At 41.3% G+C, this 57671-nt stretch carries 47 protein-coding genes and 1 pseudogene (1 of these 48 running past the window's edge); 24 read left to right on the plus strand and 24 right to left on the minus strand.

What is annotated here, in order from left to right:
* The 3 genes and pseudogenes from I8752_RS33940 to pheA form a co-directional block, all read left to right on the plus strand.
* Window positions 1-360 (plus strand): annotated as a pseudogene (locus I8752_RS33940) (IS4 family transposase); the annotation flags it as partial.
* A gap of 435 nt (window positions 361-795) precedes the next feature.
* Window positions 796-2538: a glycosyltransferase family 39 protein gene (locus I8752_RS33945; RefSeq protein ID WP_214436561.1), complete on the plus strand. Its 1743-nt coding sequence runs from the start codon at window positions 796-798 to the stop codon at window positions 2536-2538.
* Between the two features lie 63 nt (window positions 2539-2601).
* Window positions 2602-3480 (plus strand): prephenate dehydratase, encoded by an 879-nt coding sequence (gene pheA, locus I8752_RS33950; protein WP_214436562.1) that lies wholly within the window; start codon window positions 2602-2604, stop codon window positions 3478-3480.
* A gap of 161 nt (window positions 3481-3641) precedes the next feature.
* On the opposite strand, the gene I8752_RS33955 is transcribed toward pheA, so the two are convergent.
* The 9 genes from I8752_RS33955 to I8752_RS33995 all read right to left on the minus strand — a co-directional run bounded on the left by I8752_RS33955 (window position 3642) and on the right by I8752_RS33995 (window position 13400).
* The gene (locus tag I8752_RS33955) at window positions 3642-4292 is read right to left on the minus strand and encodes an LON peptidase substrate-binding domain-containing protein (protein ID WP_214436563.1); all 651 of its coding nucleotides are present in this window, start codon (window positions 4290-4292) and stop codon (window positions 3642-3644) included.
* A 208-nt stretch (window positions 4293-4500) separates the two neighbouring features.
* Window positions 4501-4818, minus strand: coding sequence for a 30S ribosomal protein S10 (rpsJ, locus tag I8752_RS33960; protein WP_010998474.1), 318 nt, complete (start codon window positions 4816-4818; stop codon window positions 4501-4503).
* Between the two features lie 158 nt (window positions 4819-4976).
* Window positions 4977-6206 (minus strand): elongation factor Tu, encoded by a 1230-nt coding sequence (gene tuf, locus I8752_RS33965; RefSeq protein WP_214436564.1) that lies wholly within the window; start codon window positions 6204-6206, stop codon window positions 4977-4979.
* Between the two features lie 22 nt (window positions 6207-6228).
* Window positions 6229-8307: an elongation factor G gene (gene fusA / locus I8752_RS33970; protein ID WP_214436565.1), complete on the minus strand. Its 2079-nt coding sequence runs from the start codon at window positions 8305-8307 to the stop codon at window positions 6229-6231.
* A gap of 140 nt (window positions 8308-8447) precedes the next feature.
* Entirely contained in the window at window positions 8448-8918 is a 471-nt protein-coding gene (rpsG, locus tag I8752_RS33975) for a 30S ribosomal protein S7 (protein WP_214436566.1), read from the minus strand.
* Window positions 8919-9275: 357 nt separating this feature from the next.
* Entirely contained in the window at window positions 9276-9662 is a 387-nt protein-coding gene (rpsL, locus tag I8752_RS33980; RefSeq protein ID WP_214436567.1) for a 30S ribosomal protein S12, read from the minus strand.
* A 132-nt stretch (window positions 9663-9794) separates the two neighbouring features.
* Window positions 9795-10112: a HesB/IscA family protein gene (locus tag I8752_RS33985; RefSeq protein WP_214436568.1), complete on the minus strand. Its 318-nt coding sequence runs from the start codon at window positions 10110-10112 to the stop codon at window positions 9795-9797.
* A 370-nt stretch (window positions 10113-10482) separates the two neighbouring features.
* Entirely contained in the window at window positions 10483-10902 is a 420-nt protein-coding gene (locus I8752_RS33990) for a phosphomannose isomerase type II C-terminal cupin domain (protein ID WP_214436569.1), read from the minus strand.
* A gap of 437 nt (window positions 10903-11339) precedes the next feature.
* Window positions 11340-13400, minus strand: a complete 2061-nt coding sequence (locus I8752_RS33995; RefSeq protein ID WP_214436570.1) for a phosphodiester glycosidase family protein — start codon at window positions 13398-13400, stop codon at window positions 11340-11342.
* A gap of 759 nt (window positions 13401-14159) precedes the next feature.
* On the opposite strand from I8752_RS33995, the gene gltB reads away from it, so the two are divergent.
* Entirely contained in the window at window positions 14160-18875 is a 4716-nt protein-coding gene (gltB, locus tag I8752_RS34000; protein WP_214436571.1) for a glutamate synthase large subunit, read from the plus strand.
* 454 nt (window positions 18876-19329) lie between these two features.
* On the opposite strand, the gene I8752_RS34005 is transcribed toward gltB, so the two are convergent.
* Window positions 19330-20238 (minus strand): polysaccharide deacetylase family protein, encoded by a 909-nt coding sequence (locus I8752_RS34005; RefSeq protein WP_214436572.1) that lies wholly within the window; start codon window positions 20236-20238, stop codon window positions 19330-19332.
* Between the two features lie 993 nt (window positions 20239-21231).
* Between I8752_RS34005 and I8752_RS34010 the strand changes: the two genes are divergently transcribed.
* On the plus strand, window positions 21232-22782 hold the full coding sequence (locus tag I8752_RS34010) for an ArnT family glycosyltransferase (protein ID WP_318780930.1): 1551 nt from the start codon (window positions 21232-21234) through the stop codon (window positions 22780-22782).
* A gap of 21 nt (window positions 22783-22803) precedes the next feature.
* Here I8752_RS34010 and I8752_RS34015 read toward each other — a convergent pair whose 3' ends face one another.
* The gene (locus I8752_RS34015; RefSeq protein ID WP_214436573.1) at window positions 22804-23232 is read right to left on the minus strand and encodes a hypothetical protein; all 429 of its coding nucleotides are present in this window, start codon (window positions 23230-23232) and stop codon (window positions 22804-22806) included.
* A gap of 267 nt (window positions 23233-23499) precedes the next feature.
* Window positions 23500-24462, minus strand: coding sequence for a M48 family metalloprotease (locus I8752_RS34020; protein ID WP_214436574.1), 963 nt, complete (start codon window positions 24460-24462; stop codon window positions 23500-23502).
* Window positions 24463-24604: 142 nt separating this feature from the next.
* Between I8752_RS34020 and I8752_RS34025 the strand changes: the two genes are divergently transcribed.
* From I8752_RS34025 to I8752_RS34040, 4 genes are all read left to right on the plus strand, one after another.
* Window positions 24605-26167, plus strand: coding sequence for a helicase C-terminal domain-containing protein (locus tag I8752_RS34025; protein ID WP_214436575.1), 1563 nt, complete (start codon window positions 24605-24607; stop codon window positions 26165-26167).
* A 230-nt stretch (window positions 26168-26397) separates the two neighbouring features.
* A complete protein-coding gene (locus I8752_RS34030; RefSeq protein ID WP_214436611.1) occupies window positions 26398-26613 on the plus strand; it encodes a DUF2839 domain-containing protein in 216 nt (71 codons plus the stop codon).
* Between the two features lie 1372 nt (window positions 26614-27985).
* Complete coding sequence (locus I8752_RS34035) at window positions 27986-28330, plus strand: DUF1815 family protein (protein ID WP_214436576.1); 345 nt, start codon at window positions 27986-27988, stop codon at window positions 28328-28330.
* A gap of 527 nt (window positions 28331-28857) precedes the next feature.
* On the plus strand, window positions 28858-29358 hold the full coding sequence (locus I8752_RS34040) for an acyl-CoA thioesterase (RefSeq protein ID WP_214436577.1): 501 nt from the start codon (window positions 28858-28860) through the stop codon (window positions 29356-29358).
* Between the two features lie 90 nt (window positions 29359-29448).
* On the opposite strand, the gene I8752_RS34045 is transcribed toward I8752_RS34040, so the two are convergent.
* From I8752_RS34045 to I8752_RS37810, 3 genes are all read right to left on the minus strand, one after another.
* Window positions 29449-29646 carry a hypothetical protein gene (locus tag I8752_RS34045; protein WP_214436578.1) on the minus strand — a complete coding sequence of 66 codons (198 nt, stop codon included), beginning with the start codon at window positions 29644-29646 and terminating at the stop codon, window positions 29449-29451.
* 319 nt (window positions 29647-29965) lie between these two features.
* Window positions 29966-31162 (minus strand): 1-deoxy-D-xylulose-5-phosphate reductoisomerase, encoded by a 1197-nt coding sequence (gene dxr / locus I8752_RS34050; RefSeq protein ID WP_214436579.1) that lies wholly within the window; start codon window positions 31160-31162, stop codon window positions 29966-29968.
* 376 nt (window positions 31163-31538) lie between these two features.
* Window positions 31539-31715 carry a hypothetical protein gene (locus tag I8752_RS37810; protein ID WP_225896075.1) on the minus strand — a complete coding sequence of 59 codons (177 nt, stop codon included), beginning with the start codon at window positions 31713-31715 and terminating at the stop codon, window positions 31539-31541.
* Between I8752_RS37810 and I8752_RS34055 the strand changes: the two genes are divergently transcribed.
* From I8752_RS34055 to I8752_RS34080, 6 genes are all read left to right on the plus strand, one after another.
* Complete coding sequence (locus I8752_RS34055; RefSeq protein WP_225896076.1) at window positions 31714-32919, plus strand: mannosyltransferase family protein; 1206 nt, start codon at window positions 31714-31716, stop codon at window positions 32917-32919. The genes I8752_RS37810 and I8752_RS34055 overlap by 2 nt on opposite strands.
* Window positions 32920-33144: 225 nt before the next feature.
* Entirely contained in the window at window positions 33145-34509 is a 1365-nt protein-coding gene (locus I8752_RS34060; protein WP_214436581.1) for a mannosyltransferase, read from the plus strand.
* A gap of 235 nt (window positions 34510-34744) precedes the next feature.
* Complete coding sequence (gene lysS / locus I8752_RS34065) at window positions 34745-36271, plus strand: lysine--tRNA ligase (RefSeq protein WP_214436582.1); 1527 nt, start codon at window positions 34745-34747, stop codon at window positions 36269-36271.
* 177 nt (window positions 36272-36448) lie between these two features.
* Window positions 36449-36856 (plus strand): type II toxin-antitoxin system RelE/ParE family toxin, encoded by a 408-nt coding sequence (locus I8752_RS34070; RefSeq protein WP_214436583.1) that lies wholly within the window; start codon window positions 36449-36451, stop codon window positions 36854-36856.
* Entirely contained in the window at window positions 36853-37575 is a 723-nt protein-coding gene (locus tag I8752_RS34075; protein ID WP_214436584.1) for a helix-turn-helix domain-containing protein, read from the plus strand. The genes I8752_RS34070 and I8752_RS34075 overlap by 4 nt, the downstream gene beginning before the upstream one ends.
* 17 nt (window positions 37576-37592) lie before the next feature.
* Window positions 37593-40730: a CHAT domain-containing protein gene (locus I8752_RS34080; RefSeq protein WP_214436585.1), complete on the plus strand. Its 3138-nt coding sequence runs from the start codon at window positions 37593-37595 to the stop codon at window positions 40728-40730.
* Window positions 40731-40885: 155 nt separating this feature from the next.
* Here I8752_RS34080 and I8752_RS34085 read toward each other — a convergent pair whose 3' ends face one another.
* On the minus strand, window positions 40886-41482 hold the full coding sequence (locus tag I8752_RS34085; RefSeq protein ID WP_214436586.1) for a glyoxalase-like domain protein: 597 nt from the start codon (window positions 41480-41482) through the stop codon (window positions 40886-40888).
* A 195-nt stretch (window positions 41483-41677) separates the two neighbouring features.
* Here I8752_RS34085 and I8752_RS34090 point away from each other — a divergent pair, with 195 nt between their 5' ends.
* Both I8752_RS34090 and I8752_RS34095 read left to right on the plus strand, forming a co-directional pair.
* Complete coding sequence (locus I8752_RS34090; protein WP_214436587.1) at window positions 41678-42307, plus strand: sigma-70 family RNA polymerase sigma factor; 630 nt, start codon at window positions 41678-41680, stop codon at window positions 42305-42307.
* A 97-nt stretch (window positions 42308-42404) separates the two neighbouring features.
* Complete coding sequence (locus I8752_RS34095) at window positions 42405-43493, plus strand: tetratricopeptide repeat protein (RefSeq protein ID WP_214436588.1); 1089 nt, start codon at window positions 42405-42407, stop codon at window positions 43491-43493.
* A 75-nt stretch (window positions 43494-43568) separates the two neighbouring features.
* On the opposite strand, the gene I8752_RS34100 is transcribed toward I8752_RS34095, so the two are convergent.
* From I8752_RS34100 to mnmA, 3 genes are all read right to left on the minus strand, one after another.
* Window positions 43569-44207 (minus strand): hypothetical protein, encoded by a 639-nt coding sequence (locus tag I8752_RS34100; RefSeq protein WP_214436589.1) that lies wholly within the window; start codon window positions 44205-44207, stop codon window positions 43569-43571.
* 527 nt (window positions 44208-44734) lie between these two features.
* Window positions 44735-46150: a sensor histidine kinase gene (locus I8752_RS34105; RefSeq protein ID WP_214436590.1), complete on the minus strand. Its 1416-nt coding sequence runs from the start codon at window positions 46148-46150 to the stop codon at window positions 44735-44737.
* Window positions 46151-46298: 148 nt separating this feature from the next.
* Entirely contained in the window at window positions 46299-47354 is a 1056-nt protein-coding gene (gene mnmA / locus I8752_RS34110; RefSeq protein ID WP_214436591.1) for a tRNA 2-thiouridine(34) synthase MnmA, read from the minus strand.
* Between the two features lie 376 nt (window positions 47355-47730).
* On the opposite strand from mnmA, the gene I8752_RS34115 reads away from it, so the two are divergent.
* From I8752_RS34115 to rpmA, 4 genes are all read left to right on the plus strand, one after another.
* Window positions 47731-48567 carry a hypothetical protein gene (locus tag I8752_RS34115; protein WP_214436592.1) on the plus strand — a complete coding sequence of 279 codons (837 nt, stop codon included), beginning with the start codon at window positions 47731-47733 and terminating at the stop codon, window positions 48565-48567.
* A 99-nt stretch (window positions 48568-48666) separates the two neighbouring features.
* Window positions 48667-50295: an NAD(P)H-hydrate dehydratase gene (locus I8752_RS34120; RefSeq protein WP_214436593.1), complete on the plus strand. Its 1629-nt coding sequence runs from the start codon at window positions 48667-48669 to the stop codon at window positions 50293-50295.
* Between the two features lie 173 nt (window positions 50296-50468).
* Entirely contained in the window at window positions 50469-50867 is a 399-nt protein-coding gene (gene rplU / locus I8752_RS34125; RefSeq protein ID WP_214436594.1) for a 50S ribosomal protein L21, read from the plus strand.
* Window positions 50868-50899: 32 nt separating this feature from the next.
* Window positions 50900-51181 carry a 50S ribosomal protein L27 gene (gene rpmA, locus I8752_RS34130; RefSeq protein ID WP_214436595.1) on the plus strand — a complete coding sequence of 94 codons (282 nt, stop codon included), beginning with the start codon at window positions 50900-50902 and terminating at the stop codon, window positions 51179-51181.
* Window positions 51182-51278: 97 nt separating this feature from the next.
* Here rpmA and I8752_RS34135 read toward each other — a convergent pair whose 3' ends face one another.
* Window positions 51279-51758, minus strand: coding sequence for a hypothetical protein (locus I8752_RS34135; RefSeq protein WP_318780931.1), 480 nt, complete (start codon window positions 51756-51758; stop codon window positions 51279-51281).
* Window positions 51759-52138: 380 nt separating this feature from the next.
* On the opposite strand from I8752_RS34135, the gene cruF reads away from it, so the two are divergent.
* Entirely contained in the window at window positions 52139-53047 is a 909-nt protein-coding gene (gene cruF / locus I8752_RS34140; protein ID WP_214436596.1) for a gamma-carotene 1'-hydroxylase CruF, read from the plus strand.
* A 131-nt stretch (window positions 53048-53178) separates the two neighbouring features.
* Window positions 53179-54423: a 2'-O-glycosyltransferase CruG gene (gene cruG, locus I8752_RS34145; protein WP_214436613.1), complete on the plus strand. Its 1245-nt coding sequence runs from the start codon at window positions 53179-53181 to the stop codon at window positions 54421-54423.
* A gap of 21 nt (window positions 54424-54444) precedes the next feature.
* Here cruG and rnhA read toward each other — a convergent pair whose 3' ends face one another.
* From rnhA to I8752_RS34160, 3 genes are all read right to left on the minus strand, one after another.
* Window positions 54445-55356, minus strand: coding sequence for a ribonuclease HI (rnhA, locus tag I8752_RS34150; protein WP_214436597.1), 912 nt, complete (start codon window positions 55354-55356; stop codon window positions 54445-54447).
* Between the two features lie 492 nt (window positions 55357-55848).
* Window positions 55849-56031, minus strand: coding sequence for a hypothetical protein (locus I8752_RS34155; protein WP_214436598.1), 183 nt, complete (start codon window positions 56029-56031; stop codon window positions 55849-55851).
* Between the two features lie 67 nt (window positions 56032-56098).
* On the minus strand, window positions 56099-56569 hold the full coding sequence (locus I8752_RS34160; RefSeq protein WP_214436599.1) for a DUF4385 domain-containing protein: 471 nt from the start codon (window positions 56567-56569) through the stop codon (window positions 56099-56101).
* Between the two features lie 76 nt (window positions 56570-56645).
* On the opposite strand from I8752_RS34160, the gene I8752_RS34165 reads away from it, so the two are divergent.
* Window positions 56646-57107: a VOC family protein gene (locus tag I8752_RS34165; protein ID WP_214436600.1), complete on the plus strand. Its 462-nt coding sequence runs from the start codon at window positions 56646-56648 to the stop codon at window positions 57105-57107.
* Between the two features lie 132 nt (window positions 57108-57239).
* Here I8752_RS34165 and asnS read toward each other — a convergent pair whose 3' ends face one another.
* Window positions 57240-57671, minus strand: partial view of an asparagine--tRNA ligase gene (gene asnS, locus I8752_RS34170; protein WP_214436601.1) — the end only. The gene runs 960 nt beyond the window's last position; 432 of the gene's 1392 nt are visible here — the last part of the coding sequence; the start codon falls outside the window, past its right edge; the stop codon is at window positions 57240-57242.

Below are 57671 nucleotides of genomic sequence, written 5' to 3' on the forward strand. Positions count from 1 at the left end.
ATTGAAGCCATGTTCAAAGATTGTAAAACTGGCGGTTACAATTTGGAAAGTTCTCAAGCTAATCCTGATAGACTTGTACGAATAATATTTTTAATTGCTTTAGCTATGACCAGTGCTTGGTTACATGGACAAAGGACTAAATTTCAAAAACTTGATTCCTATATTTGTCGTAGTCAAGAAAAAAATAGAAATGAGAAACGTCATAGTAATTTCTGGATAGGTTTATATGGTCAAAATTGGATAGTCGCTTGGCATGAGTGTCAAGCATGGGTCGAGGAACTGGTCGGTTTCAGTCGCAATAAGCAAGCATATTATCAGCGAGGTTTAAGGGCTATGAAGCTTATACAGCAAGCTCTTTAACTCGCTTGTCGCCCCTTGAACTGATTTATTTTAAAAACTATATTTACTTATAGTTATTCTTTATCGGTGAGATAGTTTTAAGCTAATGCACGTTAAAAAAGCATAACTACTCATGGTGGTCGTTGACTGTCAACAGTCTAATCGAGCAAAGCAAGGAAAGCTCCGCTTCCGGTCAATGTGCAATTTTTATGTGGAACAGCTTACAAATGATTTGGACTATCTCTAGTAAAGATAAATTATGGAGCGATAGAGAGGTAATTTTTTAGTAAATTAAATCCATGTTTTATGTTTTTTGTCAAGTTATTCGCTAAAAGGGCTAACACAAATAAAAACAGTTGACTGTTAATTTTCAGCAACTAACAATTACAATGGGGTATTTTTTTATTTGAAAGTCCCTTACTATTTTTGATTGCAACTCGGTATGGCATCGCGTTAATGAAAAACCGCTATCACCTACTGCTAATACTGCTATGGTTAGCTATTGGCACTGGTCTACGCTTTGTGCGTCTGGAATCTCTACCACCTTGGACTGATGAGTGTGCAACGATAGTTTTTAGTTTGGGCAATAGTTTTCGCTCAGTACCACTGAATCAACTCATTAGTTCAGATGTGCTGCTACAGCCATTGCAAGCTATCTCCACAGTTGGAATTAACGCAGTTATCGAGCATCTGTTAGATGAAAGTACGCATCCTCCAGTTTATTTTGTGCTATCCCATTTCTGGATGAAATTGTTTTCGCCTCCGGGGGAAGTCACCTCCATCTGGGTGGCGCGATCGCTAAGTGCTTTTTTTGGGGTAGTGTCAATTCCTGCGATGTTTGGCTTCGGCTATTTAACCTTTCGCTCCAAATTAGTAGGTCAAATGGCAGCAGCAATGATGGCTGTTTCGCCTTTCGCTGTTTTCCTGGCTAGAGAAGCGCGTCATTACACTCTGGTGATTTTGTTAATAATTGCTTCTCTATGTTGTTTTGTTAAAGCTATTCAGACTATCCATCGTCAGCAATCTCTACCTATCTGGGTGGTATTAGCTTGGGTAACGATTAATAGTTTGGGGATAGCAACTCATTATTTTTTCGCCCTGACTTTGTGTGCACAAGGCTTTGTATTACTGTGGCAAATTTGGGTGCAAGCAAACCAAACTACATTTGTCTATGTGCGAAATAATTGGTGGCGTATCTGGATAGTTGTCGTGGGTACTTTGATTGGATGTCTCGTTTGGATACCTGTCTTAAAAAGTATTCCTGGAAATGAACTCACAACTTGGGTTGCAAGTAGCAATCCTCATATTAGATGGTTAGAACCCATAGGGCGACTATTACTTTGGACTATGAGTATGCTGTTGCTGTTGCCTTCAGCAATTACAAACTTACCTCTAGCCATTGTAATTGTTTCTGGCGTGGTAACTTTGCTATTTCTGCTTTGGAGCCTGCCTCATCTCCTTTTTGGGCTAAAAATCCAGCAGCAACACCCTGATACTAATTTAGCGATTCAAATTTTCAGTGGGTATCTTGTAGGGGCGATCGCATTATGCCTTGGTTTCACCTATGGTCTAAAAATGGATTTAACCTTAGCTGCTCGTTTCCAATTTGTCTGCGTACCGCCAATAATTTTGCTCTTGGGTGCTGCATTAGCAGGTCGTTGGAATCAAGTAAAAAATTTCAACCAACACAAACAAAAATTCTCGCTATTTGTAAATGGGAAAGTTGCGGTGAGTATCATTTTGTTGATGGCGGTGCTTGGCGGAGTGACAGTAGTCTGGAATCTGGGCTATCTGCAAAACCAACGCCCCGATCTTCTCGCTTCTCTCATCCAACGAGTTTCTCCACACAAAGTGCTGATTGCTACTACTCACCTGCACCACGGTCAAACTGGCAGAATGATGGGGTTAGCTTGGGAATTGCAAAATAGACCTGCCCAAGATTTGCAGTTTTTCTTAGCTCGTCAAGACTCAAAGACCAAAGACTATACCCAAGCCATACAAGTGTTTTCACAGCAACTCACTCAAATACCACGACCTCTAGACCTCTGGTTAGTCGAATTTCGTACTCAAATTGATTTGCAATCCCAGCAATGTTTTCCTGATACGCAATACGGTAAATCTGCTGGTGAATATAGTTACAAACTGTATCATTGTGCTGCTCAAAAAAGCGATACATCTCAAAGCAATATTTCAAGTTAACAAAGGCTAGATTTGCCTAAGATATAGTCTAGAAATCTAATTAGATAACTTAGGGCACACTCTATGACTATATCCATTGCTCATTTAGGGCCTCCTGGTACTTATACAGAACAAGCAGCTGTTTTTTATGTTAACTGGCTAGCTAAAAATATGGGAATTGAAGCTATCTTATGCCCATATCCCAGTATTGCCCAGTCACTCCAAGCCGTTGCTGTTGGAGACACTCAGTTGGCCGTTGTGCCTGTAGAAAATTCTCTTGAAGGTAGTGTCACCATGACAATGGATACCCTGTGGCAGTTGGATGAGTTGCAAATCCAGTTTGCTTTGGTCATGCCTATTGTTCATACATTAATTTCCTGTGCAACTAGTTTAGATAGCATTAAAACCGTTTATTCGCATCCGCAAGCTCTGGCTCAATGTCAGGGGTGGTTGCAGCAGTTTTTACCAAATGTGCAGGTGATTCCGAACAATTCTACAACTGAAGCACTACAAAAATTAGAACAAGACTGGACAATCGCTGCGATCGCATCTACTAGAGCAGCCCAACTCTATAACTTACCGATATTAGCTAGTGGCATTAACGACTATCCAGAAAACTGTACTCGCTTTTGGGTGGTAAGTCAGCCAAAAACAAAGGCTGTTGAAGATATATCATCAACAGGCGCTAGCCATACTTCGCTAGCTTTCAGCGTACCTGCCAATGTCCCAGGAGCGCTGCTCAAACCCTTGCAAGTATTTGCTCAATTAGGAATTAATCTTAGCCGGATCGAATCTCGCCCTACAAAGCGATCGCTTGGAGAATACTTGTTTTTCATAGATGTAGAATCAAACGCGACTTCAGCAGAAATGCTATCTGCTTTAGCAGATTTAAAAAAGTATATTGAAGTTTTAAAAATCTTTGGCAGCTACAACATTTTGCCAATTACTGCTCTTGAGTTATGAAGCCATAGTTACTAAATATTAGGACAGTGTTGATTGCTCAAAAGCTTGTAGACGCAAAGCAGATTCTTGCAGGCTAGTAACTAGATTTTTACTCAGCACTTTACCATAAGTCCAAAGTCAATAGTCCACAATCCAAGATTTTTGGACTATTGACTATTTACTCATAACTTTTGATTAAAAGTATCTTTAAGAACAGAACGAGCTGCCAAATGATTGCGAGTAGAAGTCAAAATTTCTGCTTCTCGTTCTAGGCGAGCTACAGTATCTTGCATTTCTAGTAATGACTGCTGCTCTGCGGCTACACCATAAAGGTTGCTTGCCACCCAATAAGATAGTTCTGTGGGCAGATCGGGCAATTCCTCTGGTAGTTCAATGTTTTGTTCGGTTAACTTAGCAGAGAGGCGCACAACATCTCGTAGCAATTGTTCTACTTCGGTTGCTAAAGGGCGCAAATCTTTTGTAGGTGGATGATCTTCCAACCATTCCACCAAGCCAACGCGGTAGGGCTTTTCACGAACATACTCTAAAACACGAAACCTCTGCTGTCCCAAAGTCAACATTTTCATGCGGTCATCTGGCAGCCGTTGATGATGAATGATTTCTGCACAACATCCAACGTTCGCAATTGTACCTTTGACTGGATCGACCATCAACACTCCAAATCGGCGATCGCTTTCCAAAATCGTGTTCATCATGATTCGGTAGCGAAATTCAAAGATGTGTAGGGGTAATGGTCTGGTGGGGAACAGAACTACTTCAGGTAACGGGAACAGAGGTAGTTCGCGGACTGCAATTTTAGAAGAAAATGTCATTGTTACCTTAGTATAAATTTAATCTTTAAAATTTATTCTTCTCTGCTTTTCCCGTACTTTGTTTACATTCTATCATTTTGTTTCCCAGGCAATAAAAAGCCCTGAAAGAAATTTATTCAGGGCAAGGTAAATATCTATACTAAAAATGCCAGTTGTCAGTTGTCAGTTGTTTTTTGCTATTAGCCACTGACTACTGACTACTAACAATTTAAAGTTTGACTTCAATATCCACACCAGATGGTAGATCCAGTTTCATCAGAGCATCAATAGTTTTAGACGAAGGCTGATAAATGTCAATAATCCGGCGATGGGTACGGGTTTCAAAATGTTCTCGTGAATCTTTATCTACGTGAGGCGATCGCAGCACGCAGTAGATTTTACGTTTTGTTGGTAAAGGAATCGGGCCTATGGCTGTAGCGTTAGTCCGGTTAGCTGTGTCTACAATCTTCTCGCAAGATGTATCGAGTAGACGACGGTCAAAAGCTTGTAAACGAATTCTAATCTTCTGCTGCTGTAGAGTTGCCATCTTTAATTTTCCAGGTTCTGAGTTTTGAAGGGAGTGGGAGTTAGAAGGAATAAAATTGCTCTGCTAGTTCCTACTCACTTGAATTTAAGGAAGAGAAAAAAGCAGAGAGGCTTTTTACTTTACCATCTCTGCTCCTTTGTGATTAAGGCAAAAAGGTGCTATTTGAGGATTTTGGAGACGACTCCAGCACCAATGGTGCGACCACCTTCACGAATAGCGAAACGCATTCCTTGCTCAATTGCGATCGGGTTGATCAGTTCTACAGTCATTTTGATGCGATCGCCTGGCATCACCATTTCTGCTTCGCCACCTTCATCAGTGGTGAAAGCTCTGATTGTACCAGTTACATCAGTTGTTCGCACGTAGAACTGGGGACGGTATCCAGCAAAAAATGGAGTTTTCCGACCACCTTCTTTTTCTGTGAGAACGTAAACTTCACCTTCAAATTGAGTGTGAGGCTTAATTGAACCTGGTTTAGCTAGCACCATACCCCGTTCAATATCAGTCTTCTGGATACCCCGAAGTAATACCCCGGCGTTATCCCCAGCCATACCCTCATCAAGACTCTTCTTGAACATCTCGATACCAGTAACAGTCGTGCTGCGATTGTCTCTAATACCAACGAGTTCAACGTTATCGCCGACTTTGACTTTACCGCGCTCAATCCGACCGGTGGCAACTGTACCACGACCTGTGATGGAGAAAACGTCTTCAACAGCCATGAGGAAGGGCTTATCTATATCGCGTTCGGGGTCGGGAATGTAGGAATCCACAGCATCCATGAGTGAGTAGATTTTGTCTACCCATGGATTCTCTCCGCGTTGGGTCTTAGGATTCTTGGTCATTGCTTCGAGAGCTTGCAAGCCCGAACCTCTGACGATGGGAATATCGTCCCCATCAAATTCATATTCAGTTAACAGTTCTCGCAGTTCTAGTTCTACTAGTTCCAGCAGTTCGTCGTCTTCCATCATGTCTTCTTTATTTAAGAAGACTACTAGTTTAGGAACGCCCACCTGTTTTGCTAGCAGAATGTGTTCGCGGGTTTGGGGCATAGGACCATCGGTAGCAGCAACTACGAGGATAGCTCCATCCATTTGGGCAGCACCGGTGATCATGTTCTTCACATAGTCAGCGTGTCCGGGGCAGTCTACGTGAGCATAGTGCCGATTAGCAGTTTCATACTCAACGTGAGCGGTGTTAATGGTAATACCCCGCGCCTTTTCTTCTGGGGCGTTGTCGATTTGATCGTAACCCTTAGCCACAGCTTGACCTAGAGCCGCTAAGGTCATGGTGATAGCTGCTGTTAAAGTTGTTTTACCGTGGTCAACGTGGCCAATCGTACCAATGTTAACGTGGGGTTTAGTTCTTTCAAACTTTGCGCGTGCCATGAATGCTCGTTTCCTTTTTTAATTAAGCGTTCCCTTTGCTTTTTGCAATGATTGCCTCAGCCACGTTGCGAGGCACTTCTTCGTAGTGGCTAAACTCCATTGAGAAGATGCCCCGACCTTGGGTCTTCGACCGGATATCGGTGGCATAGCCAAACATTTCTGCCAGTGGGACTTTAGCTGTCACTTTAGCAATGCTCTGTTCAGATCCCATACCCTCAATTTGTCCGCGACGGGAATTGAGATCGCCCATAACATCCCCTAGGAAGTTTTCGGGAACCTCAACCTCAACTTTCATCATCGGTTCTAAGAGTACGGGCGAGGCTTTCATAACAGCCTCTTTCATCGCCATAGAGCCGGCGATTTTGAAAGCCATTTCCGAAGAGTCTACATCGTGGTAAGAGCCATCGACCAATGTCGCTTTGACATCAATTAGCGGATATCCGGCTAAAACACCAGATTCGCAGCTTTCTTTCATTCCCTGTTCTGCGGGATTTATGTACTCTTTAGGTACAACACCACCAACAATTTTGGAGACGAATTCAAAACCAGTACCAGGTTCTCCTGGTTCCAAATCGATCACAACATGACCGTATTGGCCTTTACCACCACTTTGGCGGATAAACTTACCTTCAATTCTGGTAACGTGTTTGCGAATCGTTTCGCGGTAAGCTACTTGCGGTGCACCGACATTCGCTTCTACTTTAAATTCGCGTAACATCCGGTCTACCAGAATTTCTAGATGTAGCTCTCCCATGCCAGCAATGACTGTTTGGTTAGTTTCGGGATCGACGCTAACGCGGAAGGTTGGGTCTTCTTCTGAGAGGGATTGCAGAGCTTTGGATAGCTTATCCATGTCGTTCTTGGTTTTGGGTTCAACCGCCACCGAGATTACAGGCTCAGGGATGAATAGAGACTCCAGAATCACTGGCGAACCTTCATCACAAAGGGTGTCACCTGTTAAGGTGTCTTTTAATCCTAAAGCGGCTCCCAAATCACCTGCTCGCAGTTCTTCCACATCGAGGCGTTCGTCTGCTTTTAAAACTACCAAACGGGAAATCCGTTCTTTCTTATTCTTAGTAGCGTTGAGAACGTAGCTACCTTTTTTCAGAATGCCAGAATAAACGCGAACGAATGTCAAGCGACCGTAGGGATCGGCCATAATTTTGAATGCCAAAGCTGATAGAGGTTCGGTGTCATCAGCCCGACGCTCAACAGTTTCGCCATTTGGTAGCGCACCTTGAATTGGTGGTACTTCGGTTGGTGCTGGCAGGTAGTCTACAACTGCATCCAGCATCAACTGCACGCCTTTGTTTTTGAATGCTGAACCGCAAAGTACTGGCACAATAGTGCCTGCAATAGTGCCTTTACGTAGGGCAGTAACTATTTCATCTTCTGTAAGTTCTTCGCCCTCGAAGTACTTATTCATTAGATTGTCATCTGTTTCTGCCACAGCTTCTATAAGTTTGCTGCGGTATTCTTCAGCTTGCTCTTGCAATTCTGCTGGAATATCTGTTTCTTGAATATCGGTTCCTTGGTCGTTGGCGTATAGGTATGCACGCTTCCGTACTAAGTCAACGATACCTTTGAAGTCATTTTCACTACCAATTGGCAATTGAATAGCAATGGCGTTGGCACGCAGGCGATCGCGCATTTGCTCGTGAACTCGATAAAAGTTCGCTCCTGTGCGATCCATTTTGTTGATAAAGGCGATCCGCGGCACTTTGTAGCGGTCTGCTTGCCGCCACACAGTTTCTGACTGCGGTTGCACGCCACCCACAGAACAAAATACTGCGATTACACCATCCAACACGCGCATCGAACGTTCGACTTCAATGGTAAAGTCAACGTGACCTGGAGTATCGATAATGTTAATTTGATGATCTTTCCAACTGGTAGTAATAGCAGCAGCAGTAATGGTAATTCCCCGCTCCCGCTCCTGATCCATCCAGTCTGTTACGGCAGTTCCTTCGTGAACCTCACCAATTTTATGAATTATCCCAGAGTAAAATAATATTCTCTCTGTTGTTGTTGTCTTGCCCGCATCTATATGCGCCGCAATACCGATATTGCGTACTTTCTCTAGCGGGATCGTACGTGCCACAATAGCCTCCTATAGTTTTTGCCTCATGATATCTTGTATATTACTCTTTGTTAAGATTCTATACTCTACGGAAAACCGTCTTTAATTTTTGTAATTTCACGATATATCGCTTGGAAAGTTACGATATATCGCTTCTTTACTTAGTAACGATAGTGTGCGAAGGCTTTGTTAGCTTCCGCCATCCGATGTGTTTCTTCTCGCTTGCGAATTGCGTTCCCGGTTTCGTTGGCTGCATCAAGTAACTCGTTAGCTAATTTGCTTGCCATCGTTCTACCGGGTCTAGACCTGGAAAATTGTACCAGCCAACGTAATGCAAGAGTAGTACCCCGTTCCGAACGCACTTCCATCGGTACTTGATAAGTTGCTCCACCAACTCGGCGAGCTTTCACTTCTACTAAAGGCGTTGCATTTCGCACTGCTCTTTCAAAAGTTTCTATAGCAGGATTACCTGTGCGTTCTTCAATGCTTTTCAAGGCATCATAGACAATACGTGCTGACAGGGATTTCTTCCCATGACGCATAATCCGCCTGATGATCATACTCACAAGACGACTGTTATATACTGAGTCAGGCGGGACTGGGCGCCTTTGAATAACACCACGACGAGACATACTTCAACCTTTAATTCGGATTTGGCAACGAAATTATATGCTATCAGACACTGGATTCTAAGCGGCAACAGCCTCCGCTTAGAGTTAACTTAATTTTTTCTACGGTTGCAGCGAGGCTAACCTACTAACTTGCTGCCCACAATTTAGACATACAAGGCAACAACATTAAAAACCTTAATATCTGGATTGAAATGCTGCCGTTACTTCTAGGATGCTACTTGAAATTACCTAGACTTGCTCGCCCTCTCAAGGGTGTAGCTTAATTTCTTGAAAAAGCCAGCACAGCTTGTTTTTCTGTTCTTCGGCACTTCTGGAGGAGACGGTTAATCGCATCAAACACGATTAATCGCCTCTGCTCTATTTTTTAGCCGCTTCTTTCGGGCGCTTAGTTCCATATTTGGAACGACCTTGTTTGCGATCTTTAACTCCCGCTGTATCCAAGGTGCCACGGATAATGTGATATCTTACGCCTGGCAAATCCTTAACCCGACCGCCACGGATCATCACCACAGAATGCTCTTGCAAGTTGTGACCAATTCCTGGGATGTAAGCTGTAACTTCAAATCCAGAAGTAAGTCTTACCCTTGCTACTTTGCGGAGAGCTGAGTTAGGCTTTTTAGGTGTAGTTGTGTATACTCTTGTACAAACACCCCGACGTTGTGGGCATTGCTTCAGAGCTGGGGACTTGGTTTTCTGACGCGCTTTTTCGCGTTCATTACGTATGAGTTGCTGTATTGTTGGCATGAGTCACAGCGCGTGAAGCTGCTTAGAGGTCTAAGTTTTAACAAATCCTGATTATAGCTTTTTTCATGGTTTTATGTCAATTGTCAGTTGTCAGGAGTTTTTTATCAGTGGTAAAAAACTCCTGACTATTGACTAAATAGAGAAGGAATTACCACAACCACAGGTAGCGATCGCCTGGGGGTTATGGAAGCGAAAACCTCCGCCCATCAAATCTTCTGAATAATCTAACGCCAAACCGTGAATGTGATTTAAGCTTTCGGCATCTACGACTACTTGAATGCCGTTCAACTCAAGCAAGCGATCGCCAACCTCTACCGCTTCATCAAAAGACATATCATAAAACCAACCCGAACAACCACCGGGTTTAACTGCTAATCTAAACAAGGCATGTGGCTGCTTTAACTTTAATCGCCCTATTTCAATTGCGGCTGCTGGACTCAAATGAATCATGGAATTCGTTTTGGCAATAGAAAACCCATCTTAAATATTACAGATAGGTTGGCTACTAAAGTTATACCAAATTTGAGATTTTGATGAGGGGAATGAGGGGGATGAGGGGGACAAGCAGACGCAAAGACGCAAAGAAAGAAGGTGTGAGGGAGAATAATTACTGATTCCTGACTTCCACTCTTCCACTTCTGCCTACTGCCTTTTGCCTTCGTTTCCTGCCTTTGTTCATCACACTAAAATATCCCCACCAAAAGTAGGCAGGGATGTTCAGCGCGCAGTTATTACCTTAAACGGCTTGTACTATAAAATATTTAATTTTTGACTTTCAGCTTCACAGTCTTAATTATTCCAGATTAGTTTTGTTTGAGTGTTAATTCGCAGTACGTGCATAGTCATCTTGGTAGCGAATAATATCATCTTCTCCTAAGTATTCACCATTTTGCACTTCAATTAATACCAAAGGAATTACACCAGGATTCTCTAAACGATGAGATGTACATTGAGGTACATAGGTTGACTGATTATTGCCTAGCAGTACTTCTCGATCGCCGCAAGTTACCCTAGCTGTACCAGAAACGACAATCCAGTGTTCGCTGCGGTGATGATGCATTTGTAGACTGAGGCGATGTCCGGGCTTAACTTCGATGCGCTTGATTTTGTAGCCGCGTCCTTCTTCTAGAATAGTAAAAGAACCCCAAGGACGCAGTTCCGTTGCAGCGATCCCTCTAGTAACGATCGCAGCGGAGAGGGGCAAAGTATTAATTGGTGTGGTTTCTTGATATTGAGCCATAGTTACCTCATTTGGTGACATAACAAACCGTCATTACTCTTAACCATTGATGGAAAAATCTGGCGCAATCTTGCAACCGTGAAAATTAGCAATTCAGTTCCACCTTGCTAAAGATAGCAAAATCAAACTTTACGGTGTAAACAATTACTACAAAAACTATTGCCTCTACACTAAGTCTTCATCAAGTCGAATGGTAACTTGTTCTGAACTTTAAAAAGAAACTGAGGACTGGGGAAGTGAAGGAAATAGCGAAGATGAAGGAGATAATAAAACAAATTTTTTTATTAGCGAACTCCAACAAATAAATTATTCAATTTGTGAGTCCAATACTATTAATTCTTCTGTGCCGTTTCCCCAGCTTCAACAGCAATGAGATATTTATTTGCAAGTTCCTTATTCTTCCTCATCTTTCTTATCCCCGTTGTCTCCCTCATTTATTATTTTTGGAGAAAGATTCCAATTCCGTTATGCACGCGGGCAGCAGTACTAGGAGAACGGTCGAGTAGCTGTCCTCCTAAATAAAGACTAGTTGAGCTACCGCCATCTAAATTTAGAGCATTAACACATCCGAGAAGCTTCATCAACTGGGCGTGTTCTGCTAAGGTAGGGCCTGGACCGCCAGCCCGATTATGCACGGCAGCAATCATTAGCGTACCTGTTGTAGTTGTGCAAATGCCGCTGCGAATAGCCTTTTCTGCAATAAAGGCATTACTAAATTTTTCAGCTTTAGCATCAAGGACAACTTGACTATTTTGTACTAATAGCGGCCCGGCTCCCACAATGTGAGGGTAACTGTTAAAATTAGTAGGATTCGTTGCTGTAGAAATACTTAGTGCTGTACCGATGGGCAACTGCGATGCATTACTAACAGCATTTCCACGTAAAGTTAATAAGTAGCCATCTTGAGGAATGGGAACGGCAGTTTGATTAGCTTTGCCTCCTAGAAATTGATTGGTTACTTGGTTGTTTTGAATAATCAGGATAACTTCGTTGTCGGTCAGAGGAGTATAGCTAGTTCCCCAGCTTGGAGTGTAACGTGCAATACCATTCTGCACGTAACCACTGTTCAGAAACATAATTGGCAACCGTAGGTTATTAGGAGCAATTAAAGTCTCCTCCAAGGTGAGGCGGCCAAAGTAAAATTGTCCAGAATCATTCCAAGCGATCGCTCCTCGGTTGAGAATTGGACTAGACAACCACTGACCATCCCGCCGAATTGCTCCCAAGGGTAATCTATTATTGCGGTTAAAATAACCACCATTGATTGCTGCTACAGCTAAGTAACGCTGTGCTGTTTGAATTATTGGAGCAGTACCTATAAGGGTGTCAGGGTTTGCCCATATAGGTTTCACCTGTAGCCCAACAGTGCGGGGATTAACTTCTACCAAGACTACAGGAAAACGTTCTGTGCCTAAATTTACATATTGCTGTCGCCAGCGCAATCCCGATGCCCAAGCAATATTCCGCGATACCATTGCATCAGGTCGAATATCAATAATTAGACGATTGGGGTTAGCTACGGTGTTTACCTGAGGAGACAGACCAAAGGGAACGCTAAGAGTAACAATCGTTTGGTTATTAACTACTTCGACTTTTTGAATGAGTTGTTCGGGATCTAGTGTTGATGGTAATTGTTTGAGCGGGTCTGGTGATGATGTTGGTGGCGGTACGACATCTGGTAATGATGTTGGTGGCGGTGCAGGTGGTAGGGGAGTATAACGCTGAATTAGCTGAGGCTCGGCTATTCCATCCAGAGTAATTGTCCACTCTCTATTTGGTTGTGTAGAGGATTTAGGAATTACTGTATCAGGATCAGCGGTAGGAGTTGGAAGTTTTTTAATGGGTAATCCTTGCGTAACTTGCCAAGGAGTCGGACGATCTAAATCAACAACAACGCGAGCCAACTGTAAAGTTGCAATATTTGCATCGGCAGGTTGCAGATTTTGCACAATATTTGTGATTTGCGCTTTGGGAGTGGCGATGATTAAAGTATTGCCATTAACTTGCAACTGCCATCCTGCGGTTCGAGCAAAATTTGTAATATTTAGATAGCGATATCCATTTGATAGCTGAGTGGCTAAAATTACTGGCTTAGTAACCAACGAAAACCATGCTATTGGTTGTCTGGCTGGGTTGTTACTGTTTAAGAAATCTACGCCGATTAATTGCCGGAAAGAGCCGTCACTGAGGTAAGTAATAACTTGGCCTGCCTTAGTGGGTTTCTGCAACCAAGTTCCTGGTAGGGTGCGACCGTTAAGGGAAATTTGACTACCAGAAGATGATACCGCGATCGCCGGAGATCCTGGGGATTGTGGAGCCAGCCTTGGAACTGGTTTGGTATTTGTTGGAGACTGTTGAGCAATGGCAGCATAAGTAGCAGACAAGTACAGTAATGTTGCGATAAATGGCGATACAGTCATCCGAAAACACCTGTGGTTAGACTGATTAGCAACAGTACTATAGTTTTTTTGGCAGCAACAATTCGTCATTTTTACCATAATTTACTAAGTACTTTTGAAAACTATCATCCAACGCACAAATTAACTAATTATTGGGAAATCTTAAAAAATAGTGATTTAACTTTTGAATAAACATGATAATCTATATATTGGCTTGTTATCTCTTGTAGAATCTAACAAGCAGTTTTTTCCCAAAGCGCCAAAAATAAGTGTTTTATATAATACTAGCCTCAACTAGAGGATACATAGTAGTCTTGTTGAGCAAAACTAGATTAAGATATTTATTCCATCCTCACCGATGGTTGCTATTGTTGCTACTTAAGTGAGGTTGAACTGGTAGTAACACAAGTGGCAACAACTAATTAAGAAAATACAGACGACAACAGGGATATTTAGGAATTGTCAAATGGGTATATATTGTAATACGCTGATTTTGTAGCAAAATCAGGATGATTTCGGCTCTCAAAACATTAAACTTTCAGTTTGAATTTTTTTGCAGTAAGCAAGAACCTGCTTTAGCTAAGGGTAGCTTTCATCTGGGAAAAAAGAATTGAAAAAAAACTTACCCCACAGATATAAATACAAAGATTGTTAGAGCAAAAGTAATTTGTCTAACACAGCAGAAATACAGAAATAAATAACGCAGTTATTTTAACACGGGCAAACCAAAAAGAAAAACCGAAGTTAAAATTTTTTTCCATAAATTTCGGTCATGTATGTATTTTCTAAAACGTAATTTAGAAATTTTTCCTCAGAATTAGTGGCAAAATTTGTGACTCAACATTTCAGGAATTGGCTATGAACGATAAAACGATGAATCAATTGCAAACTATGACATTTTCAGATACATACCAAGGACAAAGGTGGTTAGTAGAGGAAAGAGATGCTTGTGGTGTGGGTTTTATTGCTCATCGTCAGAATCAAGCCAGCCACGAAATAGTGACAAAAGCTTTAGCTGCTTTGACTTGTTTAGAACACCGGGGTGGTTGTAGTGCAGACCAAGACTCTGGTGATGGTGCAGGCATACTGACAGCTATTCCTTGGGATTTGTTTCATAAAGACTATTCGCTAGGAAATTTAACAGATTTATCCAGCAGCAATTTAGCTGTAGGAATGATATTTTTGCCACCAGAAAAAGAAGTAGCTCAAAGAATTAAGCAAACAGTTGAGCAAGTAGCAAAAGAAGAAAAATTGACTGTACTGGGCTGGCGAGTAGTGCCAGTGCAGCCTAACTTGTTAGGAGTTCAAGCAAGAGAAAATCAACCCCAAATAGAACAAGTTTTTCTAGCAGCCGAGCAAAGTGGCGATGAACTAGAACGGCAATTGTATATTACTCGCCGCCGCATAGGTCAAGCTGCATTCAATATCTCAGAAGAGTTTTATATTTGCTCCTTGTCAAGCCGGACAATTGTCTATAAAGGTATGGTGCGTTCGGCTGTTTTAGGAGAATTTTATGAAGATTTAAAAAATCCCGCTTATCAGAGCGCCTTTGCAGTCTATCATCGCCGTTTTAGTACGAACACAATGCCTAAGTGGCCTCTAGCGCAACCGATGCGGCTTTTAGGTCACAACGGGGAAATAAATACTCTGTTGGGCAACATCAACTGGATGATGGCCAGAGAAGCTAGCCTGAATCATCCAGTATGGGGCGATCGCATCAACGAACTCAAGCCCATAGTTCACATTGATAACAGCGACTCAGCGACTTTAGACAACGTACTCGAATTACTGGTACGTTCTGGACGCAGCCCCTTGGAAGCCTTAATGATTATGGTTCCAGAGGCTTATCAAAATCAGCCATCTTTGCGTGACTATCCAGAAATCGTCGATTTTTACGAATATTACAGCGGTCTACAAGAAGCCTGGGATGGGCCAGCACTTTTAGTCTTTAGCGATGGCAAAAAAGTTGGCGCAACACTAGACCGCAATGGCTTAAGACCAGCTCGCTACGCCATCACCAAAGATGATTACATCGTTGTAGCTTCCGAAGCAGGTGTAGTTGACTTTCCAGAAGCCGACATTGTTGAGAAAGGTAGACTCGGCCCTGGACAGATGATTGCCGTGGATTTAGTAAACCATGAAGTGCTGAAAAATTGGGAAATTAAGCAGCGCATTGCCAAGCAGCAACCTTATGGAGAATGGCTGCAACAGCATCGTCAAGAACTCAAACAAAAGGGTCAGTCGTCCTCTAATGGCAACGGACATAAAGCAACTGATAATGGTCATGCCCAGTTATCATCTGTCAATGGCAATGGACATAAGACAACAGACGCAATTAATCGCATCTCTACAACTGACAAAATTGACAGACAAACTTGGTTGCAACATCAACTTGCCTTTGGTTACACCACAGAAGATGTAGAAATGGTGATTCAACCAATGGCAAGTACAGGTTCTGAGCCGACTTTCTGCATGGGTGATGATATTCCTCTAGCCGTACTATCAGAAAAACCCCACTTGCTTTACGACTATTTCAAACAGCGCTTTGCTCAAGTGACGAACCCAGCTATTGACCCCTTACGGGAAAAGCTAGTGATGTCCTTAAAAGTCGAACTAGGCGAACGAGGGAACTTATTAGAACCAAAAGCAGAATATGCCAAGAGGCTGAAGCTGGAATCGCCTGTATTGACACAGGCCGAATTGGAAGCTATTGAGCTTTCAGGATTTGCCACAGTTGAGTTATCAACTCTATTCGCCATTGACAACGGCCCGGAAGGATTGAAAGCAGCCGTGCAATCTTTACAAGCACAAGCGGCAGAATCAGTGCGCGCAGGTGCGAGGATTCTAATATTGAGCGACAGAGCAGGTGAGGGTATCGGCACTGAATACACTTATATTCCTCCTTTATTAGCAGTGGGAGCAGTACACCATCACCTGATTCGGGAAGGTTTGCGGATGAAAACCTCCATAGTTGTGAATACCGCTCAATGTTGGAGTACCCACCACTTTGCTTGTTTGATTGGTTATGGTGCTGGTGCTATTTGCCCATATATGGCTTTGGACACTGTACGCGATTGGTGGTTCGACACCAAAACCCAGCAATTTATGGAGCGGGGAAAAATTCCTGCCATATCTTTAGAGCAAGCGATCGCCAACTATCGCAAAGCCATACAATCAGGTTTGCTGAAAATTCTCTCCAAGATGGGAATTTCCTTACTCTCCAGCTATCAAGCAGCGCAAATCTTTGAAGCTATCGGTATTGGTAGCGATTTATTAGAACTGGGATTTCAGGGTACGACTTCCCGTATCGGCGGTTTGAGTGTCAGCGAACTGGCACAAGAGGTGCTTTCTTTCCATAGCAAGGCTTTCCCCGATTTGACAGTCAAGAAGTTAGAAAACCTGGGCTTTGTACAGTACTTTCCCAAGGGCGAGTACCATATGAACAATCCCGAACTAGCCAAGGCGCTGCATAAAGCTGTAGATGGCAAGAAATACGACCACTACGAAGTTTACAAAAAGCATCTGGAAAATCGACCAGTTACAGCCTTGCGTGACTTGCTAGACTTTGGAAGCGATCGCCAGTCGATTCCTTTAGAAGAAGTAGAATCGGTGAGTGAGATTGTCAAACGCTTCTGCACGGGTGGTATGTCCTTGGGCGCTTTGTCACGGGAAGCCCACGAAGTTTTAGCGATCGCCATGAACCGCATTGGTGGTAAATCCAACTCTGGGGAAGGTGGCGAAGATCCAGTACGCTACACAATTTTAAATGATGTTCAAGATGGCTACTCGCTAACTCTGCCTCATTTGAAAGGATTGCAAAACGGCGATACTGCTTCTAGTGCGATCAAGCAAGTTGCATCGGGACGCTTTGGTGTCACGCCAGGATATCTTAGCAGCGCTAGACAAATCGAAATTAAAATAGCCCAAGGTGCAAAACCTGGAGAAGGTGGACAACTACCAGGGCCAAAGGTAAGCCAATACATTGCCATGTTAAGGCGTTCTAAGCCAGGTGTAACGCTGATTTCACCGCCACCGCACCACGATATTTATTCCATTGAAGACTTAGCACAGCTAATCTTCGACCTGCACCAGATTAACCCGAAAGCACAGGTATCGGTGAAGCTAGTGGCAGAAGTCGGCATTGGCACTATTGCTGCTGGTGTAGCCAAGGCCAACGCCGATATCATCCAAATTTCTGGTCACGATGGGGGTACAGGTGCATCGCCACTCAGTTCGATTAAACATGCCGGTTCGCCTTGGGAACTCGGCTTAAGTGAAGTGCATCGCGTTTTGATGCAGAATAAGTTACGCGATCGCGTGATTTTACGCGTTGATGGCGGACTGAAGAGCGGCTGGGATGTGCTAACAGCTGCCTTGATGGGCGGTGAAGAATTTGGTTTTGGTTCCATCGCTATGATTGCTGAAGGCTGTATCATGGCAAGAATCTGCCACACAAATAACTGCCCTGTGGGTGTCGCTTCCCAAAAAGAAGAACTCCGCAAGCGGTTTGCAGGAATGCCGGAACATGTCGTCAATTTCTTCTACTTCATTGCAGAAGAAGTGCGGAGTCTTTTAGCACGACTCGGCTATCGTTCTTTGTCGGAAATTATTGGACGTGCAGATTTGTTGAAAGTGCGCCCAGAGGTGCAACTGAGCAAAACTCAAGGGTTGAATCTAAATTGCTTGCTTCAGCTACCAGAAACCAAAGAAAATCGTAGCTGGTTAGTGCATGAAGAAGTTCACAGCAACGGTGCAGTTTTAGACGACCAATTGCTTGCCGATCCCGATATTCAAGCAGCCATTCGCCACCAGACCACTGTTACTAAGACTTTACCAATAGTCAACACCGACAGAACAGTAGGCGCAAGGTTAGCAGGCGCGATCGCTTCTGAATATGGCGATAGCGGTTTTGCCGGACAAATTAATCTCAACTTCCAAGGCAGTGTCGGACAAAGCTTTGGCGCTTTTAACCTTCCCGGTATTACACTCACCCTACAAGGAGAAGCTAACGATTATGTCGGTAAAGGAATGCATGGCGGCGAAATCATCATTAAACCGCCAGCTGATGCTACTTATGACTCTGCACAAAATGTCATAGTTGGCAATACCTGTCTCTACGGTGCTACTGGTGGCGTATTGTTTGCTAACGGTTTAGCAGGAGAACGCTTCGGAGTGCGAAACTCCAAAGGTGTAGCAGTGATTGAAGGTGCTGGGGATCACTGTTGCGAGTACATGACTGGTGGCACAATTGTCGTCCTTGGTAAAGTCGGACGCAACGTAGCTGCGGGAATGACTGGCGGACTGGCATACTTCTTAGATGAAAGTGACTCTTTCCCGGAGTTGGTTAATCAAGAAATTGTCAAAATCCAGCGCGTAATTACTGAAGCAGGCGAGAATCAATTACAAGAATTAATTCAAACTCATTGCGATCGCACAGGTTCGCCGAAAGCGAAGATGATTTTGCAAAACTGGAAAGAATACTTACCTAAGTTTTGGCAATTAGTTCCGCCTTCTGAAGCTGATGGCCCGGAAGCTAACCCTCCTTTAACAGACAAACAGCTAAGTCCTGTTTAATGTAGTGATGGCGGAGAGCTATTGTATTACCTTGGCTCTCCCCGTTATCAACCTATGGTGTACACACTAAATCATCCGATCCCCCATTATCCACACCACATACTACCCTGCGAAAGCCGCAGAAGCGTCTACAAGTCGGGCACTGCCCGCCCAACGCAGTGGCTTCCCTTAAAAAGGGGGACTTTAAGAAATTTTCCACCCTTTTCAAGGGGAGCCAGCGCGGTCTTGATGAGTCCACTTGCGGTCTTGGCGTTTTGCGTCGATAGCAAAGTGGCGCTAGCAAGAGCGTATCCGAAGGATTCACCCGAAGGGGGTCTCCCCAAGTAGAGCGACTGGCGTGGCTAGTGGGGGGATCGAAACGCTGTTAGGTAACTTTACAATACTTGTGTGTACGCCGTAGCCGTTATCAACGTACTAAGTGTTAAAACTAAAAATTAGGAATTAGTGTAAATTATTACTTTTTATTTGCAATCAATTTTTGGTCTTTATCTTGTAGCTCTAAAAGTTCTGGGATGGTAACAAAGCTATAGCCTTGCTTGCGAAAGCTAGCAATAATTTCTGGTAAAGCTTGCACAGTTCTAGAACGATTACCGCCACCATCATGCATCAGCACAATACCACCAGGTTTTGCCTGTCTGAATACATTATTTATTAACTTGGGCACAGTAGGATGCGAGTAGTCTACCGAGTCCGAAGACCACATGATGAGGGCATACTTATTATTTCTAGCGTAAGCAGCCACGCCGTTGTGCATGATTCCCCCAGGTGGTCGAAACAAATTAGTTTTAACACCTGTCGTTTGATAAATTAAGTTTGTTGTGTGGTCAATTTCATAAGCAGCTGCCTGTGGATTCATAAAATGATACCAATGATGCCAAGTATGGTTGCCGATAATATGACCTTCAGCAACTACCCGTTTCAATAAGTCTGGATAATTTTTGACGTTTTGCCCAATGACAAAAAATGTTGCTTTAATATTATTTTGTTTAAGGATATCTAGGACTTGCAGTGTACTTTCAGGCCAAGGTCCATCATCAAAAGTCAGAGCAATTACTTTCTCGCCTTGAGAAAGTTTTGCGGCGTTAATTGTTGCTCCTTGGAAGTGCGATGATACAGCGTAGGAAAGACCCTTGGCTTGTGCCTCCCGTTGCCAAGTTGTGAGCATTGTCGTCTTTAATCCCTCAATCCGCTGTTGAGTTCCTACTTTAGCAGGTACATGATTAGTATCTATATTTTGTCTACTCTGGGCCTCAGAAGCATTAGGTTTGATCAACATCATCAAACCAACGCTCAAACTAGCACTTAATAAAAGTAACGCAACTAATATTCCTTGCGGCCAAAGAAATAACTTATTATTTTCCACTTCATAGCTCCTTCAAAGTCAAACCATCCGTCACGGTTTTGACGGAGTATATAGCAAATTTTTTCTAAAATATTAAATACTCAGTTACTTTTTGATAAATCTAAAATTGTATACACAAATTTACAGAAACTCAAAAAATCTGAGCTATGCTTATAAGATTTCAATAGCAACCTAAATAATTAGGTTTTGGACGATCGCAGTCTATGTAATATTGGTAATACTCAATATCAACTATTTGATTTGTCAGGATATGGCTTCAATTTTTCTATCCTTCTGTATAATTGTACTATGTAGTACAATCAAGTTATTGACTGCACATCGAGCGTGTTACTAGTAGTCCTAGATGCTCTCAGTTCATTGCTATCTCCTATTTATATTTACTAAGGCTTTTATATTATTTATATTGCTTCAAGAGGTGGGCTAGTGAATTATTTTACTGATAGTTATATTATCTACCCAAAATAAATCTCACTAACTATATATTTTATAGGTGATAAGGTATATTCTACTGCCTATAGTCCTGACTTCCTTTTTAAAAAAAAGTTAAGTTTTCGACTTACTAAATTCCGCTTTTTGTTTTCTTAGAAACAGGTAGACGACAATCAACAGAATATAGTTTCTCATTGCTAAGGAACTTTTAGTAGTTAATCTGTATACTTTTTACTCATTGAGTTCAAATAATGTTACCATCACCTGAGTTTAGGTTTGGCTACTGATGCTTTAGCTATGAAGTATTTATAGTTAGTTTAAAATACTATCAGCTTTTTGCTTGCTAACCTTAGTTGTAAGTAAAAGATAATTCTTACACCATTAATATTAAAATTCAAGATACTTGGTTACAGTATAAACACTGAAATTAACCGCACCTTTATAAACTAAAGATGTTAAGATGCTCTGCGGAGAATTGATTGACGTATTACAACCAGATAATAAAGTAGTTATTAATACAAAAAATCGCCTATCAGTACCAGATTGGGCTAGAGGGTAGGGGAAGTGAATTATTCTATTCAAGCAAAAAAATGCCTATTTGGCCTACTTGTGGCATCTCTAGTTCTGTGGCTGATCTTTTTGGGCGACTCTCCCTTACGAGATTGGGATGAAGGTACAGTGGCACAAGTTGCGCGGGAAATTTGGCGTGCCCCAGTCGGTTCAATGCGTTGGCTTTATCCCACTTTAGGAGGTGAACCGTACTATAACAAACCGCCTTTGATTCACTTGCTTATAGCTTGGACTTATTCCTTAGCAGGGGTAAATGAGTGGACAACACGCTTACCTAGTGCAGTTTTAACAGCCTTAGGAGTGCCTTTATTATATTTAGTTGGCTATATGATTTTTAACCAAAGATTGCCAGCTTTGCTTGCGGCTTTGGTGTTCTTGACAATGTTGCCTGTGGTACGTCACGGGCGACTGGCAATGTTAGATGGTGCAATTATTACTTTTTTTCTTTTATTGTTATTTTTTCTTCTAAAAGCACGACAAAACCAATTTTATGCCATTGGTGTAGGAATTTGTTTAGGATTAATCGCTCTGACAAAAGGCATGATAGTTATGTTGCTAGGAGGAATTGCTTGTTTATTTCTTCTAGCAACTAGACAACTAGCTTTGTTAAGAAATCCTTATTTATGGGTAGGAATATTTTTCGGAAATGCTCCAGCGATCGCTTGGTATGCCGCTCAATGGCAACATTATGGTAGTGGTTTCTTACAAATAAATTTTCAAGCTCAAACCTTTAGCCGCCTCGTACAACCAGTAGAAGGTCATAGCGGGCCACCCTGGTACTATTTTATTGAGTTACTTAAATATGGTTTTCCCTGGCTGATATTTTTGCCAGGTGGATTTTCTCTAGCTTGGAAAAAGCGTCAGAATACCTGGGGTTGTCTAGTTCTGATCGGTACAATTGTTTATTTAGTAACTATTTCTTTGATGAGAACTAAACTTCCCTGGTATATCATGCCTGTTTATCCTTTTTTAGCTTTAGCAATCGGTGCTAAACTCAGCGAAGTTTGGCAGCATCGTTATTTTAAGGCATGGTGGGCAGTATTATTTGCTGTTATCGCGATCGCAGGTTTGGCAGGGGGTATTTACTTCGCCATTACCAAGCAAGAAACTATATTAATTGTCATGAGTGTGATTTTGGCAATTAGTATGGGCATCGTCGTATGGCTAATTCAACAGCACGATCGGCGTTTTATTCCTGTTCTCTTTTCTGGGATGTACTTAGTTTTAGTACTGTTGATGAGTTCGCGATCGTGGATTTGGGAATTAAATGAAGCTTTTGCAGTTAAGCCAGTTGCCGCACTAATTCAATCCCATGTTTTACCAGGAACAAAAGTTTATACCTCTTTTCCTTATGGTCGTCCTAGTTTAGACTTTTACTGCGATTGCAAAGTCATTCCAGCAACCATGCCTGTTTTACAACAAATGTGGAGCGAGCAATATTATCTACTATTAGATAATACCACTTTAAAAACAATAAAATTAACTGGTAGTAAAGCTATCGGTAGAACTGAAGGATTTACTTTAATTTCACCACTAACTAATTAATTTGTTCATTTTCCGAGTCCTTTATTTTTGTCCTACTGTTAGTGAATGACGAGATAAGATAGCTTTCATTTTCAAATTAGTAAATTGCACGATCGCTTTTACCAAGTCTTGCTGATCTGGTTGTAATTTCAGTGTTTCTAGGGCTTGATTTATGTTATTACCAACACGTAAGTTTTGAACGAGTTGTGTACGTTGGGATGAGTTCAATACTGCGGCAATTTCTTTATTTCTTCTCTGGCGTACAGCTTGGAGTTGTTGGTGCTGTAAAGGAGTTAATTCAATTTCTGAAAACGAGGTGGAGTACTTAGCAGCATTGGTAACTTGGGCAAAAATAACATCAGAACTAGCATAGAATTCAACTGGTGTTGCCAAGGCAATTCCCGGCATTAAGATAAGAAAAGCAAGAATATTAGCGAACACAAACATCCGTTTTGTAAGGTGAATTGCCATATTGAGAGCCTACATCAGATTTAATTTTGTCCTATTTCAAGGGGATAGTAGCTTTGATGCTTTCTTTACCTGTGGTTCTCTACCTCCTGTCTAACAGGAGGTAATCCATCTACATCTATTATCTAATCTGAGGGAATCACAAAATTAAATTATGCGTGGGATAAACGTTATGAGAGCAGTAGAAGAGATAAGGAAAATAGCAACTGATAACTAATTCCTGTACAGACGCGTAGACGCTCGTAAGAGTGGCTACTCAGCACTCAAATCTTATTCAGACCTTTTCATTCTGTTAATTTCTCGTTGTAATTCTTCAACTTGCTGACGTAAATTTTCTGCTTCATTTTCGAGATTTTCTGCTGTAACATTTACTGCTCCAGAAGCAGGCGATCGCTGATAATTTCCTCTGCGAATTTGCTGATATTCTTCTGATACTACCCACTCTTGTAAGTAATGCAAGCGTTCCACAGGAAAAGGATGGGTAAGCATTGCACCTTGAAACCCAGTGTACATCAAGAACTTATACATTTGGTTCAGTCCATCTCGATCGAGTGCCTGATAATTTTCAGACTGCTTAATAAATTCTTGTAAACTGCATTCATTGGCATATTTGATACTACCTCCCGTTACTTTCATCATTGAAGAAATTACTGGATTTAAATCATCCATTACCAACAAAGCAGCGCGATCGGAGGATAACTCAGCTTTACGTCGCCATTCATAAAAGGCAAGTAACAAACCTTGACTGACGAAATCACCAATGCCAAAGGTCAATTCACCAACTCTAGAAGCGACACTCCTCGCCCATATCGCCATTTGAATTAAAATAGTATGACCACACTTAATGTGCCCTAATTCATGGGCTAGCACCGCCCTAATTTCGGCTTCGTTTAGTAAGTCCAATATCCCTGTATTTATGACTATGTAAGGATGCTCTTGTCCAAGTGCATAGCTATTAGCTTGGGCATTTTGCTCAACAAACAGTGCTGGTTCTGGATAAATGTCCAAATCTCGCACGCATTCTCGAAAAATCTGGTAAATAGTGGAATATTGGCGCGGCCCGACTTGGATGGTGTTGCCCATTAAATAAACTAATTGAGGGCGTTCGGCAAAAAATTCCACAAATTTACGGGCGAAAAAATCAAATCCTGGTAAATTGCGTAAAGCTTGCTCGGCTTGGCTATCCAGTGGATGCCTGAAGGCTTCACTAGAAATTCCTGTATAGGTTGGCATAATTAAATAATTGGTTAATGGTCAGTGGTCAGTCGTCAGTGGTCAGTAGAAAAACAAATAACAACTGACAACTATCAACTGACAACATAATAGAAATGGGGCTGTTGGAAGTAAAAGTCACTTTTTATGGGATTTAAAGCGTGTGATTGAGGCAGAAGTCCATTTATCACTACATAACTTCCTGCGATCGCAGGCGGGTTTCCCTTCCTGGCCCCATCATTTGACGATGGCAAGGTTGGTAGCACGCGCCTTGCGCTTAGGACGTAGCGCCTTAATTCAAGTTGGGGCAGTTTCTGGCTATCAAGGGCGCTATCGCACTAGTTTCGTAGCATCAGCTTTAATGTGGCACGGACCTGTAATTATTGTTGCCCCGGAAGAGGTACAGCAACGGCTGCTGCATGTCGAAATTCCGCGACTACAGCAGTGGCTACAAGCTGACAAACCTATCAGAACAGGTGACGCTTGGCCTAGTGCTGAGTTCCAAGGGCTACTCCTTACCTCCCCCGCCGCGTGGTTAAAAGGGCAGTTGGCATCTTCAGGTCATTTTCCTTTAAATATTCCCACCATTATTGATGGTGTGGACGATCTCGAAGATTGGGTACGTCATCAGGTGACTCAGGATATTCAACCCCACGATTGGGATGGACTCATGCTAGCTTGTCCCAACCAAGCTGAGGCAATTCGCTCTGCAAGAGTGCAACTCACAAAAGAACTATTCCAACATCCTGCGAATCCTTATGAATGCTATTTGATTTCCCAACCAGAAATAGAGATTTTAAACCATCTCTATTCTGTTTTAGAGTCGGTAAAAGGATTGCCAGAACCTTGGCAGCTGTTCTGGCAGCAATTTCAAAATATTAATGAAAATCTTTCTCCCTCATCCCCCCCGTCTCTGTTCTGGGCGACTATTGCCCGTCGTCAAGGTTTATTTTCTTTGCATTATGCCCCGATTGAGTTAGGGAAAATACTTTCCCCCATTTGGCAACGACAACCAGTAGTGTTAATTGGCAGTGCCTTAGAATCTGAAACTGAGGCTCCTCTATTCCGTCAGCGCTTCGGGTTGGATGATGTAACTTGTTTGAAGTTTTCCTCAGATACCCAAGCGGAAGCAATTCAATTGTATTTACCTCATAAATTGCCGCTACCTAACACACCAGAATTTCAAGCAGCATTTATTCACAAAGTTCGTACACTACTGTGTCTTAGTGCCACTGCACCAGGATTAACAGTTATTTTGGTGGGCGATGTACCACTCAAAGCTCAAGTTGGAACAATTCTGGCTTCGGAATTTGGTTCGCGAGTGCAAGTAGAAAAAACTTGTTTGGATGAAAATGGTATTTTGGTCAGCGGTTGGGAATTTTGGCGAGAACATCAAAGCGTCTTACCAGCGCCCCATCTACTTGTGATAGCCACTTTGCCTCTACCATCTTTAGAAAATCCCCTCGTAGCTGGAAGAGTAGCTCATTACAAGCGATCGCATCAAGATTGGTTTCGTTTATACTTATTGCCAACTGCTTTGAATGAATTGCAGCGGGCGATCGCTCCAGTGCGAGGAGAAAACCAAGGTATTATTGCTTTGCTCGATAGTCGTGTAGTAAATCGTAGCTACGGCGCGCAAATTCTTGCTGCTTTAAGTCCTCTAGCACGTATTAACTATCTCGACCCCAGTCTCTTTTCCAATGCTAATGAGGAAAATTCTGCATAAGTCAGTTGTTGGTTGTTATTTGCCAGCGATCGCTAACTATTTACGTTTTGTCAACTGAAAGGCGATCGTCTCCTGGCAAGCGCTATCATCAGCTGGTTCGAGCATTCTAAGCTTCTGAAACTGTCATACTTGTTATTTGCACTAGTGATGCTAGCAATTGCGTCTCTTGCGTAACTAATATGACTGCTAGTATTAACTGCAAAACTAAGTTGAATTTTGAATTGCTGATTATGGGTGAAGCAAAACGTCGTAAAACCACACTTGGAGAACAATACGGTCAAGATACTCGTATTTTCTCTTGGGTTCCCATCACCAAAACCCAGGCTGAACAGTTTGTTGCTTGGACTACTCGCGGTGCTTGGATAGGCATTGGCATTATGGTTGTAGCATGGGTGACTATTCGTTTTATCGGCCCAGCTTTCGGTTGGTGGCAAGTTGTGTCTTAAATGTGCCGTGTTTGTAACAATTTTTATCTATTATGTAGACTATTAAGCTAGTAAACTCTAATCTAGGTTCAATCCTGAAGTGGATATAAACTTTAAAAAATAAAGTAGGTGTTAATTAGCTAATCTAGTTTTTACTAGGTGAGTAAAATAGTCGCATAATCAAAAATAATTCGGTCTCTCTTCTGATAGATGATTTGAGATAGCATACAAACGTAGAAAGCTAGAAATAATCTAATTGAAATTTGGAGCATTTTTCAAAAGTTTATATCTAGCTTTTGACGATTTTATGCAACAGATCGGTAACTGTAACTGTCTATAATGATTTTTTAATGGAGAAATAGCCTATTATTAATCATATTGAAATGTTAAATCATAGGTTGTTACTCAATTTCAAAAAACGAGCTGGTGTTGGTAAGACTTAGAAATCTCATAGTTTTTCTCAGTTTTCGTATTTTTATCAATTCAAGCTGCTATTTATAACTCTCGCTAAAGTCACAAACTTTAAGCCTCAATGTTATTGCTTGACAGAATTTGCTAAAAACTAGGCCATCTTAGTTTTTAAAACAATGAAAAACCGAGCATTTGCACTTGAATATCTTCAGAGCAAACTTAACTTTTTGTAGTTTAATCAACCGTTATTTTTCATCTTAATAAGATTTTTCGTCTTTTAGGCAAGTTGCCCTGCATAATCTCTCAAAGACAGAAAATATTGCCGAAATGGCAACATGCACGTTCTGAGTTTAGTTATTCTCAGTCTTAAGCCTGAAACTATTGGGGTTGTAAATTTGGCATTATTCTCTAAATACGTACTGTGTATAAAATATTTTAGATTTTTGTCAATAATCCCGTATTTGAAATCTAAAATTTACACAGTCATCTACCAAAATCCATAGATTTGGAAAATTAACCTGATATACCTAACATTTGCCAAGAATATAGCTCAATTGGAGAATATACGATCTCACCATCAGACAAAGGATACAAACAATATAAATAAGGCTTTACAGCCTTTGTCATTAATAAGTTTTGCTATACAAACTTGAGAACAAATAGATCCGTAGCTTCTCTATGGTTGAATGATGCCAAAATTGGGTTACTCTTAAAGCGGATCTCTTCCACTAGGCATCTACTCAGACGGAATAGTATAAAGAAAAGATTAAATTTAGCAATTCTGTCTGATAAATCGAATCTGTAAACTGAATAGTTTGATACGGCAAGCTTAACAATTATCCACTACCCTAAGCAAGGTAGTTAATTAACAACTCTCAAGATGTCTGGTAATTGTAATGGATAGTTTACAATACCAATGGGTGGGAAAATCTAAAGAAAATATAAAAGAAACTAAAATGACTGTGGTGTCTGGAGGACAAACGTGTTTCTAAGACTAGCGCATCAACATCGGCAATTCGTTCAAGACTTGGTTATGAATCTGCAAGCCTTGGCGATTGTGCTTGAACGGCGTGGGTATCTTGCGTCCTGTTATACTTGCGGCGACCAAATGAATAGTGCTTCATTTATGGTCAGCTTGGGAGACAACCACCTAATTCGGTTCTTAGTATCGGATTACGGGATTACTTGGACAGAAATGCGGGATGACCGCGAATTGATGAAGTTGGAAGGTGCTGAGGCAATTAGTCAGTTACAGGAACTGGCTAATCTGATTAAGCAATCTACACCACCTTGTTCGAGTGATAAAGCGTTGGTGAAAAAGTGTTAAGGATTCCTGTATTTAATGAGGTACTTTCAACAAAGGTTTAGTAATCGATTTCTTATTGGAAATCGCTTGCTAATAATTGGTAATAGGTAATTGTAGATTAGTCTATAATTCCCCATTACCTATTCACTGTTGCGGTTAGAGCCAATCAACAGTTGAACAATTTTTGGATTAGGAAAAATATAAAATAGACACAGTCCTTACAAACCATTGCCAATAAAGATGAGGAATGCTTAATTGTAGGAGTGATTGAGGCTAGCGCTGACTGCTGATTGTAATTTACATGAATAAGCGACCAAGTAGCGATTTTTCTCAAGTAAATGCGATCGCCATTTCTAAATAAAATAAACGAATCTTCTGGTTGACCTACCACAAATACTGTTTAATAACTATTATGTTTATAATTTAGAATGTTCTATATTCTGAATTATTTTCCTATGAAAAATCGATTTTTTAAAAAATTTTACAATGCAAGTCCTTTTTGTGTTATTCCAAATAGGAACAATTCATAGTTGCCAATAAACTTGAATATGTCTGAAGAACAAACAAGCCCGGTACAACTACCACCAACTAGTGCTATCGACATTCCATCAAATCAGACTTTTGAAGGTTGGTTTGAATATCCTGTGAGAGTCCAACCTCATCATACAGACTATGCAGGTATTGCTTGGCATGGTGTTTATCTAGCTTGGATGGAAGAAGCACGTGTAGAATGCTTGCGATCGATAGGTATTGAATTTGCTGATTTAGTAGTGTTAGGTTGCGATCTACCAGTTGTAGAACTTTCAGTAAGATATCACCGTTCAATTCAGTTAGGTATGCCAGTGGTGGTAAAAACGCGTATGACTGAAGTAACTGGTGTCCGCATTAACTGGGACTATGCACTCGTGTCGCCAGATGTACAGCAATTATATGCCACAGCCAAGGTGACATTAGTAGCATTAGATCGCGAAAGAGGTAAAATTATGCGTCAGTTACCTGCAAATGTTAAAGATGCATTAGCAAAAGTTTCCGCATTATATAAAAATTGATCGAAAAGGTTGAAGTTTGAATTAACTTGTTAATTGTTGCATACCTATTTTTTTAGGGATGAAACACTAATATTTTCAGACTTCACCTTTTTATTTACCAGTGCTTATCTGCGACACAGTTTGAGCAAACTGTATTATCTGATGCCAAATATCTTGGGGTGTAATGCCAAAACCAATATTTAATAGAATCAGTATTGCAGCAATAGTCAAGGCATTGCTCACAGTAGTTTTGATTATCTTCCACAAAACGACAAATATTATCCAAGCAACAATCAGGGTAGGAATCATAAATACCAAATTCCTTTAGAATCGCTCTTGCTAAGAGGAGTTTTATTTAAAAAAGGATACTTTCATACACTTAACAATTACTATTGCGAAAGCGAGCTTACCCCAGTTATAATAGATGCTATAGTATTGGAAAATATGGTAGGTTATTTTAAGTAATTGCCGCTTTTCCAATATACCATAAATTGACACAATAGTTTGTGGTTTATAAATCTTTTAAGATATATTACTGAACATACAATAATTATGAGTCTATTAAGAATAATGAGGATAGTGTAGTATAAATCACCATCCTCACAATTGTTTATTGTTATCTAGCTCCTTAGCGTACAGAAATAATACGCGAAGAAGTTGCTAATTTTTTAGTTGCATTTAAAACTTCTTGTCTAGCCCATCGATCTGCTGCCAAAATGTCATCTAAAGAGGGATTTGTACAGTTATCATTTTGATGGCGATCGCATACCGATTCGATACATCGGGGAATATCTAAAAATTGAATTTTCTCTTCTAAAAATAACGCCACAGCTTGTTCGTTAGCAGCATTTAACACTGCCGGCATAGAACCGCCAGCCTTACCCGCAGCATAAGCCAACTGCATACAAGGATACTTCTGATGATCTGGTTCGCGGAATGTTAAATTTCCAGCTTTCACCAAATCAAGTTGTTCCCACTCAGTATAGATGCGGTCAGGCCAAGATAAAGCATACAGTAGTGGTAGGCGCATATCAGGCCAGCCGAGTTGGGCTAAAACAGAAGTATCTTGCAGCTCGATGAGTGAGTGAATAATACTTTGAGGATGAATGACAATATCGATATCTTTGTAATCCAAGTCAAATAAAAAGTGAGCTTCAATTACTTCCAGCCCCTTGTTCATCAAAGTAGCGGAATCAACTGTAATTTTCCGCCCCATTGACCAATTCGGATGCTTGAGGGCATCAGCAACTGTCACTTCTGCTAACTTTTCTACATCCCAATCTCGGAAAGCGCCACCAGAAGCAGTGAGTAAAATTCGCCGCAAGCCGCCTTTGGGAACACCTTGGAGACACTGAAATATTGCTGAATGTTCTGAATCGGCTGGTAGTAGTTTTACACCGTATTTGTTGACTAAGGGTAGAACCACAGGGCCGCCAGCGATTAAGGTTTCTTTATTTGCTAAAGCAATATCTTTACCAGCTTCAATCGCAGCGATAGTAGGTAATAACCCAGCGCAACCAACGATACCGGTGACAACCGTTTCAGCATCGCCATAACGGGCGACTTCTATGACTCCAGCTTCCCCAGCCAGTAAAATCGGTTGAGGATCGAGGTCTTTGACAGCTTCTTGGAGAGCTGGCAATTTCTCTTGGGAGCAAATCGCTGCTATTTTCGGTCGAAACTGCCGAATCTGGGCTGCCAACATTTTTACATTGTTCCCAGCGGCTAATCCTACAATCCGAAACCGATCTGGGTGATGAGTAACGATATCTAAAGTCTGAGTACCAATTGAACCAGTGGAACCAAGAAGATTTATAGCTTTCACAATTACTTAAGGATTTACTGATAACTCCCACTATAAATTGCTTAGGACTCATTCATCACAGCGATCGCCACATTATGGTAGGTAGGGGGGCAAAGACTCTTGTTCAGACGCGATTAATGAGCCAGTGCGTTGGGGGGGTTCCCCCCGTTGTAGCGACTGGCGTCACGTCTCTACGACAACTGACTAATGATAAGTATCTATTAGATTTATTTATATAAAAATGTGTATACAGATACTATATATATAATTGTGAATGCTGAATACTTTGGCAATAAAAGCTCAATAGTAACTACTAGATAGTGACCTCTAACTGTGTGATAGTTATGGAGATTTTTAGTTAGTTGCTAATTTTCATATGAAATGGACGTGCGGAATGTTACTCAAAAATGGCAGTGTCGCAACCATAGGTAAAAGGATGCATCAAGGAGCCTGTGTAAACGCCTAGACCTATGGATAAAGCTTGGATAGTCATCACAAAATTTTTATGGAAAAATGATTTCCTGTTTCCCGCAATAATATGGTGTCTCAGCCGAATATTAATTTGGACAGCCATGTTAATAATTGCTCCTAACTTGCCGTCACCCTCAACAGGAATTAAACCGCACTTTGGCTGGGAAGTTTTTGACGCATGGGATAGTATTCATTATCGCGCGATCGCCACTACTGGTTATGAATTTGTCAATGACGGCAAACAACATAATTTGGCTTTTTTTCCCTTATTCCCTTTAAGCATCTGGGTTTTGATGAAGCTGGGTTTGACGTTTGAAGTCGCAGGTCTATTAGTAAACAACTTGGCATTTTTAGCGGCACTTTGCTGTTTGTACTTTTGGGTTAAGGAGCATTGTGGCATCAGAATCGGTCAGTGGGCTACTGCTGTGGTGTCCTTGTATCCAGCGTCCATGTTTACAGGAGTGATTTACACAGAAGGACTGTATTTATTTTTGAGTACAGCCGCTTTGCTGGCCTTCGATCGACAGCAATATCGCTGGACTGCTATTTGGGGTGCAATGGCCACAGCAACTCGTCCTACAGGGATGGCATTGATTGCAGCATTTGCGATCGCATCTTGGAAAGAACGCAGACCGCCCATTGCCTATATTGCAGCCTTTACTAGCGCTACAGGGTTACTTATCTTCAGTTTGTACTGTGCAATTCGTTTTCACGATCCCTTAGCTTTTATCGCAGCACAACGGGGATGGCGACCATCTCTGGGGTTTGATTGGCAAGGTTGGTTAAACATGTTAATGCAAATTGTAGTTGGGCCAAACAATTGGTTATTTGGTTGGATTCAAGATGCATCTGGCGGGATTAAAGACCCTTGGTATCCGCTGCTGTTTACCATGATTGTTACCAGCGGTTATATGTTATGGCGTTTCCGTAAAAATTGGAGTTCTATCAAGGTAATCTATGGCTTTTACGCTGTAGTCGTATTTTTATTAATACTCGCCAACGAACAGCTGATTAATAACTTACTTAATACATGTATGGTTTTAGGTGGCAGCTACCTTTTATGGTATTCGCGTAAGCAACTAACCCCAGTGACTACAAGCTATGGCTTTTGCGGTATCGCTTTACTGCTAGCTTCTGGAGGCACGATATCTTTGAGCCGCCTTGCTTACGGTATTGTACCTTTGAGTGTCGGTATTGGTGTATTATTGTCTCGCCATTCTTGTCAGGGATATTTAAGCTTAGGTTTATTTGTAACTTTACTTACTAAGATAGCTATTGGATTTGCTCAAGAGCGTTGGGTAGGGTAGCAGCCAAGTAGGGACAGTAGCTAATATAGCAAAGTGCTGAGTGCTGAGTAAAAACCCAGTTATTTTAAGGCTTTGAGCAATCACAAATGTCCTAAAGGGTGTGGCTACGGCCATATCAGAAATTGCTTGAAATAAAATCGGATTTTACACTCTTCTTCAGGAGAAGCGAAATACTCACCCCACAAATTTATTAACTTCTTATACTCAAAAATAATTTCACTTCTAATGAATAAAAGAAGAATTGTTGAGGTAATTTTCTTACCTTTGATTATATGCAGCGCATTTATTTTTTGCACTGCAATGGCAATGTTACTATATCCAGAAACTTTTTATAAATTCTTTTCAGCAACACAATTAGTACGCGATATTCCTCCACAGTTACCTCATAAAAGTTACTACTGGGATGTAGAACATTACGCTAAATTAGCTTTAAGTCCTAGTTGTAACGCCTTTTACCCTCTCTGGCCTTTTATCATTCGTATTGTATTTCATCCTCAAAGTATAGAGCAGGCTGCACACTACTTTTCTGTGGTAGCAACTGCTCTATTTTTTCTTGGCACATTTTTGCTATTTTGGGTTTTTCAAATAGGTTTACAACGCGTAGATTTAGCTTTTTGGTTAGTTCTTGCTTATTCTGTAAATCCTATGGCTATATTCCGAGTTATAGGTTATACAGAAAGCTTGTTTGCATTCCTGAGTACTTTATTTATTTGGATTTGCTTACCTAAATTGAAACTCAATGAAAATCTGAAATTATGTTTGATTTTTGTTATTACCTTTTTAATGGCTTTAACTCGACCAGTGTTAATCCAAATACTATTCTCTGCTATCACAAGCTTAGGGACTATATTTTATTTTCAAAGCTTGCTAAAAGCAAGATTTACTCATCATAATTTATTAGCCATATTTACTAAATATATATCTGAAATTAAAACTACTATTACTATCTGCGTGTCAGCTTTACTAGGTTACTCGATTTATGGCAATTTATGTTTGATAACAAGAGGTGATTTCTTTGCCTCTTTTCACGACCAAAAGTTGTGGGGGAAAAAGTTAGGATTACATTTAGAACTATTGTTGACACCAAAATCACCACTATTCGATCTGTTAGGGCTTTACCTGCCTGCGATAATTTTATTTTTGGCTGTTGCTTTAGTTTATTTTAAGTTGATTAGGCATGACTTCTACATATTTATGCCTCAATCTCAATTATGGAACTTATTATTAATTTATCCACCTTTATTGATTTTATTGTATATATTCAATTACATAAGATATCAGAAGCAAGCTAAATTAACTAAACTGGCAATAAATAAATATATTTATACTCTCAGGAAAAACTATATTTTTTGGTTTTGTATCTATTTTAGTTTTATTCATTCTGTAATTATATTTTTCACCCAAGACCGTCTTTTTAGCTTGGCAAGATTTATATTTGCAGTGCCTTTCTTTTTTATGGCTACTGGTTATTTATATTGCTGTTTTTCTGGTAAAAAAGCATATACTATTCTATTTTGCTTCATACTAATTTCAGCCATTGCCTTATTTGAACAATGGATTAATTATGGTCAAGACCGATGGCTGGGTTAATCAACAAATGAAACTAACTTTGGCATAGAGAGACACTTTTTGTTTACGATCTATTTATAGTGTGCTATGTGCTACCTCAATCAAAAAAATATTTCGGTGCAGGATGGCAGTCGATGTATTTTCGCGCATCAATGCGGATAATAGCAATATCAGGTAGCCCAGAAAGTACCAACATCTCTCACTCTAAACTTTTGCAGCATTTATAATTATCTTTGCCCCCTGAAAGTTCGTAAATATGTCTGAAGAAGATATTCGTGCCACGCGGCTGGAGAAAGTAGAACAGCTAAAGCAGCTAGGAATGAATCCCTACGCCTATCGTTGGGAATCTAGCCATCACGCGGCGCAATTGCAAGCACAATTTGCTGATTTACCCAACGGTGAAGAAGTTGATTTAGAAGTAGCGATCGCCGGACGCATCATGTTGCGTCGTTTTATGGGTAAACTAGCCTTCGTCACCTTGCAAGATGAAACAGGCACGATTCAGCTTTACCTAGAAAAAAAGCGCATTGACGAAAGTATGGCAGATATTGTGGCCAATGCTTTCAAACAACTCGATAAACTCACAGATATTGGCGATATCCTCGGCGTTCAAGGCACTATCAAACGGACTGAAAAGGGCGAATTATCTATTTACGTCAAACAATACAGTATTCTGACAAAATCTCTGTTGCCCTTACCTGACAAAAGGCATGGGTTAACGGATATTGCCAAGCGCTACCGTCAACGCTATGTTGACTTGATTGTTAACCCAGAAGTCCGGCAAACTTTCCGCCGCCGGGCCCAAATTACTGCCGGGATTCGTCGTTATTTGGAAGAACGGGATTTTCTCGAAATTGAAACGCCAGTTTTGCAAAGTGAAGCAGGCGGTGCTGATGCACGTCCGTTCATCACTTACCACAACACCTTAGAAATGGAGTTGTATCTGCGAATTGCTACAGAACTCCATCTCAAGCGGTTGATTGTCGGTGGTTTTGAAAAGGTATTTGAATTGGGGCGAATTTTCCGCAATGAGGGAATTTCAACTCGTCACAATCCAGAATTTACAACGATTGAAGTTTACCAAGCCTACGCCGACTATAACGATATGATGGCGCTGACGGAGGGAATAATTACCACCGTCGCCCAAGAGGTACTGGGAACGCTGCAAATTACCTACCAAGAGAAGCCTGTAGATTTAACACCTCCTTGGCGGCGGGTGACGATGCACGATTTGGTGAAAGAATATACGGGTTTAGATTTCAACTCATTCCAAACTTTAGAAGAAGCAAAAGCAGCAAGTAAAAATGCTGGACTGGAAAATATTGAAGATGTGGCATCAATTGGCAAACTTTTGAATGAAGCTTTTGAACAAAAGGTAGAAGAAAATTTAATTCAACCTACCTTTGTAATTGACTATCCTGTGGAAATTTCGCCGTTAGCCAAACCTCACCGTTCGCAACCTGGTTTGGTAGAACGATTTGAGTTATTTATAGTAGGGCGAGAGACAGCTAACAGCTTCTCAGAACTTACCGATCCCATCGACCAAAGAGAACGTTTAGAAGAACAAGCCGCCCGGAAAGCCGCTGGCGACTTAGAAGCGCAAGGTGTAGATGAAGACTTTTTGACAGCTTTGGAATACGGTATGCCGCCTACTGGTGGTTTAGGGATTGGAATCGATCGCCTAGTGATGTTATTAACTGATTGTGCTAGTATTCGGGATGCGATCGCTTTCCCCTTACTCAAGCCAGAGAAAGCAGAAGCATTACCAGAATCAGAAACTTAATAAACACTGGCAATTGTATAGAAATAGCAAGGTGTGTTATGGCTTTGCCTAACGCACCATTTTTATAACTCAGACTTTGATTATCTAAGTTGCACTCACGTATTCTATATGATATTCCTTATAAAGAATACTATGATTGACATTCTTTATAAGGAATACTATATTGTGAGGTAGGAAGTGACTTGGACTTGGGAACTTTATCAAGATGTCAATGGGGAAATCCCTAAAGATTTACTTGCTTTTTTCGTCAGGATGATTCCTGAAGAGGAACAACCAGAAAATCCACCAAAGCCATTACTGAGTGCTTCCGAAACCAGGCGTTTGCAAGTTAGTCTTGGCTACCTGTGCAATAAAGGACTCGCATCACTCACCAGTGACATCTTTGAGAAGTTAGAAGATGACCTGTATGAGTTACGTATGACCAAGAGCGAACATAATCCACGGTTTATTTTAACGGCTGCTACACCTCAACGGTTTGTAGTGTTGCACGCCTTTATGAAAAAATACGACGGCGCGATCAAAGATAGAGACAAAGAACCTGCAAGAGTGAGATTGCGTGAATTGCAGCAGAGGGAACAGTCATGAAAAAGCCTAATTTTCAAGCTTGGTTGCAGCAAAAGGTAAGCGACGACCCAGAGGTGATTTTGGCGGGAAAGTTAGAGTACTTACGCCTATATTTGACCGATGCGATGCGGGAAATACGTAACAAAGCGGGATTGACTCAGGCGCAGCTAGCGGAAAAACTAGGAGTGCAGCAAGCGGCGGTGTCTAAATTGGAATCGGCGTTAAAGGAACATGAGTTGGAATCAGTGTTGCACTATTTACATGCCTTGGGTGCAGATTTGCTGGTAGCCGTAAAAAAAGGGGATGAATTATATCAAGCCAGCGATAACGAAGGTGTATTGCTGGTAGATGTACCAAATGTAGTTTTTCAAAAGGCATTAGCGGCAAACATGAGCGTCCGCGAATATGTTCGTGTAGCTGTTGAGAAGTTTTCCAGCGAGGATGATGGACTGAGAACAGCTTTGGTAAAACTGCTCGAAAGTGACGATTCAGTAGCAGTGAAAGTAAGAGCGCGTTTAGGTTCAAGGACAATTCAAGAAATTGCTGTAGAGTTGGAAAAATGTCTGAGTATCTTAGAGGAAGAATATAGAATTTTTGCTGTAAAAAATGTGTTAGTTGGTAATGTGCCAGTTGTAGAAAGTAATCGCGGAGCCAGTAATGAAATTGATGAAATTGAGTTGTTATATTTAGCTGAAGAATTGTTAGAAAAATTGGCAGATTTATTAGGTAAATACAAATAAATATTAGTTAAACTCAGATGAAAAAAGAATTGGGTAATGTAAACTACAAACTTGACGAACAACAAGATAAAAATTATCTTGAATTTTTAGTTAATTTATTAAATGTATCTCTAAGTAATGATCAAAAAAATATTGAATTATTATTAGCTGGAAATCTTGATAAACTCAATAATTATTTTGCTCAGTTAGTATCCAAATTAATAACAGATCTCGTATCTAAGGCAGAGCCAAGTCAAGCTTTGTTAACTCTAGCTTCAGTTCCTATTTTCAGTGAAATTCTTTATGCTTTTGCGAACGGAAGCCTGACGAATAATCAGGATATAGCTATCAATGCTTGTGAATGTGTGATTAAAATTTTAAAATCTGATTTTTTTTCAACAGAAACTGAGTTTATATTAAAAAACCTAACTGCACCTACTCAAGCTATTTTAGCTAATGCTTATCTTGATCGCATTAATGGCGAAAGAGCAGAGAACTTAGAAAAAGTAATTTATTATGCTGAGAATGCTTTAAAAGGTTATAAATATGAGAATGTACCACAAGCATGGGCATCAACCCACTTCACTCTTTCAATTGCTTATGGCCAGCGTATTCATGGTAGTAAATCAGAGAATATTGAGAAATCTATTATCTCTTCTAAAAATGCTTTGCTGGTTTATAGCTATGAGGTATTTCCTACAGATTGGGCAAAACTGCAAAATAATTTAGCACTTGCTTATTATCAGCGTATAGAGGGCGATAAAACAGAGAATTTGGAACTAGCAATCAATTATTGTAAGAATGCTTTGCTGGTTCATACCCGCGATAATTATCTACAAGGTTGGGCAAAAACTACAATAAATATAGCAAATGCTTACCGAGATCGGAAACAAGGCGAGGTAGTAGATAATATTGAACAGGCTATTGCCTACTACCAAGAGGTATTAGATTATATTAATCCAAAAATTTTTCCAGAAGAGTGGGCTAAAGCTCAAGTTAATTTAGGTACAACTTATCGACAAAAAAATAAACTAAATAAGTCTGATGGTGAAGTATTAGAACAAGCTATTGACTATCATATAAAGGCCATTAGATTTTTTAACCCTGAAACTTTTGATGAAATTTTTGAAATACCACAACCTCTAATAGAAGCAGTAAGTAATGCTATTTTAACTGATGAAGAATGGGAAACTTGTATTGATGATACTCAAGTCGAAAATCTACTTATAGCCATAAAATGTTATGAGCAAGCCTTACAAGTTTCTTCACATGAAATATTTCCAGAACAATGGGCAGGAATTTATATAAGTCTTGGCAGAGCCTATAAAGAAAGACAACAAATTTTAGAAGCAGTAAAGTCCTTCCAGTCTGCATTGGAATTCTACAAACCCATTACCTTTACTCAAGAATCCTTGAAAATAGGGAGGATATTGGGCAATCTAGCTTTTTGTCATGGACTATGGTTGGAGGCTATTCAAGGTTACACATCTGCTATTAATGCATTAGAACAGCTTCGTATATCGGTAATTTGCGAGTCACATCGCCAGAAAATTGTAGAAATATTTTTAGGTCTGTACCAAAACATGGTGCAAGCTTGCATCAACGCTGGACAAATAGAAAAAGCCTTTGAATATTCAGAGCGATCGCGTTCCAAACGCTTGGTAGACTTAATGGCAAGCTACAACCTTTTCCAAGGCGAAGAAATCCATCCAAAAGTTCAAGAATTATTGCAGCAATACGAAGAACTGCAACAGCAAATTGATCGAGAACGCCAACGCCATAAATCTGAAAAGAATCGTAGTGAAACACGTGCTGTTTGGGAAGCTTATAATGAAGCGATCGCATCTTTGGAAGCCCAAAAACAACAAGTTTGGGAAAATCTCAGACGTGAAGATCCGGTATTAGCTGGAGAAATTCAAGTAAATTCCCTCAGCTTGTCAGAAATTCAAAAACTACTAATCAACCAGCCTAATACAGCTATTCTCAGTTTCTACACTACAAACAGCGACACCCATATTTTTGTCGCGCAGCAAAGCAAAATTACTGTCCATACCTGCACAGGACAAGGATTAGATACGTTGCAAGGCTGGATTAACCAGAATTGGTTATTGCCTTATATGCAGGATTTCAAAAAATGGGAAACTCAAATTAACAATATTCTCCGCGAACTAGCTGAACGCCTACAAATACCTGAACTCATATCCCAACATCTTGAAGCAATAGAAGAGTTAATTTTAGTACCTCACCTGTTACTGCATCAGATGCCCTTCACTGCTTTGCCTACAGGAGAATATCAAGAATATTTAGGAGATAAATATCTCATTCGTTACACCCCAAGCTGCCAAATATTAGAATTTTGTCAACAACGTGATACTGTAGGGACATTTAATGAAGTATCTCTACAATATGGCATTGTGGAAGATGCAGAAGATAACCTTCCCTGCGCCAGATTTGAAGGCGAAAAACTCGCCCAAATGTACAACATTCCAACAGAAAACAGATTAATCGGCAGCAGTCAAGCTACCTGTAAAAACTATCGACACTTAGCACAACAAGTTCAAGTACTTCATTCCTCCCACCATGCAGTCTCTCGCCTCGATAATCCTTTAGAATCACAGCTAAAATTAGCTGATGGTAATATCACGTTGGGGCAATTAATGACACCAAGCTGGCGTTTACCTCAACTTGTAGAAGTGTTTCTCTCTTGCTGCGAAACTAATTTAGGTACTCCTTCGTTAACTGATGATATTCTTACCCTTTCCACAGGATTTTTGTGTGCTGGTGCTAGAAGTGTAGTTAGTACTTTGTGGTCAGTTAATGATTTAGCTACAGCATTATTTTCTATTTTTTACTATCAGGAGCGACAAGAAGGTAAAAACCGTCCTAAAGCATTAAAGCAAGCCCAAATCAAACTACGCGAACTTAGAAAAGAGGAGTTCTTGAGATGCGAGGATATTAAAAAACTATACAATCACGCAAAAACTGAATTTGAAGAAGCCCAGAATAAAAGATCCCAATACGAGCGAGGTTCAGCAGAGCGGTTAAAATGGACTCAGAAATACATAAATTACCAGAAGCTTAAAAATCAGATTGAAGTGATAGAAAATTCCAAAAAGCAATTCCCATTTTCACACCCTCGCTATTGGGCTGCTTTCATTTGCCAAGGTTTACGATGATGACAATGCTGGTAGTGAGAGTAATTATTCTACTGGCTCATCAACCTGATTTAATTATTGTAGAGAGAATATTTATTTGCTAAAAAATTTGAGTGATACGATGCCTACGGCGGCAAGCTACGCACCACCCAATCTAAAATTAAATCATTAAATAACTAATTCGCTACTTCGGCTAATTCAATAACGCGCCCTTCATAGTCCTTGACTAGAAAGTTGAGGGGCTTTTGGTTGCGAATCTTGAACTTTAAACCGCGCATTTCTACTCGCATTAAAATCATATCCAGGCAATCGCGATCGAAACAAACGTGGCGTTGCTGATTTTTGCTGCCCAAACTCGCCCCAGTGATGACGTGTAACTGGGTATTTTTCTTGATCTGATACCACAGTCCCTCGTTGGCATTGCTCATAGTTTTGCCTGACCAGCTAGGACTTGTGGACATATATAGCGGATCGATCCCGGTTGTGCCCAAGGTTTGTTCGTAGTTGTAGTAGTAGTGCAACGGCACTTCAGCTGCTGGCAAATCTAGCAGCCCTTCATACAACTGTCGGGCAATATCCAAATCGGACACCATCACAGTATGTACTTTTGGGGCACTGGTGAGGAACATCCACATAGCGCCAGCGTATGCCGCCAGCAGCATCACCATAATGCCTTGGGTGGAGAATAAGCTATCCAAAGGCAGGGAAGGCAAAAAAGAGCCTAAAGTCAACGGAGCGAGCAGAAAAGGCATGACACTAGCTGCTATAACCATGAACAAATTTAAAGATTGTATAAGGAACCGCTTTTATTATTGTCGATAAAGACTGAAATTTAAGTCCTTGTTTCTAGTGTATCAATACTAAAGTGTTTGAGTCTTCACAATAAACAGACCCATTGTAAAAATATGATGTTGCTGACGACAAAACCCCTATTCCCAATATTATTTTAACTATCAACTGCTAAACCTATGCAAATTCCTCATTTTCACGAAGCTAACCACCCACTAGTCAAGTCGTTGTTTCATCATAGCGACCAAGAATTGCTAAGTCTGTTTCAGAGTCATCCAGAGGCTGGAAAGTACTTTACAGTGATTTTTTGTCGCTACAGCCCCATAGTTTACACCTTGATTCAGCATTCAGCGCGATCGCCCGTACAGGCAGATTATCTGTTTGCCTTGACTTGGCGACATATCTATTACGAACTTGGCGGACTCAATTTAACCAATCCTCAACCAGAACAAGAAGCCTTAACTTTGCAAAATTGGCTCATTAACATTACGGCTTTCTGTATCAACGAAATTAAGCTACCCCCAACCGAAGCAATTCATTATTCTCTGCAAGCGACTTCACCACCGCTATGGTGCTACGTAGAACAGGCTTTAGACCAATTACCACCTATTTTGCGTTTGATGGTCTTAATGGCTCAAACTTTCCACTGGAGCGAAACTCGAATTGCAGCCTATTTGCAAGCCGAAGGAGAAAAGATATCGCCTCTCGAAGTAGCCAATTTTCTCCAAGAAGGCTATCTTATGCTAGAGGACAAATTACCGCCAGATATCCGCGCTATCTACTTGGGGGAAGATTCGGCTCAATCATAGTTTAAGTATTAACGCGTATGCTGATGGTATTTGTGCTAAAAAATAAAACTTTTACTTTAATCTTATACTGAAACCCGAAATTTCACGGGTAAGTTTTATGAAACAACAGCATTTATTCCCAGGGCATACTATTTTGAACTTAGCTCCAAGGTTCAGCAGAGCTAACAAATTCAAGTTTTTTAGTTTTTACTTTTTAGTTTTTACTTTTTTGCTAAGTCCTGTAACAGCAAGTGCTGTGGATATTACTCAACAACTCCATCGTCCTTTAAGTGATTCGAGTTGGCAACAATCTAGAGATGAGGCAGATAGTTTAGTGCGTATTGGCGAACAACAAAACGCCTCTGGGTATTTTGAAAAAACAATAGAATCTTGCTTGCAGGCACTAGATATTTATCACTCGATTGGTGATATTAAGGCACAAGGTCTAACTTATGATTTATTAGCAAAAGCTTATATCCAATTAGGTCGTTTCAAAGAAGGAGAAGATGCATTACGCCGACGATTAGCGATCGCTCGCGATACCAAAGACTTTCAAGCACAGATTTTTGCGCTCAATAATATTGCTAGTTTATTACTCCAAGCCGGAGAAACCGCCGCTGCTGGCAAAACAGTTCAAGAAGGACTGGCAATTGCTCAAAACATCCAAAGTACTGAAGGTGAAGGATTATCTTTGAGTAATTTGGGATTGGTGACAGCTAGGCTAGGAGATTATAACAAAGCAATTAAACTCTATGAAACTGCTTTGACTTTCCGCCGTCAAACTGGCGATACTATCGGCGAGGCAAATACTCTTAATAATTTGGGTGATGCTTATCTAGCAGCCGGAAATTATCAAGATACCATTGGCTCTTATGGGGCAGCAATGCGGATTGCGAAAACAACTCGCGATCGCTCCAACCAACTACGAGCAATTGATGGTCTAGTAACGGCTCACAGTGCCGTAGGACGCTACGAACGGGCATTTGATTTATTATCGCAGCGCTTAACATTGGCTAACGAATTACAAAATCTGCGAGAAGAATTGAACTCTTTTGAATCCTATGCAAAGTTATACGAGCAGTTAGGTAATTACCCAACTGCCCGTAATTTTTATGAAAGAGCAATTACAGTGGCACGAACCCTGGAAGATAACAAACAGGAAGTGCGATTAATTGATAGATTGACTCAAATGCTGAAACGGAAATAGAGACGCGATTAATCGCGTCTGTACAAGAGTTAGGATTTGGAATTTTATTTTTAACTCCTAACTCTTACCTACTTTTTAATTCAAAAATACTGAACCGTTTGGATCGACTCTTAATGCACTTCTATCTGCATTTACATTTGTAGCTTCCTTAAATGTTACTTCCAAAACACCTGGTTCCGAAGAGGGTTGTGGCGTTACTAAAAGTAGTCCTTTGTCGTCACGTTGGAATGTTACTGTTACTGGTGCTTTTAAACCTTGTAGTGTCACATTTGATTTACCTTGCAGCGATCGCGATCCAGTATCGCCAATTACTTGGTAAGTTATATTTGCCGCAGTGTTATTTACTAACCTGATATTAACTTTGCCATTAGTTAGGGCGATCGTAGCATTGGGAGTTTGGTGCGGTGATAATAAAGCTGGTTGATTCGGTTCAGTTGGAGAAACTGACGGTGTAACAGGAGTGACTGGTTTAGAAGTTGGGTTCAGTGCTCGCTGTTGTTGGGTAAAAGAATTAGAGGGACATCCTTGAGGGACTATATTTCTGCTGTTGAAAGGCTCTTCGTAATAAATACTAGGGCAAGGGTTAGCTTTAGGAGAAATAGTTTCCTGTGCTACTACTGCTCTAGGGATAACAGGCAAACTTATGAGTAACCCGCCACAAACTACACCAAATAGGTTAGTGTACTTGCTAAGTTTTTGAAAATCTACGTTCATATATCAACTCCTAAAAAAATATCAAAGGTTTATTTGAGTTTTTTTAAATTAATTTCTTTCAATTCCCATATTTAGCAGATTGAATTAAATATAAAAGCAACTCTATAAATAATTATTTTGATTGCTAGTAATATTTTATCAATCTGTGATGGAGCCTTTTCAGTTTAACAATATCAGTTTGATATTTTATCTAACTTCAGATATAAAATAAGAAAGGAGTTTTTTGAATTTAAGTTGAAGATTCAATTATATAAATTTCATAAATTAATAATGTTATCTAAAATTGTAGATTATTAATTTTCCTGTCAACCTTGGCAAACTCTATTAGGCAACCAGCTAGCAATTACTTGAATTTCGTTATGATAATAATTTATTATTAACAGAAAATATAGCTTAAACAGCTTCTTTGGAGTTATATTGTGCTTTTATTTGTTACTTGAAATACAAAACAATGCTTACAAATATTAAGTTTAAAGCTCAAGTTATGATTATTCATCTATCACAAGAAGCAAATTTTGGGTATTTAATTAAGACTCAAGATTTATTGGTAAAGTGACAATAAAAGTAGTTCCTTCGCCCACAGTACTTTCAACTTGAATCTGACCTTCGTGATGTTCGACAATAGCTTGAGCGATCGCTAGTCCTAATCCCGAACCTGTGGTACTTTCTGTAGCCGCGTTTTCAGGCGTGTGGGTACGTGCGGGATCTACCCGATAAAAGCGGTCAAATAATCGCGGTAGTGCCTCTGTAGGAATACCAATCCCGGTATCACTGACTTTGATTTGCAACTGAGGAGTACTGTAACGAATTCTAGAGACACGATTGCTTGCTTCTAAACGCAGCAATTCCACATTGACTCGTCCACCTGTTGGAGTGTATTGCAAAGCGTTGCTAATCAAATTTGTAAATAACCGCACTAATTGATCCCATTTGCCGACAAGCGCGAACCAATTTTCTAGTAATTCCGGGCTAGTTTCTGAGGCGGGAGGATCGACCAACTCTAGAGTTAGAGTAATGCCTTTTTCTGTAGCTAATAATTGTTGTTCTTCAACCACTTCTATCAGCAAGGCATCCAGAGGACAAGGTGAAAAGATATCTTTGCTACTACCACTGTCTTGCCTTGCCAGAAAAAGTAAATCATTAACTAACTTACCCAAACGCTGTGTTAATCGTTCCACCACCTTTAACTGTTGGCGATAGTTTGAAGAATTGGTGGCTTCTACCTCTCTCCACTCCAAATCAGCAAGGGCAACTTGGACATTAGTTTGAATCAAAGTAATGGGACTTCTGAGTTCGTGCGAAGCATCAGCCGTAAATTGTTTGAGACGTTGGTAAGATTCGCCCACAGGTTCCATCGCTTTACCTGAGAGAAACCAACCACTTGCAGCCACAGAAAGCACCATGAAGAAAATACCTAGTGCTAAATCAACCATGAATTGGCGACTAGGTTTAGTAACTTCAAACCAAGGATGACTGACACGCAAATATCCTAATACTTGCCGCCCCATTTCTACCCGTTGTGTGATTTGTCGCAATAATAGCCCTGAGTCTCCCCAAGTTCCATTCTCTCCTTTAACAACGCGCACAGTTTCACCAGTGCGGTTGGCATGAATGGGAATATTTAGGGGTTCGGAAATAGTTGACCAGAGTAATTCACCAGTTGAGTTAAACCATTCTAAATCTATGTGGTCATCTTCTACAGTTTCAGCATTATTGCGAAAACTCGCTTCTACATTAATGCGGAATTGATCTACGTCGCTGTTAACTGTTTCAATTACAAGCGATCGCTCTACTATTTCCACCACATGATTGAGGGTATCGTCAATCCGCTCGACTAATGTACTGCGGACATATAAATAAACTCCACTGGCGAATAGCAGTAACAACACAGCGGTGATAGCGGTGTACCAAAGAGCAAGACGGCGACGAGTAGCTTGAAACATACTTTATTAATAAAGGCAGAGAAACAAGAGAGCAGGGGGATGAGGGAGATGAGGAAGATGAGGAGGATGAGGAAGAAATAATAATTACTTCTGCCTCCTGCCTCCTGCCTCCTGCCTCCTGCCTTCTGCCTTCTGCCTTCTGCCTTTTTTAACTAAACTGTTCAATAATTCCGCCACCCAAAACTTTATCGCCGTCATACCACACCGCAGCTTGTCCGGGGGTGATGCTGAACTGGGATTCATCAAATACCAGGCGGACGCGGGAGTTTTCTAAGGGAATCACCGTAGCTGGTGTAGGAGTGGAACGATAGCGAATTTGCACTTCGGTATGAATTGGGGTTGATGGTTCGGCGATGGAAACCCAGTTAACTCGATTTACCATACATTCCGGCGCTCGTGCTTTGGTGCGATCGCCTACTATTACCTTATTATTCACTGCATCTAATTCAATTACATACAGCGGTTCCGGTGCAGCAACACCCAAACCTTTACGCTGCCCAATAGTGTAGTGATGAACGCCATCATGCTGTCCTAAAACTTTGCCTGTAGTATCCACAATATCGCCTTTTTTAGGGGCGAGATACTTATCGAGAAATGCCCGCATGGAACCGTTACTTTCTACCAAGCACAAATCCTGACTTTCTGGCTTGTCGGCAGTTTTCAGTCCGTAGTCAGCAGCGATGCGGCGCGTATCGGCTTTTTGCAGTTCGCCTAAAGGAAACACGGAGGCTGCAAGTAATTCCTGAGACAAGTCATAGAGAAAGTATGATTGGTCTTTGTTGCGGTCAACTGCCCTTAATAATTGATAGCGTCCTGTAGCTTCGTCATAGCGAATTTGGGCATAATGACCTGTAGCGATGCGATCGCATCCTAACTGTTCGCGGGCATACTGCACCATTGGGCCAAACTTCACGGTTTTATTGCACTGGGAGCAAGGTAAAGGCGTAATTCCAGCGCTGTAACCAGCCACCAGATAATCGACAATATTTGTCTGAAAGACATCTCGAATATCCACAACCTGATGAGGAATGCCCAGTTGTTCGCAGATATAAGCCGCGTCGATCATTCCCTCAGAGCAACATTGCCCTTTGCCTTTCATTAGCCAAAGAGTCAAACCAATCACTTCATAGCCCTGATTGTGCAGGATAGCAGCGGCGGTAGAACTGTCAACGCCACCAGAAAGACCAACTACGACTTTTTTCATATCTCTAAATCTTGCTAGGCTAGTATCCTTTTTAGAATTAAAAATTCAAAATTCAAAAATCTTTTGTAGCGATGACGCTGTACTTTGTATGCAAGTAGGGCTTTTCATCCAAGCTCTACACAGGAGCTTCGTAACTGTCCAATTCTAGCATATATCTCTTCAAAGCCTTGGTAGAGAGGCACTTCAGTTTGTAGGCTACTCACTCAGATATTGCCGCAAACTCAATCAGCTATGCCATTGCTAACAGCTACTGAATTTTTTTCAGATGTATTCATTGCAACCTGGGCATACTAATTCTAAGCTGACACTATATAGTTGCTACAAAAGTGCGTTCGTTAGTTCCTGAAAGAAATTCTCTACAAATCTTGTTACCACTATGTGCAGTCAAATATCAGGTGAATTTATCACATTTCGGATGATTTTTTTGTTGTTAGGAGGTTGGTTGACGCTGACTTCCTATGTGAATCCCGTACAAGCCCAAATCAACACAAATCAAGTTTTGCTTGCTCAACAGACAGTAATTGACACTTTACCACCACCGCCAGAAATTTCACCGGTTCCCTTTGGTCAGTCGCCATTACCCCAGGTACAACCAGGTCAGTACGGGCAATATCAACCCACTCAATCAGTGGAATTTAATCGGCCTCAGCCGAACTATCAGCCCACTCAATCAGTGGAATTTAATCAATATAGCCAGAACTTTCAACGCTACTTAGTGTACGTTGATAATTATAATTACCAGACGCTGCAACAAGTGCGTCAGATTGAACCTGGAGCTTATATTCGTCAGTACCAAGGGCGTTCTATTATTCAGTCAGGAGTCTTTAGTAGACTATCTAACGCCCAAGAGCGAGTCAGACAACTTGAGTCCTACCGAATTTATGGCGCACAAATTGTCGGCTTCGCAGACGGACGAGAAGTTCCTGCTTCTTATTCTTCTTCTCCTACTTATACGGGCGATCGCAACGTAAATGTTTCTAGGGGAGATTCTAGATACTATGTCGCTATTCCCGCTAAATCACAAGACTTACCCTCAATTGCTGAAAGAATTAGACAAAATACAGGGCTAGCTGGCTTTATATTTCAAAGACAATCGCCGCGAGGGCCACATGTAGCAGTAGGGCCTTTTGCTCGGCGCACAGAAGCCGAAGAATGGAATAACCGCCTGCAAAATTTGGGATTTGGCGATGCGAGAGTTTACTACGGAAGGTAAATAAGTGCTGAGTTTGGAGTTAAAAGTTAAGAGTGAGGAGTTGTGAGTGAGAAATTCATAACTCCTAATTCATAACTCCCAACTTACGATTCAAAACTGATGCAGAATAGGCAAGAACAAATTTCCCAAGTCGTAGTTACCTCTGAGCAAATGCGGGATATTGAAGAGCGGATCTTTGCAGCGGGAATGCCTGTAGCGGCTTTAATGGAAAAGGTAGCAGGACTCATTGCTCATCGAATTCACGAGATATACCCCAACTTTGGACAAAAGCAAGAAAAAGATGCCGGGAAAGAATTGTTCGCATCTTGGCGTGTATCTCCAATAACTACCCGTGTCGGAATTCTTGTCGGGCCTGGTCATAATGGGGGTGATGCTTTGGTGGTAGCCCGTGAATTATACTTTCGCGGGTATGAGGTTTGGATTTATTGTGCTTTTTCTAAGTTGAAGGAATTAACTGCACAACACTTACAATATGCCCAGAGTTTGGGAATTCCATGTTATCAGGAGATATCGCAACTACAAGATTGTGATTTTTTGATTGATGGGTTGTTTGGATTTGGCTTGGAAAGAATGCTCACCGATTTCATTGCAGCTGCAATCGATCGCTTAAATGAATGGAATAAGCCAATTATTAGTATCGATTTGCCTTCGGGTTTGCACACCGATACTGGTGAGGTATTGGGAACTGCCATTCGTGCTACTCACACTTTTTGCCTGGGTTTATGGAAGTCGGGTTTGCTGCAAGACCAAGCTTTAGAGTATGTCGGCAAAGCTGAGTTAATCGATTTTGATATTCCTTTGGCTGATGTGCAAGCTGTTGTGGGGGATACATCCAAAATCAAACGCATTACGCCAGCAACGGTACTTTCCACTTTACCGCTACCTCGTCCACAAGTTACCCACAAGTATAAGGAAGGTCATTTACTAATGATTTGCGGTTCGCGCCGCTATGCTGGTGGGGCAATTTTAACAGCTTTGGGAGCGCGGGCAAGTGGTGTAGGAATGCTTTCAATTGCAGTTCCAGAATCTTTGAAACCCATTTTGGTGTCGCATTTGCCAGAAGCGTTAATAGTAGGTTGTCCAGAAACCCAAACTGGAGCGATCGCTCAGTTACAATTACCAGAAAAAACTGATTTAAGTTCTTTTCATGCGATCGCCTGTGGCCCTGGTCTCACAAAAGATGCTACGGCCATTGTGCAAGAAGTTATAGCCAGCGATCGCCCTTTAATTCTCGATGCGGATGCTTTAAATATCCTGGCGCAGATGGGAACCATTGCCACATTACAAAAGCGGCAAGCAACAACGGTACTCACACCTCATACTGGTGAATTTCAGCGGTTATTTCCCGATATGCCCGATCCCAAGCACGACAGGGTGCTAGCTGTTAGGGAAGCTGCGGCGCAAACTAGGGCTGTAGTTTTATTGAAAGGGGCGAGGACGGCGATCGCTAGTCCCCAAGGTTTAGTTTGGATTAATCCCGAAAGTACCCCAGCTTTAGCGCGTGGCGGTAGTGGTGATGTGTTGACAGGGCTACTTGGTGGATTGCTAGCACAAGCAGCAACTAAACAAATTGCTGTAGAAGATATTGTGGCAACTGCGGCGTGGTGGCATTCGCAAGCGGGTATTTTAGCAGCTCAAGAACGCACTGAGTTAGGTGTAGATGCGTTTACATTAACACAGTATTTAATGAAAGTTCTCAGTAAGCCAAAAGTTAAAAGTCTACTTTAGTTGACTTACCACTAGTTAATCAAATATGATCTTAGATTGTCTGTCTAATTCCTGCTCGGATCGGGTAGATATATCACAAAAGCTAGCCACAGCGAATTATCAAAACCAGATAAGTAGCGTCTCTACAAGAGATCGAAGCTAGCTACCTGTACGGCAACTTCAAGGACAATTCCATGACTTACGCAATTATTGAAACTGGCGGCAAACAACTGCGAGTTGAGCCGGGACGCTTTTATGACATCGAACTGCTTCCAGTTGAAGCAGACGAAAAAGTTACAATAGAATCTGTATTACTAGTTCAGCACGACGGTGAAGTTACCATTGGACAGCCGCTAGTAGCAGGGGCGACAGTAGAAGGTACGGTGCTGCGAAATCTGAGAGGTCGCAAAGTCCTGGTCTACAAAATGAAGCCGAAAAAGAAAACCCGCAAAAAGCGGGGGCATCGCCAGGAAATTACTCGATTGATGATTAATTCCATCACCCTCAACGGTACGGTACTGGTTGCTCAAGAAGCTGCAACTGCTGAAACTCCGGTTGCCGAGGATTCTCCTGCGGAAGCAACTGCTGAATAATAGAGAAGAAAAAACAGACACAAGAGGAAATTATGGCTCATAAGAAAGGAACAGGCAGTACGCGCAACGGTCGCGATTCTAATGCCCAACGTCTAGGTGTCAAGCGCTATGGTGGTCAAGTTGTACGTGCGGGAAACATCCTCGTGCGTCAGCGTGGTACTAAATTTCATCCTGGCAACAACGTTGGTATCGGCAGTGACGACACTTTGTTTGCTTTAATCGACGGGATAGTGACTTTTGAAAGAAAGGGCAGAACCCGCAAAAAAATTAGCGTTTATGCCCCTGCTGCCGCAGTTGAGGCAACAGCTAGTTAAAGTGATTGGGTGGTAATGCCCACCCATAAAACTTAAAAATGATTGCAAAAGACGTGGAGAGAATTGGCCATCAATTCCCCGCGTCCTTTTAGTGGTGTTAAGTATCTACAAAGACATGTAAAGATATGTAATGTAAAAAAACTTGGTGCATAGCTGCACCACAGGCTATACCTATCAAAGAAATAGCAAAAGTAATCCAAAAAGCTTGCCATTCTGTGAAACCAGATACCTGAAAGTCAATTCTCGCTAATATAGCCGCAGAAACGATCAGCAAGCAATCAAGAAATAGCTGGAACCAAGCAAGCATTGCAAAAAATAAGAATGCACCTAAAACGGCAACAGCAAAAGTTCTGGTATTTGAGCGAAATAAAATATTAGAATATTTTGTCACCGATGACAAAGGAGAGGTAAAGCTTCCTACCACAAATAAAACAATAGGAACAAATATCAACCATACAAACCCAGGTACTCGTGATTCAGCTAATACCCAACCTAAAGCGCTATAGCTAAGTATCACTAGCACTAAGGATATCCAGGGAAGTTTTTTTACAATTGACATGACGCTCGGTGTTGCCATTAGCGGTTTAATCTATTGCTTAACAAGATTTAGTGCCACTAAAAGCCTTGTTTAATTTAAAAGGTTGCTCAAATTATGGCTGTTGTCTGCTCTGGGCTATATCTTCATATAGTGGGAGCCTTTCAACCCTGAGTGCAAGCGCCTCGTCTAACTAGAAGCAAGCCGAATCTAGATAGATAAATTTTGACTGCGATCGCTTAGACTATATGTCTATCATCCTATTTCTTCTAGATTCCAGCAATAGGCTGTTATGCTCTTGCAAGAAAACTCAACTACTTGGTAAAGAATTACTGCACAAATTTAGTTAAATATTTTCGTAAACATTTGTAAACTATTAGCAGCCGAGTAGCAATGTGTCACATCTTGTTAAGGAATTCTCTATGAGACAACTGGTTATCGCTGAACGTATATGCCTCATTGGTCATATTGTGTCAATGGTGTTTGGGTTGGTAGGGATACTACTAGTTGTACCTAACGCCGAAGTAATTTTCCACTTATCCGAAATTGGACAGACTGCCATGCAGTGGAGTATGGCTGGTGGTGGTGTAGTATATATGATTTTGGGTACAGCAGCTGTATTTTTATATGGCTTGCGGATTTTGGGTTTGAGCCGGACTTTAGGATTTATGCTGCCCGCAGTGCTAATTTCCTTAACCAGCGAACTTCTAGGAACTAGCACAGGCTTTCCTTTTGGTCACTACAGCTATCTAAGCGGTTTGGGCTATAAAATTGCTGGTTTAGTGCCATTTACAATCCCTTTGTCGTGGTTTTATGTCGGATGTGTTTCGTACCTATTGGCGCGGGCTGGTTTAGAAGTAGACAAAAAACCTAGCTTGTGGCGACATATAGGTGCAATTGGGTTGGGTGCTTTGATGCTTACCTCCTGGGATTTTGTCCTCGATCCTGCTATGAGCCAAACTGCTTTGCCCTTCTGGTATTGGCAACAACCAGGTGCTTTTTTTGGAATGCCCTATCAAAACTTTGCTGGCTGGTTGGGTACTGGCTCAGTATTTATGGCTGTGGCAGCATTATTGTGGAAAAACAACCCAATTAATTTAGAGCGATCGCAGCTCAATGTACCCTTGGTAGTTTACATCAGCAACTTTGGCTTTGCTACAGTTATGAGCTTGTCGGCTGGGTTCTCTATTCCTGTGTTACTCGGCTTGTTGCTAGGTGTAGCCCCGGCTGTAGTATTTTGGTTGAAAGCTTCAGCAGCACCTACCCAAGTTACTGTTGAACCAGCAGCTCAAGAAGTCTCAGTAGCCAGCGTCAAAGTCGCCTTGAAATGAAGAAGATTGGGGATTGGGGATTAGGTATTGGGTATTAGGAATTAGACATGAGTCTAGAGTTACTACTTTTGTCCTCTTGTCCTCTTTGTCCCCCAGTCTCCAGTCCCGATCAATTGCAAAGTATTATCAACATGGACAATGTTTTGACAGTAGAAAGTGCCATATCGCTTCTATTGTTACTTATTCAGCTACCGGCAACAGCGATTCTGCTCTCACGTCTAGTCAAGGGACCGACACGTCATCCACCCATTCAACCTCAACAGCCAACGCTAGAAATTTTGGGTAGTGTCAGTGTTGTAGTACCCACGCTGAATGAAGCTCTTCGCATTAGTCCTTTGTTAGCTGGTTTGAGCCAACAAAGCTATGAAGTTCGGGAAATTATTGTCGTAGATAGTAAGTCTAAAGATGGCACGCCCGACTTGGTAAAAGCCTCACAACAACAAGATCCCCGCTTTCACCTAATGAACGACGATCCCCTACCTTCTGGCTGGGTAGGTCGTCCTTGGGCGTTACATAGCGGCTTTTTGCAAAGCTCAGAAGCAAGTCAATGGTTTTTAGGGATGGATGCTGATACCCAACCGCATCCAGGGCTAGTTGCTGGTTTGGTGAAAACTGCCGAAATGCAAGGGTATGACTTGGTTTCCCTGTCACCCCAGTTCATTCTCAAATATCCAGGAGAATGCTGGCTACAACCGGCATTGTTGATGACTCTGCTTTATCGATTTGACCCTGCTGGGATCGAAGCAGAGCAGCCAGAAAGGGTGATGGCAAATGGACAATGTTTTTTATGCCGTCGCTCTGTTTTAACGGCTGTGGGTGGTTACACCAGTGCCAAGAGTTCTTTTTGCGATGATGTGACTTTGGCGCGGTATATTGCCGCTCAGGGGTTTAAAGTAGGCTTTTTAGATGGTGCGAAAGTGCTGAAAGTACGGATGTATGAAGGGGCTATAGAAACCTGGAAAGAATGGGGACGCAGTCTCGACCTTAAAGATGCATCTCCACCTGCTCAAATTTGGGGAGATTTATGGTTACTCTCAGCCGTTCAAGGTTTACCTTTGCCAATTCTACTCATTTATTTATCTGTTTTTCCCCTACTTTCCCCACCTCTTTTGCTCCACGCCACTTACTTTATGCCGGGAAACCCGTCCACCGCAGTGGCTCCCCTGCTCTTATCATTAGGACTGAATGTATTTCTATTGTTAATTCGCTTTGCAATGCTACTAGCGATCGCACCTTCATACGATCGCCAAAGCGCTAAGGGTGGCTGGTTATTTTGGCTTTCGCCTTTGGCCGATCCCATAGCAGTGCTACGAATTTTTTTATCTGCATTCAACACTCCCCGCGAATGGCGGGGACGCAAGTACAGTGCGAGTTAAGAGTTTTTAATTTTTAATTCTTCACTCCTCACTCTCCTCTTTTACTCGATCGCCTCGTTCTAGTTCCCAGAGAATTTGATTACCTTCGCGTCGTACCCTTGACACAATCCAGTTTCGCCAGCGCCACTCATCCCCTCGACTGGTGACGGCGCTAGCGTGGACATCCATCAAGTCTGCTAGCTCGGAACTAGTAATTAAGTAGCCTTGTTCGGCAATTTCGTCAGCTATACGCAGAGTTTCAACTAAATTACGAAGTTGCTCTACCCTGTTTTCAGCCAGCTTTTCTTCAGTTGCGGCCGCAACGTGTGCGGTAGGTTGTTCCATAGACGTTATTTTTAATGTAGGAGTACTGACTTCTTGTTTCCTTTTGTTAATTATTGTAGAGTTTGTTTCACAATCAGATACTTTTACTACATTTATTTCACTTGTAGATAGTAAAGTTTTGTTAACGTTTGTGAGAGACAACTGTTGTAAAGATGGGATTTTACCGCTTGCAAAGGTGCGAGCGATCGCATCACAACGTTCGTTACCTATGTTACCAGAATGCCCGCGGACGTGTTGCCAATTAACTTGGCGGGTATTAAGTTCATCTAAAATTTCCAAAAGGTCTTGATTTTGCACGGGATTACCGTCTGCTTTTTTCCAACCTTTTCTTTTCCAACCTTTTACCCATTTAGTGACGCAATTAATTAAGTATTCGCTATCGGTATGCAGGGTAATGGATTCAGTTTGTCCCGATGCATGGAGGAATTTTAGGGCTGCGATCGCAGCTTGCATTTCCATTTTATTATTGGTTGTACGGGCGGCTGCATCGCCCATTTCATGAATTGAGCCGTCGTTGAAGTAGACAACAACACCCCAACCGCCAGGGCCGGGGTTGCCAGTGCAAGCACCATCGGTGTATATGCTTTGGATTGTAGGTTGGGTAGACATGATTATAAGTATCGAACCGCAAAGAAAGCCCAAGAAGTAATGAGCGGCGAATTTTGGTAAATAATATCCAGGCTATTATACTGGGAAGCCTTCCAAAAATAATGCTCCAATCGAAGGCTGTGGTCAGGAAAAATTCTGTATTGTTACCCCTCTTCTGTCACTCTCCGTGAGGGCGATTGCTAGAAGTCTCACGAGGCAATCAATACAACCTATACTATTAGAAAAAAATTGCTCTTGAATTTGTTATTAGAAAATAATCGCGCGATCGCTTGCTGTACAAAAGCTCTAGAATTCAGAAATGGCAAATGTTTTCGGAGACTGACAGAAGAGGGGTATTTGGTAGAAATAAAGCAACCAAAAATGAAGATATAATTTTGCTGGTTGCTAATTTAATACCTACGCTATTAATGAAGTTTTTTAGAATGCGATCGCTTTTGGTCTAGTACATATTAATTTTGCTTTCAATAGTACTAATCCAATTTTTTAACAATATTAAGATTTACGGAATAATATCATGTCCGGTAAATCACTTACAATTAAAAATTCTCCCTTGTCCCCCGAAGTTGCGTCTCCCCATCTCCCTTCGGGTTCGGCAGTTCGCAACCGACGGGAACCGCCCTTCGGGTTCGCTACTTTGCCATCGACGCAAAGCGCCAAGACGGCAAGTGGACTCACCAGGACTGCGACTGCCTCACCGCGTCACTCTTATCGTAACTATTTAGGTGGATATGATATAACTCTCTCAAACCTCGTACATCTTTTTATGCCTGGCTAAAAGCTGAAGATATTTTTCATTTGTCTTTGCTTGTATCCATTTAGCTTTAAATATTGCTGCTGACTCCGCTTTAACTGGGTCTACTTCATAAGGTAAAATCTCTTTTTGAGAATTTGATGCTTGTGAGTTTTGTTTATATTTCCTGCCGCTTTTGTGATTAGCATAACGACGGGAGCGAGTATAGCCCATTTGAATAAATTTCCGCGCCATATCCGCCCCGACAAAATCATCTTGCTCTAAATAATCAAGAAATATTTGGTAGATTTTTTCACTAGATTCTCTAGCAATCTCAGGGGTTTTAAATCGCCAATAAGGAAGAATTTCCGATTTGTACGGTTCTACCAAAAGCACCCCTTGCTCGCCCTTACCAACGCGATACAGTTCGGGATGTTGGCGAAAATCGATATTTTTAAAGTCTAAAGAGTAATCAAAAGCCATGCTAAGTTTTTACTATAAATAATAGACTTGAGAAAAAAACTTAGCTTCTATCTCAATAGGGAAATCTTGTTTTAATATGCTATCTAGCTCTCAATCTGTAAATTGTATTCTTGTGCCAGGCGATTTGCGTAAAGTGCATCATATAGCTCTCAATGTTAAAGATATGCAAGCTTCTCGGCACTTTTACGGCAATATCCTGGGTTTGCACGAACTCACTGGCGATGAAGTACCTGCAACCCTGGTAGAACTTGTTGCAACTGGCAAAGTAGCCAACTTTATTACCCCCGATGGTACAATTTTGGATTTATTTGGAACCCCAGATTTAACACCACCCGATCCAGATCCGGAACGAAATTTTACTAGAGCATACCATCTTGCCTTTGATATAGATCCGTTGTCATTCGATCGCGCAGTAGCAGTAATCAGAGAAAATCAAATAGCGATCGCTTATGGCCCGGTCACTCGTCCTACTGGTAGAGGTGTATATTTTTACGATCCTGATGGCTTTATGGTTGAAATTCGTTGCGATCCTATGTAGAAAAGGCAAGAAAATTTATGCAGATATCTCAGGTAATCGAAGCTAAAATTACTAAACTGTCAATTCAATAAAACCTCTATATTTGCATTCCCAGGTTCTAGCCTGGGAATGAAAAATTTCATTAGATTCAGACTAAAACTCGGCATTTTCTGGTGTACGTGGAAAGGGAATTACGTCACGGATATTTCCCATCCCAGTCATAAATTGCACGAGTCTTTCAAAACCCAATCCAAAGCCTGCGTGAGGTACAGTACCATAACGGCGCAAATCTAAATACCACCATAAATCTTCTGGCTTCATTCCTTGCGCTATTATCCGACGTTCTAGAACTTCTAAGCGTTCTTCTCTTTGAGAACCACCAATAATTTCACCAATTTTGGGTGCAAGAATATCCATTGCCCGGACGGTTTTTTCATCTTCACTCAACCGCATATAAAAGGCTTTGATTTGCGCTGGATAATCTGTGACAATTACTGGCTTTTTAAACAGTTGTTCTGCAAGATAGCGTTCGTGTTCTGATTGTAAATCTAAACCCCAACTGACAGGATATTCAAACTTCACATC

Source organism: Dendronalium phyllosphericum CENA369 (assembly GCF_016056275.1).
GTDB lineage: Bacteria > Cyanobacteriota > Cyanobacteriia > Cyanobacteriales > Nostocaceae > Dendronalium > Dendronalium phyllosphericum.

Excerpts from the sequence above, each read along its gene's own strand:
- I8752_RS33945 (WP_214436561.1), top strand. The coding sequence starts at position 796 with ATGAAAAACCGCTATCACCTACTGCTAATACTGCTATGGTTAGCTATT.
- pheA (WP_214436562.1), top strand. The coding sequence starts at position 2,602 with ATGACTATATCCATTGCTCATTTAGGGCCTCCTGGTACTTATACAGAA.
- I8752_RS33955 (WP_214436563.1), bottom strand. The coding sequence starts at position 4,292 with ATGACATTTTCTTCTAAAATTGCAGTCCGCGAACTACCTCTGTTCCCG.
- rpsJ (WP_010998474.1), bottom strand. The coding sequence starts at position 4,818 with ATGGCAACTCTACAGCAGCAGAAGATTAGAATTCGTTTACAAGCTTTT.
- tuf (WP_214436564.1), bottom strand. The coding sequence starts at position 6,206 with ATGGCACGCGCAAAGTTTGAAAGAACTAAACCCCACGTTAACATTGGT.
- rpsG (WP_214436566.1), bottom strand. The coding sequence starts at position 8,918 with ATGTCTCGTCGTGGTGTTATTCAAAGGCGCCCAGTCCCGCCTGACTCA.
- rpsL (WP_214436567.1), bottom strand. The coding sequence starts at position 9,662 with ATGCCAACAATACAGCAACTCATACGTAATGAACGCGAAAAAGCGCGT.
- I8752_RS33985 (WP_214436568.1), bottom strand. The coding sequence starts at position 10,112 with ATGATTCATTTGAGTCCAGCAGCCGCAATTGAAATAGGGCGATTAAAG.
- I8752_RS33990 (WP_214436569.1), bottom strand. The coding sequence starts at position 10,902 with ATGGCTCAATATCAAGAAACCACACCAATTAATACTTTGCCCCTCTCC.
- I8752_RS33995 (WP_214436570.1), bottom strand. The coding sequence starts at position 13,400 with ATGGTAAAAATGACGAATTGTTGCTGCCAAAAAAACTATAGTACTGTT.
- gltB (WP_214436571.1), top strand. The coding sequence starts at position 14,160 with ATGAACGATAAAACGATGAATCAATTGCAAACTATGACATTTTCAGAT.
- I8752_RS34015 (WP_214436573.1), bottom strand. The coding sequence starts at position 23,232 with ATGGCAATTCACCTTACAAAACGGATGTTTGTGTTCGCTAATATTCTT.
- I8752_RS34020 (WP_214436574.1), bottom strand. The coding sequence starts at position 24,462 with ATGCCAACCTATACAGGAATTTCTAGTGAAGCCTTCAGGCATCCACTG.
- I8752_RS34030 (WP_214436611.1), top strand. The coding sequence starts at position 26,398 with ATGGGTGAAGCAAAACGTCGTAAAACCACACTTGGAGAACAATACGGT.
- I8752_RS34040 (WP_214436577.1), top strand. The coding sequence starts at position 28,858 with ATGTCTGAAGAACAAACAAGCCCGGTACAACTACCACCAACTAGTGCT.
- I8752_RS34045 (WP_214436578.1), bottom strand. The coding sequence starts at position 29,646 with ATGATTCCTACCCTGATTGTTGCTTGGATAATATTTGTCGTTTTGTGG.
- I8752_RS34055 (WP_225896076.1), top strand. The coding sequence starts at position 31,714 with ATGTTAATAATTGCTCCTAACTTGCCGTCACCCTCAACAGGAATTAAA.
- I8752_RS37810 (WP_225896075.1), bottom strand. The coding sequence starts at position 31,715 with ATGGCTGTCCAAATTAATATTCGGCTGAGACACCATATTATTGCGGGA.
- I8752_RS34060 (WP_214436581.1), top strand. The coding sequence starts at position 33,145 with ATGAATAAAAGAAGAATTGTTGAGGTAATTTTCTTACCTTTGATTATA.
- lysS (WP_214436582.1), top strand. The coding sequence starts at position 34,745 with ATGTCTGAAGAAGATATTCGTGCCACGCGGCTGGAGAAAGTAGAACAG.
- I8752_RS34075 (WP_214436584.1), top strand. The coding sequence starts at position 36,853 with ATGAAAAAGCCTAATTTTCAAGCTTGGTTGCAGCAAAAGGTAAGCGAC.
- I8752_RS34080 (WP_214436585.1), top strand. The coding sequence starts at position 37,593 with ATGAAAAAAGAATTGGGTAATGTAAACTACAAACTTGACGAACAACAA.
- I8752_RS34085 (WP_214436586.1), bottom strand. The coding sequence starts at position 41,482 with ATGGTTATAGCAGCTAGTGTCATGCCTTTTCTGCTCGCTCCGTTGACT.
- I8752_RS34090 (WP_214436587.1), top strand. The coding sequence starts at position 41,678 with ATGCAAATTCCTCATTTTCACGAAGCTAACCACCCACTAGTCAAGTCG.
- I8752_RS34095 (WP_214436588.1), top strand. The coding sequence starts at position 42,405 with ATGAAACAACAGCATTTATTCCCAGGGCATACTATTTTGAACTTAGCT.
- I8752_RS34100 (WP_214436589.1), bottom strand. The coding sequence starts at position 44,207 with ATGAACGTAGATTTTCAAAAACTTAGCAAGTACACTAACCTATTTGGT.
- I8752_RS34105 (WP_214436590.1), bottom strand. The coding sequence starts at position 46,150 with ATGTTTCAAGCTACTCGTCGCCGTCTTGCTCTTTGGTACACCGCTATC.
- mnmA (WP_214436591.1), bottom strand. The coding sequence starts at position 47,354 with ATGAAAAAAGTCGTAGTTGGTCTTTCTGGTGGCGTTGACAGTTCTACC.
- I8752_RS34115 (WP_214436592.1), top strand. The coding sequence starts at position 47,731 with ATGTGCAGTCAAATATCAGGTGAATTTATCACATTTCGGATGATTTTT.
- I8752_RS34120 (WP_214436593.1), top strand. The coding sequence starts at position 48,667 with ATGCAGAATAGGCAAGAACAAATTTCCCAAGTCGTAGTTACCTCTGAG.
- rplU (WP_214436594.1), top strand. The coding sequence starts at position 50,469 with ATGACTTACGCAATTATTGAAACTGGCGGCAAACAACTGCGAGTTGAG.
- rpmA (WP_214436595.1), top strand. The coding sequence starts at position 50,900 with ATGGCTCATAAGAAAGGAACAGGCAGTACGCGCAACGGTCGCGATTCT.
- I8752_RS34135 (WP_318780931.1), bottom strand. The coding sequence starts at position 51,758 with ATGGCAACACCGAGCGTCATGTCAATTGTAAAAAAACTTCCCTGGATA.
- cruF (WP_214436596.1), top strand. The coding sequence starts at position 52,139 with ATGAGACAACTGGTTATCGCTGAACGTATATGCCTCATTGGTCATATT.
- cruG (WP_214436613.1), top strand. The coding sequence starts at position 53,179 with ATGGACAATGTTTTGACAGTAGAAAGTGCCATATCGCTTCTATTGTTA.
- rnhA (WP_214436597.1), bottom strand. The coding sequence starts at position 55,356 with ATGTCTACCCAACCTACAATCCAAAGCATATACACCGATGGTGCTTGC.
- I8752_RS34160 (WP_214436599.1), bottom strand. The coding sequence starts at position 56,569 with ATGGCTTTTGATTACTCTTTAGACTTTAAAAATATCGATTTTCGCCAA.
- I8752_RS34165 (WP_214436600.1), top strand. The coding sequence starts at position 56,646 with ATGCTATCTAGCTCTCAATCTGTAAATTGTATTCTTGTGCCAGGCGAT.